The following is a 57,671-nucleotide window of genomic DNA, read 5'->3' as shown; positions in this document are numbered from 1 at the left end:
GATCTATTGGATGTGCCGGTGCTGCGTCCTAGGGACACAGAAATCACCGCAAAAGGTGCAGCAATGCTCGCGGGTCTAAAAACAGGGCTGTATGATGACACCACGATGCAAGCGTCTTGGCAAGTAGAGCGTATATTTGAGCCGAGCATGTCGGCAGATATGCGTGAGCAGCATCTGAGTAAATGGCAGCAAGCCATCAAACGATCCTTAATACCGCTATAAAACAACGCGATAAATAATGATATAGAAAATTAAGGAGACGATAAAATCAATAAAGGAGTATTACTGAAAACCTGAAACGGCCGTACACGACCGTGAGAAAGATACAGGCTGTAACGTAAGGCAATCTGAAGTGGGACAGAGTTTACATAACGCGTCTATCGAAGCTTATTCATAAATTCCTATACTTTAATGGTATTCGCAAGTCCGCAAGCTTAGCGGTCTGAATAGTTAAAATATAACAAATAATTTAAGGATAATATTATGAGTAACCATGACGGTATCGATCGCAGTGAAGTAAAACACATGTCAAAAGAGTCTAAAAAAGACCTAAACGCAGACATCATTACCGGTGAGCCAGGCTCCCATCCTGTTGGCACAGGTGTTGGCGGTGTTGGCGGTGCAGCAGCGGGCGCGGCTATTGGTACAATGGCAGGGCCGCTAGGGACACTAATTGGCGGCGCGATTGGTGCAGTCGTCGGTGGCGGCGCCGGTCATGCAGCCGCAGAAGCGATCGATCCGACACGTGAAGAAGCATACTGGCGCGCTGAGTATGCCAATGCAGACTACTATCGCGATGGCCTAGATTTTGATCGTGATTTGCACCCAGCATATGCAGTAGGCTACGCCAATCGTGCGCGCTATCCAGCCGATGCGCGTTTTGAAGACCACGAAGCTGATTTAGAGCGCTCATGGCATGAAGTAAAAGGCGAGTCTCGCCTAGAGTGGAATGATGCTCGCCGAGCCTCACGCGATGCATGGAACCGTGTTTCTTAACTGGCTTCTTTATAAGACACTAAAAGTTTTATAAAAACTCATCAGAAAATATAAATAAAAAAGCGTAACTGTCTAAAAACTAAGCAGTATTATAAGAACTTACTATGACGTTACAGCAGAGAGTTTAATTGTACATTAGTTTCTTTCAATCGCTTTTATTTATATTATTTATGTTATTTTTAGGCTTCCGAAGGCATCTTTGGAAGCTTTTTTTATGAAAAAAGTTTATTATGTATGGATGTTAATGAATATATCAGACATTATAAAAATAATAGGGAATATATGAATAACAAGGCTGATAATCATCAATTTTATATCGCGACTGCTAACTTATTGAACTTTGCAAATCCCAATCGCATTTATTATGACAATGCCCCTGCTTATAATGATACTGAATACAATCATAAGCTACGCGGTATCAGTGAGCTACTGGCGAAGGCTCATGCCGATATCATCGCTGTACAAGAAGTTTGGGATAGTGCCGCTTTAGTAGCGCTGGCGGCGTCTTTGGGTTTTGAAGCAAAGCACGTCATCGCACCGCTGGCAAGCAATGATGCGGCCAGCCCTCATACCCAAGGGCAGGGTGCCCAAAAGACACCAGCGGTAGGCATGATCAGCCGTTTTGAGTCGTTAGAGGTCAGTTTGTTAGAAGAGGTGGCACCGAAGGCGGTGCTTGATGTCCCTGATGTGGGTCTCTACCAGCGCTTTAATCGACCACCGCTGATGGTGCGAGTTGATGCTTATGGTCAGCCAATCACCATCGTCACCGCGCATCTAAAAAGCAAACGTGCTTTTTTCCTGCGTGATGAGGCCGGTAACTTGCTAGAAGATATGGATGACCCTAATATCAGGGTCCGTGCCAAGCTACGAAGTCTTTGTATGCGTGCGGCCGAAGCGGCTTCGATTCGTATGTCTATCATCGAGCGTTTGCAGAATACCCGTGAGCCGCTGATTTTGTTGGGTGACATGAATGATGTGACGAATAGCGTCACCACGCAGCTGATGACGGAGACGGGCGAGGTCAATTATGATAAAAGCATGCGCGATGTCGCACTATTTGATGCTGCCCGTATTCAAGCGCGTTATGGCTGGATGAAAGATGTGGCTTATACTCATATTTACCAAGGTATGCCAGAGGTCATCGATCAATTATTTGTGTCAGAAGAGTTCTTACCTGATAGCAAGTTTTCGCTCGGTCAGGTAGAGCGGGTGGACTATTTTAATGATCATTTAAAATGGGATTATGCAGATAGGGTCATCGATCATGGTATTATAAGAGCGAAAATCAAACTAAATAATTAGCAGTATCATACAGTTATATCGACATTGTTATGTTGTTGACTCATATATTATTTTTAACCCACTAAACTGCCTTGCTTGATAGTATACAAGCGTTTATGATGCCTCCTTATTGAAAGGGGTGGCGATGATAGCAATGAATTATTGTTAGTCAATCATCGTTGTTTTTTATTTAAGACCAAACTTTCAATAAAGACCGTATTTATAAAATAGGGCGTAACATTAAGAGACTTACAATGAGCGAAAATAAAGACGAAAAGATTGAAGACGTATTGGTAGATTCGGAGCTGGCAAAAAAGCTGGTGCCAAATAAGTTTAAGTTTACCAGTCAGCAGGGTCGTGCACGCCGTCAAAAGCTATTGGCTGGTGCCAAAAAGCTAAGCGAAACCCATGCTATTAACGATATTACCCTTGCAGCGGTGTGCGAAGAGGCAGGTATTCCGCGCGCATCTGCTTATCATTTCTTCCCTAATATCGAAGCGATATTTTTAGCGTTGCGTTTTTTGAACGCCATCGAGATATTAGAGATGGTAGAGACGGTCGATATCGGCAATTACGACAGATGGCAGGGGTATTTGACCGCGTTGATCGATAAGTGTGTGACAATTTTTCATAATGATGAAACCAAAGCCAAGCTGATCTATGATACCAATACTCCAGACTTTGAAGGAGACAGTTTCGGTGAAGATATCGATCATCAAATCGTAGACTTGGTGTATAAGCGCTTATCAGAACGCTATGAGATGCCGAATTTTGATGATATTCAAGACACGTTATTGATTGCTTATAGCATCGTCAATGCGATCTTTACTTTGTCTTATCGTCGCCACCAGACCATTACGGATGACTATATTCAAGAAGCAAATACGGCATTTATCGCTTATTTGCGCTGTTATTTGCCAGAAAAGCTACCGCGTAAAAACCGTTAGTTGACAGTATGCTACTGGTTGAATAGCAACGAAAAAGCCGACATGCTCACTGCATAGTCGGCTTTTTTATGCCTGTACTTATGCTTAGTGTTTAGTGCTTAGTGTTTAGTGCTTAGTGTTTAGTGTTTAGTGTTTAGTGTTTAGTGTTTAGTGTTTAGTGCTTGGTGTTTAGTGCTTGGTGCTTGATGATTAGTTAGCAGGGTAGGTGGCTTAGATAGGAGAGAGCGCTTGCCCATGACATGTGTCTTCGCCTGAGTCAAGAGGGTTGCAAACAGTTAAATAAAACATATACAAACCTACCTATTTATTACTATAATAGATAGATTATATCTATAATATAAAGAGCAAGTTATGGGGAAACTGGTTAGTATTGGGGAGGCTGCCAAATATTTCGGGGTTGCTCAATCCACATTAAGACGTTGGGATGAGGATGGTACGTTAGTCGCCAAGCGAACCGAAAACGGGCATAGGCGATATGATTTAAGTGAAATCAGACCGCATTCCTTGAATACACCACCTAAATTAGACCGAAAAACCATTGCTTATGCTCGTGTGTCGAGTCGTGATCAAAAAGACGACTTACTTCGCCAGTCTCAAGTTTTGGAACTTTATTGTGCCAGGCAAGGCTGGACTTTTGAGACGATTACCGATCTTGGTAGTGGAATGAATTATAAAAAGAAAGGCTTAAAAAACCTGCTTGATGACATACTGAGCAATAAAGTTGAACGGCTGGTAATTACCCATCAAGACAGGCTTTTACAATTTGGTGCAGAACTGGTTTTCATGTTGTGTGAGGCTCGTGACGTTGAAGTGGTAATAATCAATCAAGGTGAAGAGTTGAGTTTTGAGCAAGAATTAGCCCAAGATGTATTGGAGATTATCACCGTATTTTCAGAGAGGCTATACGGCTCTTGCAGCAAGAAAAACCAACAATTAATAGAGGCGGTTAAAAAAGCATTATGATCCGTGGACACATTATCGAACTCAAGCCAAACAACGTACAGGCAAATCACCTTGCTCGTGCTTGTGGCGTGGCGAGAAAAGCCTACAACTGGGCTTTGCATGAGTGGCAGCGGCAGTATGCGCTTGACAAAGCGTACCGTGATGCGTGTTTGGCCGCAGGCGTTGAGGTTGATACTAAAAATCTAAACAAGCCCTCACAGGCGAAGCTCAGACGCGAATTGAACGCCATTAAGCGTGAATTATTCCCCTATATGCTGGAAGTGACCAAATGCGCTCCGCAGGCGGCAATCATGCAGTTGGGTGATGCTTATAACAACTTCTTTAAAGGCTTAGCGAAATACCCAACCGCTCGTAAAAAAGGCCGTGACGATAGATTCAGTTTATCCAACGACCAATTTGCCATTAAAGGTAAATCCATTCGTATCCCAAACTTGGGCTGGGTTCGCTTAAAAGAAGCTTTACGTTTTGACGGCAAGATCATGTCAGCTACCATCTCTAAACGTGGCGGTAAGTGGTTTGTTAGTGTGGCTGTTGAAATACAAAAAGCTGTAATTCCTACTAAAAAGACAGGTAAAAGCGTTGGTGTTGATCTTGGTATTACCGACTTACTGGTTTTATCAGACGGCACTAAAATTAAAGCGCCAAAACCACTTCAAGCAAACCTTAAAAAACTAAGAACGCTAAACAAAGCGCTCAGTCGCACTAAAAAAGGCAGTAAAAACAGAGAAAAAGCGAAAACCAAGCTCTCTCGTTTGCACTATAAGATCAGGTGTATTAGGCAAGATTCTCTCCATCAAATCACAACAAGTCTGGTTAATGAGTTCGATGTGATTGCGATTGAGGATTTGAATGTCAAAGGTATGGTTAAGAACAGGCGGCTATCAAGAGCTATCAGTGACTTGGGTTTCTTTGAGTTTAAGCGACAGCTTATCTACAAAGCCACTGAGCAAGGCAAGGTTGTGAAATCAGTCGGACCCTTCTACCCAAGCTCAAAAACCTGTTCAAACTGCAATCATATCCTTGGTAAAGATGAGCTAATATTGAAAATGCGTGAGTGGTTGTGCCCTAACTGTCAGGTTTCTCATGACCGTGACCTCAACGCCAGCATCAATATTTTAAATAACGCGACTGTTATTTTAACAGCTGCATAATCCTGTTTATTGGACGGTGAGTTCCATCGCCAATTAAAAAAGTCTGTGGAGTCGTGGTCAGTCTAAATCTCAAATGAGAAATAGCGCGTGACAATGAAGCAGAAAGAAAACGTCAAACCTATCTAATAGTCAATATTGGCTAGGTTTGAGTAAGATTTTTGGAACGGGCGTACGCCTCATAATAGCGAACGATACGTGCTTGCAGGGCAACATTGGTCTGTGAGTCGTGAGCATTGACGTAGGCTTGGCGTGCTTGCTCAAGCCAGCGATCGGCCATACGAAAATGAATCCCTGACTCTCGCCAGCCGCGCGCGCATTGATTGGTGGCCGCCCAAATCAGCGCTACTTCACTAAACGCCATCTCACGCGGGGCGACAGCGATGCCGTCACTGTCTTTGAGGGCGCTTATAGTTGCCCATAGGTCTGGCCGCATCAAGGCAGACATCGCAGGGATGTCCTGATACAGATCGATGCGCTGCTCTGTACCCTCTTGTAGGGCTTGTAAGATGGACTCTGTCGCTTGGGCAGCGTAGGCACCAGCGGTAGAGCGGCTATTGATACTGTTTTGATGAATGGCGTAATTCAGCCAGGCTTGCGCTTTATAGGCCCAGTAGCGCTGGCGTGCTGTCTTATCCGCTTGCTGATAGGGTTTTACCTGTGCGAGCATACAGCTCAATGCCTGCTGCTCGGCGCTTTGGTTTTGTATAAAGTCATCAAAGCTATTACCGCTACTATTTGCATAATCAATATCAAACGCACTTAACGCAACGTTGGTCAAGTAGATTGGTTGCATGGTAATGCTATTACGAAAATCTAGACGGATATCTGTAAAGGCCGTGGTGTTAGGGAACGTTCTTCTGACATTGATGGCTCTGACTCCTTGAGCCTCAATAACACCAAAGTTACCCAATATGGTGTTCGAGCTCGACTCTGTAGTATTCATCTTAATCTGTAAGGGAATACTGCCTGATGCGTTGCCTGCGATGTTGACATAATTATCAGTATTCACTGCTGAGACTAGGTTAGTGTAGTCTGCGTTTGTCAGGCTGCTTTGAGAAGCACCAGTCACACCTTGGCAGTTGGCTCCTGGGTTAGGCGCAATCGCATAGGACGAGTGATTGATAGAAAGTAAACCTATAGCTCCTACAAAAGCTAAGAATAATAGTTTGTATCTTTGGTATGAATCTACATGTTGAGATTCTGTATAGTGCTTAGCCATATACATAATAGTATCCCTATCTATTCATATCGACACCTAAACCACGGGCGAAATCTATACACTGCTGACTTAATAACCACATGTATAGGTTATGTAATTTGATACCTTACTATAAAGTATGAAAGTTTGTCGTAAGGAGTCGATAAGCGGCATATTTATTATGATAGGACGTAGTCAAAGTAACGCTTTAGATGGTTTTTACATGAATAACAGCTTCTCGCCTCATGGATTGTGCCTTAGATCTGTATGTATTTTTATTACAGTGTTTTTATTGCCTATCTAGCTTCAAATAATAAACAAACCATTCACCCAATCACTAATCATTATTTATTTAAAAAATACATCTCATATCGCCATTTTTTTATCGCTATAAACAACTTTCCCATAAGCGCCTATAATGGAGAGTTATTATCATTTGATGATCAAATATAGCAGTCGATAGATCCCTTAAAACACGCCAGAACCACTCCGATAAATTTAACAAGGAAGTCCTTGAGTAAACCATTTCCACACGCCAGTATGAAGTAATACTTTGATTTAATAATACCCTGCCACCGAGTAGGGGTGAACGATAGAAAAGGATTCATAACGATGAACTATTATAAGGATGCTGACAGCACCGAAACCCAAGAATGGCTTGAAGCCTTTGAGTCTGTGATCAAACATGCAGACAAAGATCGCGCGCAGTTTTTACTAAAAGCCTTATACAATATGGCGGTGCAAGAAGGCCTGCCATTCAACCGCCTTGATACTGCTTATATCAATACCATCGCAGTCGAGGACGAGCCGATGTATCCTGGCGACTTGACCATTGAGCGTAAGATCCGTGCGCTGATTCGCTACAACGCGCTGGCGATGGTGATGCGTGCCAACAAAAACGATGACGATCTAGGTGGCCATTTGGCGACATTTGCCTCTAGTGCCACGCTGTATGAGACAGGCTTTAACCATTTTTTTCGAGCCGCAAGTGATCATTTCGGTGGTGACATGGTTTATTATCAAGGTCACTCCGCGCCAGGTATCTATGCCCGTTCTTATTTAGAAGGCCGCTTGAGTGAAGACCAGTTGGATAATTTTCGCCGTGAGGTCGGTGGTAAAGGCCTATCAAGTTATCCGCATCCCTATCTGATGCCGGACTATTGGCAGTTCCCAACGGTCTCTATGGGACTTGGCCCGATCATGTCGATTTATCACGCGCACGTCCATCGCTATATGGAAAACCGTGGCTTGCTCGAAAAAGAAGGCCGTAAAATTTGGACTTTCTTAGGTGATGGCGAGACAGATGAGCCGGAGAGCTTGGGTGCCATCTCGCTTGCTGGCCGCGAAAAACTAGACAACCTAATTTGGGTCATCAACTGTAACTTGCAGCGCCTCGATGGCCCTGTGCGTGGTAATGGCAAGATTATTCAAGAGCTAGAGTCGGTATTTCGCGGTGCAGGCTGGCGCGTGATTAAAGTCATCTGGGGTGGTAACTGGGATACACTGCTTGATAAAGACGTGACAGGTGTGCTCAAGCACCGTATGGAAGAAGTGGTCGATGGTGAGTACCAGCTATATGAGGCACGTACTCCTGAATTTACCCGTAAAGAGTTTTTTGGTAAATACCCAGAGCTTGAAGAGATGGCCAATGAGCTGTCTGACCATGACATCTCGCGTCTAAACCGTGGTGGTCATGACCCAATGAAGGTCTATGCTGCCTTTAGTGAAGCCATGAAGACCAAAGGTCAACCAACAGTTGTCTTGGTCAAAACAGTCAAAGGTTATGGGCTATCGACGCAAGCGCAAGCGGTGAATAAATCGCACCAAATCAAAAAGCTAGATCATGAGTCATTGAAGTATTTCCGCGACCGTTTTGATTTGCCATTCAATGATGAAGAGCTTGAGACGCTGCCGTTCTATCGTCCAAAAGAAGACTCGCTTGAGATGAAATATCTAAAAGGTCGCCGTGAAGCGTTGGGCGGTCATTTACCAAACCGTCGTAGTGGTCATATTCCTCTAAATATCCCTGATTTATCGATTTTTGATCGTATCTTGAAGGGCAGTAATGGCAAAGAGCAGTCGACGACCATGGTGTTTGTCCGTCTGTTATCAGCGATGCTAAAAAACAAAGACATTCAAGATCGCGTCGTGCCGATCGTTCCTGATGAGGCGCGTACCTTTGGCCTGGAAGGCATGTTCCGTCAGTTAGGTATTTACTCGGCGTCAGGACAAAAATACACGCCTGAAGATAGTGAAGCGCTGATGGGCTATAAAGAAGCCATCGACGGTCACATGTTGGAAGAAGGCATCAACGAAGCAGGAGCGATGAGTACCTGGATTGCGCTGGCGACCAGTTATTCGGTCAACGCTTTGCCAATGATACCGCTGTATATTTACTATTCTATGTTTGGCTTTCAGCGTGTGGGCGACTTGGCATGGGCGGCAGGCGACTGTCAGGCACAAGGTTTCTTACTTGGTGCGACAGCAGGCCGTACGACGCTCAATGGCGAGGGCTTGCAGCATCAAGATGGCCATTCGCAGATTTTGTTTAACACCGTGCCGAACTGCGTGAGCTATGACCCTTGCTATGGTTATGAGCTGGCGGTCATCATGCATGATGGCCTACGCCGGATGTATGGTGAGGGTGAGCGCGTGTATTATTACTTGACCCTCATGAACGAAAACTACGAGCAGCCAGCCATGCCAGAGGGTGCGGAAGAAGGCATCAAGCGCGGGATGTATTTGCTAGAAGACAATGGCTCAAGCCAAGTACAGCTGCTTGGTTCTGGGGTTATCTTACGCGAAGTACAAAAAGCGGCGAAGATTTTAAAAGAAGAGTTTAATATCACTGCCAACGTTTGGAGCGTCACCAGCTTTAATGAGCTAACGCGTGACGGTATGGCATGTGATGACTACAATCGCTTGCACCCAATGGATGAAGAAAAAGTGCCATGGGTCACAGAGCAATTGGCACCGCATAAAGGGGTGGTGGTCGCGGCAACAGACTATATGCGTAACTACTCAGAGCAGATACGTGGCTGGTTACCTGATAGCCGTCCTTATACTACATTGGGTACTGATGGTTATGGTCGCTCAGATACCCGCGAAAAACTACGCAGCTTCTTCCATGTAGATGCCGCTCATATCGTGGTGGCGACGCTCAAGCGCTTGGCAGATGAAGGCGAAGTAGAAATGCGCTTGGTCAAAGATGCCATCTCAAGCTTTGAGATTGAGGCCGATCAGCCGCCAGCATGGCAGCAGCAGCCTTATTACGATCATTTCCCAGATGCACCAGCTCCTGACAACATCAACCCAAGCCCTGTGCCTGAGTTTGTCAGTGAAGAGGATGATGAAATCAGTAATGAAGGCCGCGCCGAAGATCAAGCTGACGCGACGCTGCTCAATGACGATGATGTCAAAGAATAATAACGATAAGACGAGGAGATAAACCATGGACATTAAAGCCCCCGATTTGGGTGTCGATAGTGCCGAAGTCAGCGAAATTATGGTCGAAGTTGGCGATGTCATCGAAAAAGACGACAATATCATTTTATTAGAGTCTGACAAGGCATCAGTGGAAGTACCAAGCTCTGCTGCTGGTAAAGTCACCAAAATCAGCGTTGCTGTTGGTGACCAAGTCAGTGAAGGCATGGTGCTCATTGAGCTTGAGAGCGCTGCGGCCGATACACAAGCAAAAGCACCAGCCAGCGAAAAGAGCACTGATGACGCCCGCAATCAAGCGGATGAAAAGGATGCTGGCGCACAGTCTGAGACCACAACTGAGTCTCAAGCTGGCGATGCTAGCTCGTCAGAGTCCAAACAGCCTGCGACGAGCGCGGGTACAGCCAGTACACATGCATTGCCAGATTTAGGTGTTGAAGAAGCGCAAGTGGCCGAGATTATGGTCAGCGTCGGCGATACCGTCAGTGCTGAGCAATCGATTTTGTTGATTGAGTCGGACAAAGCCTCGGTGGAAGTACCAGCCCCCATCGCTGGTAAGGTCGAAAAAATACTGGTCGAAGCAGGCGACATGGTCGCCAACGGTCAAGATTTTATTGTCATTATTGGTGAGGATGAGACCAATAGCACATCTGAGACACAGGGGTCTGAAACAGAGTCATCTGCAACAGAAGCCGCGTCAGCCAAGGCAGATAGCGAGGCTGGCAGCAGTAAGCAGCAAGCCAGTGCTAAAACACAGTCGACCGCTAAGCCAAAACAAAGCGCTCAAGCGACAGGCGCTAGTGCTGCCAGCAAAAGCGGTGGCAAGCTGACAGAAAGTCAAGTGAATGAAAAGCTTGTCGATGTGTATGCAGGTCCTGCCGTACGTAAGCTGGCACGCCAAATGGGTGTGGATATTACTCAAGTGAGTGGCTCAGCACTCAATGATCGTATCTTAAAAGAAGATGTGTTTGCTCATGTCAAAGAAAGCTTAAGCAAACAAAAAGCGGCGCCGACAAACAGCGCTGGCGCTCAGGCAAGCCTGCCAAACTTACCCGATATGAGTAATACCGAGATTTGGGGAGAGACTGAGACTCAGGATCTAAGCCGCCTACAAAAGGTCTCTATACCGCAGCTTAACTACAGTACCTTGCTGCCACAAGTCACACAGTTTGATTTGTCCGATATCACCGAGACTGAAAAACTGCGTGGTGAGCTCAAAGGCGGTATGAAAGCTGAAGGTATTGGCTTTACTATCCTAGCCTTTGTGGTAAAAGCGACTGCTCATGCCTTGACGCAGCACCCACGCTTTAACAGTCATTTGAGCGATGACAATACTCAGATTATCGTACGCAAAAGCGTCAACATGGGTATCGCTGTGGCGACGGATGATGGGCTTATCGTACCCGTTATCAAAAACGTTCAAGACAAAGGTCTTAAGCAGATCGCCATCGAAATAGGTGAGCTGGCAGCAAAGGCTCGCGATAAAAAGCTCGGTACCAAAGACTTACAAGGTGCAAGCTTTACCATATCGAGCCAAGGCAACCTAGGGGGCACCGCCTTTACGCCGTTGGTCAATTGGCCACAAGTGGGTATCTTAGGGGTCTCTGAGGCCAGTATGCAGCCGCGCTGGAACGAAACCAAGCAGACGTTTGAGCCGCGTTTGATGCTGCCGCTGTCGTTGTCTTATGATCACCGAGTGATTAATGGTGCTGATGCAGCAGTGTTTACCCGTTATATTGCTACCTTATTAGCCGATCCGCGCCGTATTTTGCTGTAGTTCTGATCGACAGCGCTTTTGAGTGCTGTTTGGCTGATAGATTGCATCAATGGTTATGTATTATAAAAAGACTGTCCGCATGGATGGTCTTTTTTTATAGGCTTATAAGATAAAGTGCGCCAACGTGATATTGGGTTGATTATAAAAAAATAACAATAAATAGATTGCAGCAAATCATACAGACAAAAAAGCCAGCACATCGGCTGGCTTCTTATCTAGTGTACTTTATTTGCTATGATAGATTTCTTAGAACTGTTTTACAAACGCAACGCCATATACCCATGGGCTGATATCGACTTCACCAATTTTATCACCGTTTAGGCTAGCGTCAGTTTTGATGTCCATGTAGCGCGCGTCAATACGGAAAGACTCAGTAGGCGCATATGGGATGTCAAGACCGATATGGCCAGCAACGCCAACGCTATCATCAAGATCTAGGTCATAATCGCCAGCTAATGGAATATAAACTTTTTCTTTAAAGAAAGTTGTATAGTTCACACCAACACCAACGAAAGGCTTCACATTCATAGGCAGGTTATAGCCGTCGAAGTGATACTGTACAGATAGAGTAGGGGGTAGATGCTGAGTTTTGGCATCAACTTCGTTACCATTTGCATCAGTTAGCGTAATGTCATGATGGAATGGGATGGCTGCTAGTAGCTCAACACCAACGTTATCAGCGATGAAGTATTCGCCACTGATGGTTGGGCGCACATCGCCATCAACGTCAACTGCAAAATCGCCTAAAGCAGTAGATACAGTACCGTTGTCACTTTTAGGGTCAACATAGTGTGCACCAGCGGCCACTGTCCACGTACCAGCAGGAACGGCAAAAGCAGAAGTCATAGTAAGTGCAGTAGCAGCGGCTAAAACTAGGGATTGTAGTTTCATCGTTTGATTCCTTAACGTAATAGAGGATTATCAGCCAACTAATGAGGGATGACAGTAGTGACCAATACATAATATTATGATTATTGATTAATCTGTAACATTATAACGCCATTATAATACAAAACCACTATTTCTGTAAGGTAATAAATGGTTATTCTCAGTATTAAACCAAGACTTTTGCGTAAAGTTATCGATATCGAGGTATTGTGAACTTTTAGAAGTAGATCATAGGTAAAGGATAAAGGTTTTATTTTATCATCCAGCGCCGTAAAACCACATCCTTCTAGGGCGTGGATATCAGGCGTCAGCCATTGTCGTACAATATTGTGAATACCTTGATAACCAAACGCATTGAGATCATAATTAATCCATGAAAACGCTCAAACTACGCATCAAAGACAAACATGCCACTCAGCTCAATATCTTGGCTGGGTCGGTTAACTTTGTCTGGAATTACGTCAATGAGCTTAGTTTTAAACATCTTAAGCGTACAGGTCAATTCTTTTCAGCCTATGATTTGGCCGCTTATACCAAAGGCAGTGGCGAGTATTTAAACTTGCACAGCCAAACCCTGCAAGCGATTAGTGAGGTTCACGCTAAATCCCGTAAACAGTTTAAAAAAGCCAAACTCAACTGGCGCACCAACAACCCAAAGGCCAAGAGAAGAAGCTTGGGCTGGATTCCTTTTAAAAAGACAGCCGTAAAACACCTATCAACTCGTCAATCAGGCAAGACAAGCCTTAAATCTACCATTCAGCTAAGCCTTGCTAAGGGTAAAAAGCTGACCATTGATGTGTGGGATAGCTATAATCTCTCCCTCTACCGTATCAATACGTGCGAATTGGTACAAGACAGTCGTGGTCACTGGTACGCCTGTATCACCGTCAAAGATTTTCCAAAGATTAAGTGTGGTACTGGCCAAGTCGGTATTGACCTAGGCTGTAAGGATTCAGCGGTCAGTAGTAATGGCGATGTTCTAACCACTAAGCTAACCCATCAATATGCTGAAAAACTGGCCATTGCTCAACGTGCCAAAAACAAAAAACGGGTTAAGGCGATTCACGCCAAGATTAAAAACACCCGTCAAGATCTGATCCATAAATTCACATCAAAGCTTGTTAAGGCCAACAGCCTAATCGTTGTTGGTAAAATCAAATCAACATCATTCACTTCATCCAAACTGGCCAAATCCGTCTATGACGCAGGTTGGTTTGAGATTAAGCGGCAACTGGATTACAAATGCGCGAACGCAGGTTGCCACTATATCGAAGTCAATGAAGCGTACAGCACCCAAACCTGCTCGTGTTGCGGCTCCCGCCAAGACAGTCCGAAAGGTAGAGAAGGTCTTGGTATAAGAGAGTGGTTTTGTCGTTCTTGTAAAACGACCCATAACAGAGATGTTAATGGAGCAAAAAACATTCTCGCGGTCGGGCTTGGCCGTCTTTAGTAGGTATCCCCTCCGTTTAGGGAGGGGAGGAAGTCAACTTATTTCACTTGCAACACATCTTATTTGATTAATCAAATTTATATATGTACTAAGAAGTTCTAGTAGAATAATATCGATTTACGTTGTAGTTATGTTAATGTATTGCCGAAATATGTCACGTATTATTCTGTTGCTTTAATTAGAGAAAACATTCCTTAAAACAACAGAATATCGTCGTTTTACCATATATATGTTTTATTTGACCTCGCATGACGGCGAGGTACACAATCAATCGTTTAACCCATTCAAACCAGCATTTTTGATCGTTAAACACCATTGTACAAAGGCCACCATATGTTAGCAGTCAGTAATAGATAGGATAGCACTCGGCCATATCGCACTCAGTGATTGAGCGCATATCGTTGACAAGGATGTGACTACTTTCTTATAGAACCTTAACTTATATCAAAATTAAGGACGCTAAATATGACTACAGATAAGCCTTGGCTTGCTCATTATCCAGCAAACGTACCAAAGAGCATCGACCCTAATCAATACGACAGCCTCATCGAGCTATACGAGGAGTGTTTTAACCGCTTTCGTATGCACCCTATGAGTGTCTGTATGGGCGTGACACACACGTATGATGACGTCGACAAAGCCTCATTGGCCGTCGCCGCATGGCTACAGTCGCAGGGAATCCCCAAAGGTAGCGTGGTGGCATTGATGATGCCAAACGTGCCGCAGTATTTGCCCACGATGATCGGTATCTTGCGGGCAGGCTACGTATGTACGCCTATCAACCCATTATACACTGGCCGCGAGCTGCGCCATCAGCTCAACGATTCAGGTGCGCAAGTTATCTTTGTGGTAGACAACTTTGCCCAAGCGCTCGAGCAGGTCATCGAAGAGACGGCCATTAGACGTATTGTTTTATCCAAAATGGGCGACATGATGGGGCTTAAGGGTATTTTGGTCAATACCGTTATCCGTCAAGTCAAACGCTTGGTACCTAAGTACAACCTCAATGATCCTAAATATAACGTCACCAAATTCCCTGATGTCCTAAAAAAAGGCAAGAGTCTACCGTTTCAGCCCTCAAAAACCAGCTTAAGCCAAACGGCTATCTTGCAATATACTGGTGGTACCACAGGACTATCAAAAGGTGCCGTGCTCACACAGCGCAATGTGGTGGCAGCCGCCCTACAGTCAGAAGCATGGTATCGTCCGGTCACGTCTGAGATCAATGAAGTGTATATCAATATGGTCATGGCGCTACCGCTGTATCATATCTTTGCCTTTATGCTCAGCTTGCTTGGCATGCGCTCAGGTTATACCTTTATCTTGGTTCCTAATCCGCGCGATATGCCAGGATTTGTCAAAACCTTATCAAAACAGCCTTTCCATATCTTGCCCGCGGTCAATACGCTGTTTAAAGGCTTGCTGGATCAGCCAAACTTTAAAGACTTGGATTTTAGCTCACTACGTATCTCGCAGGCAGGTGGTATGGCGGCGACCGAACAAACCGCTGCACGCTGGCTGGATGTGACAGGATGCCCGATGATCGAGGGTTGGGGGATGACCGAAGGCGTGGCCGCTGGTACGGCCAATGTCATCACAGATCGTAAGTTCAATGGCTCTATTGGTATTCCTGTCCCGAGCGTCGATATTATCGTCGTTGGCGAAAACGGTGAGCGCCTAGGTCCCCATCAGGCCGGTGAGATGTGTATCAAAGGCCCAAATGTCACCTCAGGCTACTTTAATAAAGACAACAGTAAAGAGTTTACCAGCGATGGTTACTTCCGTACTGGTGATATCGTTAGTATGGATGAAAAAGGCTACTTTACCCTACTCGATCGCAAAAAAGACATGATCTTGGTCTCTGGTTTTAATGTTTTCCCTAATGAGATTGAGTCTGTCATGTTGGACAGCGACGACATTGTCGACTGTGCGGTGATAGGTATCCCTGATGAGCATCAAGGTGAAGCGGTCAAAATCTATATCGTGCCAGCGGACAACAATGTCACCAAAGAAGCGATTAAGGATTTTGCGCTAGACAACTTGACGGGTTATAAATGCCCGCGTCATATCGAGTTTGTCAGCGAGCTGCCAAAGAGTAACGTCGGTAAGGTACTGCGGCAAAAGCTGCGCGAACAGCATCAACTCGACAACCCGCAAACGCTTTAGTCAAAGCGTCTAACACTGCGGATACTGCAGCGTAAAAAAGCCCTCTATACAGATATAGAGGGCTTTTTTTCTATTTATATTTTCATTGTATTTGCGTTTTAAGTGAGATGCTAGCCAAACTTATTGACCACCTGTAATGGCAGATGCTTCATCGCCTTACCCACCACCGACCACGGCAAGCTTGGTACACAGGCTTCTTCTACCTCAGCCTCAATGGCGGCAACGATGGCTTTGGTGCCCGTCTCGGCATTGACCTCAAACGGCAGCGGTTTGGCGTTTTCATTGATCTCGGTACGTACATAGCCTGGATAAATCGTAGACACCTGAATTGGCAGATTGGTAAGTAGCATATCAGCACGAATACCCTCTGCAAGATGTGCCAGCCCCGCTTTGCTTGCACCATACGCCGTTAGGTGTTTGGGCAAACCGCGCATGGCCGACATACTAGAGATCACCACCAAGTGGCCGCTGTTTTGTGCGCGAAAGATATTCATCGCCGCTTCACACTGTGCCAGCGCGGATATAAAATTGATCTCGACTGTATGACGGTTGGTTTCAAAACGGCCTTTACCAATACGGCGGCTATCTCCCACACCTGCATTGACGACCACACGGTCGATACCATCGAAGTCCGCAGCAAAGGCATCAAACACTGAAAATATCTCGTCATAGTTGCTCACATCCAAAGCGCGATACTCGACCCGAATGTCCGGATACTCTGCCACTAGCTCTGAGGTTAAACGCTCTAGGCGATCGGTACGGCGCGCACAAATCGCCAGATTATAACCAAGCTTGGCAAAGAGTCTGGCCATCCCCTCACCCAAGCCTGAGCTGGCTCCTGTGATGAGTACGGTTTTGCCGCGCCCGACTTGTTGTTTGCTGCGTTTTTTTAGATACCGATCCGGGTATAGCGCGCTTAATATCTGCCGCTTGCGCTGCTGGGCGTTTTTCTTGACGACCTTTAAAATATGATTTTGCATAGACAGTCCTTGACATCTTATAATGAAATAGCGCTTATTTTATCATCAGACAAGATAAGCGGATGATACGCGGCGATCATAGAGAATGGCATTCGTCCTTAGCCGCAGCCGCGAGCGCTGTTGTCCTACTATAGCGTATCCATGCCGTCAGATACCAGCTTATCGCCACGTCACAAATCCTTTGCCTGCTGAAAACAGGTGGCTATACTCATTTAAAGACAGCAAACGCGTTCGCTCATTTTTAAAGGTAATCGCCGTCACCCCAGTATTGACCAGACTTTTATTAATCTGATAAGCCGTTGAACTACCCTGCTTTAATAGCTGAGCTGTGATGGCCGCGATCACGCCACCTGAGGTAAACACCAGCACCGTACTGTCACGATTTAGGCTCATATTCACCACTTTTTGTCGTACCTGCTCAAGCGCCAACTGGGCGCGGTCGTTGAACTGTGGCCAGCTCTCTAGATAGTCATCATCGCACTCGCCGCCATGCCAACGCTGCATCGCTTGATCAAACAGCTCGGCCAAACGCTTAGATGGGACCTCTGCTTGCGCAATCTCGGCCGCGATTGCCGCGCGATTGCCAAAAGCTGGATGAGACTTAATCAAGACGTCTTGATGATTAAACTCATCAAACTGCGGCAAGACATAGCGATCCGTGTTGTCTAAGTCAATGGCAGATACGAGCGGCGGCGTTTGGCTTTGATCCCTACTCGCAAAAGACTGGTAGCGCTGCCAAAAATGCCGCGCTGAGTCTTGCTGTCTGACCAAGCTGCCGGTAAAGATGGCATCGATACGGCGCTGGGTGTTTGCATAATGCTCACCTAACATCTGCGCCTGAATACCGCCCAGCTCTGAGAGCTGATCGTAGTTTGCTTGTCCAAAGGACGCCTGACCATGACGTGCCAGAAGTATGGTGGTCATAAAATGCTGCCTTTTGTTATTAATCCAACGGTATTTGTTAGTAGCCTTATGTGCCATGCGGCGTATCAGCGCGTTACTCGTCCGCCGATGACGACGTCTGGGTAAAGTAACTTTTTGGTAAGATACTTTTGACAATTTTTTGTACAGGACTGGGTAGCTGTGCGATGGTAGCAGCATCGACGCCCATGTCTGCTAAATGCGGCTGCACGTGACTGGTAAACAACGCCTCGCCCTCATACTGAGCGATCAGCTTTAAGCACTTGGCATGCAAGACATGGACGATGATCCAAAAGTTTTTAAAGGCAGGGTTGGTGGTTTGTTTATGATAATAGCGATAATAAATTTGCTGTACGATGCCCGCTAAGCGAAACAACCCAAACACCTCATAAAACGTCCAGTTGTCTATCTGTAAACCCGTACGCTCCAGATAATAATCCACCACTTCCTCACGGGTCATCATGCCCTTTAAATGCGTGGGCTGACGGCGGGATTGCTGCATGATCATGTTATCGTCGGCTTCGATCCAGTAAGCCAAAGCACTGCCCAAATCCATCAACGGATCGCCCAAAGTCGCCATCTCCCAATCGAGCACACCAATGACCTTGGTTGGGTCTTTGGCATCTAAGATCACATTATCAAAGCGCCAGTCGTTGTGAATCAAGCAAGTTTTACTATCAGCAGGTGTGTGCTTAGTCAGCCATTGACGCACCAAAGCAAAGCTTGGCACATTGGGTGTTTTGGCCTTGACATAGCGCTTGTCCCAGCCTGTCACTTGGCGCTCGCAGTAGCCCTCGCCGCGGCCAAGCTCGACCAAGTCAGGATGCGCGCTATAGTCTACTTGATGTAGATCAATCAAGGCGTCGATGACATTGGTGCATAATGCGCGTGTTTGCGCTTCATCTAACTCAATCCCTTTGGGCAGATTGGCACGCGGAATGATGCCTTCCATACGTTCCATGACATAAAAATCCGCTCCGATGACCGACTCATCGGTACATAGCGCCACCATATTTGGCACATAAGGGTAAGCGTCTTTTAAGGCTTTTTGTACCGTGTACTCACGCACCATGTCATGCGCTGACTTGGCTTTGGTGCCTTTTGGCGGACGGCGTAAAATGAGGTCTTGGCTCTTACCTTCGCCTTCATATTGTAGCCGGTACGTCCAGTTTGAAGCACCACCAGAAAATTGCGTCACCGTTGGCTCGCCTTTTATATCAACACCCTGCTCGCGTAGCCAATCGCTGACTGCTTTGATATCAAGCTCTTCGCCTTCGCGCACTGCGCCGCCTTTATCTAAGACGGTGCTCGGTGACTGGTCATCGTTGTCAGTAGAGTTGGCATGAGTATCAGTAGCCATAAGATGTTCCTTATCATGTGGTCAATTAAAGTAATCAATCATTACGGTAAGGCATCTGCATTATCGTCGCTTTGCGCCTTGTCTAGCGCCATTTTAGCGATCAGCAGTGCCTATTTGTGAATATTCAACACGTTTTGAATGTGCAACGCGCCCTACTCTTATATTAAGATTTAGCAGGTTTCGACGAGCGGCTAAAACCTTGACGCTTTAGCTCAAGTTTGGCAATCATGGTTTTATGCACTTCATCAGGGCCGTCAGCTAGCCGCAGAGCCCGAGCTTGTGCATAAAATGACGGCAACATCGTGTCTTGGCACACGCCCATACCGCCATGGATTTGAATCGCCATATCGACCACTTCTTGTAATACCGTGGGTGCGACGACCTTTATCGCAGAGATCTCTGTCAATGCCGCCTTGGTGCCTTGGGTATCCATTTTTTGCGCCGCGTATAGTGTCAATAAGCGTGCTTGGTCAATCTTAACCCGAGCATCACTGATACGCTCAAAGTTACCGCCCAGCTGGATAAGTGGCTTACCAAAAGCCGTCCGTGCCATGCCGCGTTTGACAGCCAGCTCCAACGACTTCTCAGCCGCACCGATACAGCGCATACAGTGATGAATGCGACCTGGTCCCAAGCGGCCTTGGGCTATCTCAAAGCCCATACCCGGCCCGCCGATAAAGTGACTGGCTGGCACACGCACATCATTAAAGCTGACCTCTCCATGACCATGCGGCGCATCATAATCACCAAATACTTTGAGCATACGCTCGATTTTGACGCCAGCAGTTTTTGCCGGCACTAGTACCATCGAGTGCTGATGGTGACGGTCTTTACTCTCATCAGGGGTATAGGCCATGACGATTAATACATCGACCGCAGGATCACCCAGACCTGACGACCACCACTTGCTGCCATTGATGACGATTTCGTCACCTTCGACCACTGCCGTCGCTTGCATATTGGTCGCGTCACTGGAGGCCACCTCAGGCTCGGTCATACAAAACACCGAACGCGTCTTACCTTCTAACAACGGCGTAAGCCACTGGTCTTGCTGCTCTTTTGAGCCATAGCGCCATAACAACTCCATATTGCCGCTATCAGGCGCATTGCAATTGAATACATAAGGCGCCAGCAAACTACGACCTGTCAGCTCAGCAATCGGCGCATAGTCGGTGACAGACAAACCAGCACCCAGCTCATCATCTGGCAAAAATAAGTTCCATAAGCCAGCGTCACGTGCCTGCTTACGCAAGCTCTCGTATTTTTCGGGCCACTGCCATGTGGTCCAGTCACCATCAGGGTTTTGTGCATGGCAGTCTGCCCAAAACTGCGCTTCGATTGGCTCGATATGGGTTTCGATAAAGGCCTTGACGTTGGCATACATGGCCTGACCATGCTCGGTCGCTGTAAACATCAGGGTTTGACTAGACATAGTGACTTCCTTTTCTCTACTTATGATTAATGACTCTTATAAAATTCACATCGAAATTTTAATAAAACGTTATAGTGTACGTACGTATACTCTCTTTTATCCGCTACATTTATAACACAGTGATTATCAATAAACAGCAAAAAAGGCGCGACCAGCTAGGCCACGCCTTTTACAAAATACAAACACTTCATCAGTCAATCATAAAGCCTGTAGAGCTAAACACTAAACAACCTTTTGATATTTCATGTTATTTTAGGATGTTTAAACGACTGTTTAACTCAAAGCGCGCCAAGGCATCTGGCAGCTTATCGAGCGCCACATGTAGAGTCGCCTCTGCTGCTTGCGCCAGTCCCAGCTTTTCTGCAAGCGTTGGTTTTTGTCTGGAATGCAGGGCATACACCTCACTGTCTTCCATACGTGCTAGGATATAGCTGTCGGAGGTTTTCAGCTCATCGACCAAGTTTAACGTCAAGGCATCTTCGCCATACCAGTGCTCGCCTGTCGCGACTTTTTCTAAGTCTAGAGCCGGGCGGTAGGTATTGACAAAATGCTTAAACAGCGCATGCGTCTGCTCAAGCTCTTCTTGGTACTTGGCGCGGTCTTCGGCGTCGTTTTCTCCAAATACCGTTACGGTACGTTTGTAGTCGCCAGCGGTAAACATCTCATAGTCGACATCATGGTTTTTGAGCCATTTATGAAAGTTTGGCAATTGAGAGACCACCCCGATCGAGCCGATCACAGCAAACGGAGCAGCCACCACTTTATCGGCGACACAAGCCATCATATAACCGCCACTTGCCGCGACTTTATCGACACAGACAGTCAAAGTTAAACCGGCGTCTTTTAGACGAACCAACTGTGCCGCGGCCAACCCATAACCATGCACCAAACCGCCGCCTGACTCTAGGCGCACCACTACTTCATCACCCTTGTTGGCGGTGCTAATCAGTGTGCTAATCTCTTCACGCAAATGCTTGACGGCTGTGGCCTTGATATCTCCATCAAAATCCAGCACAAATACCTGTGGTTTGCTGTCGTTGTTTTTTTTCTTATTTTTTGCCTTTAGCGCTTGTTTGGCTTTTTTTGCCATGGTCTTTTTGAACTGCTTGAGGGCGGCTTTGCCTTGCGTGGCTTCCATTAAATCCTCACGGCGCTGCTTTTGCGCTTCGTTTAGATGGCGTACTTTTAGCTCGATAGGATTTTTGGGTGGATGAAATAGCATGATGGTCATTTCCTCAAGTCGGTAGATATGTCGGTAGATATAATGATAACGTTGCTGTTATTAATGTGCAGCTGATATGTGCCCGATTGGCCGTATTTTCAAGCATGATGACATTATTTAACGTAGATACTCTGGCAACCGCTAGTTGTATAACAATGCCAGATTAGGCATAATATGCGTTTACACCAAATTACTGCAGCCTGCGCGATGACCATTTGTCTGAATCGCGTATTTGTGCTTTTTTGCACAGTGCCTATTCGCACAGTGCCTAACTGGCGCCATGCCAATGATGGCTGCATTATTATATTTCGAACTGGGCTGACAACTGGATAACTATATTATGACGCAAAGCACTATGACGCATAGCGAATACCGAGACGAATATTGCGGAGCCGTAACCGAAAGCTTACTTGAGCAAACCATCAGTGTCGTAGGCTGGGTACATCGTCGTCGCGATCACGGTGGCGTGATTTTTTTAGACATGCGTGACCGCGCCGGTATATTGCAGGTCGTCGTCGATCCTGATACGCCAGAGGCATTCGCGACGGCTGATGCAGTACGTCCTGAATATGTGCTAAAAATCACTGGCCGCGTACGCCGCCGTTATGAAGGCACCGAAAACAACAATATGACCAGTGGTCAAGTTGAGCTGTTGGGCAAAGAGATTGAAGTACTGGCCAAATCTGAGACCCCGCCGTTCCCATTGAATGACGAAAATACCACGGTATCAGAAGACTTGCGTCTTAAGTATCGCTATCTGGACATGCGCCGCCCGCACATGCAAGAGCGCATGGTGTTCCGTGCCAAGGCCACCTCAGCGATTCGTCGTTATCTCGACGATCACGGTTTCTTAGATGTTGAAACCCCTATCTTGACTCGTGCTACGCCAGAGGGTGCACGTGACTATCTGGTGCCTTCACGTACCCGCCCAGGTAACTTTTTTGCTTTGCCGCAGTCACCACAGCTATTTAAGCAGCTTCTTATGGTGTCAGGATTTGATCGTTATTATCAAATCGCAAAATGCTTCCGTGACGAAGACTTACGTGCCGATCGTCAGCCAGAGTTTACCCAAGTAGATATCGAGACTTCTTTCTTAAACGAAGAAGAAATCATGAATATCAATGAAGGCCTGATCAAGCACCTATTTAAAACCATGCTTGATGTCGATTTTGACACCTTCCCGCGCATGACTTATGCCGAGGCGATGCGTGACTACGCATCAGACAAGCCTGACCTGCGTATTCCATTAAAATTGGTCGATGTGGCTGATTTAATGAAAGATGTTGATTTTAAAGTCTTTGCTGGTCCTGCAAACGACCCTAAAGGCCGTGTGGCCGCGCTACGTATCCCAGGCGGTGCTTCACTCAGCCGTAAGCAAATCGATGCCTACACCAAGTTTGTCGGTATCTATGGCGCGCGCGGTTTGGCTTATATTAAAGTCAATGATGTAAGCTTGATCAACAACGGCGTCGACAAAGAGTCTGGCCTGCAGTCGCCTATCATCAAAAACATGACTGATGACGTCTTGGTTAGCCTTATCGAGCGTACTGGTGCAGAAGATGGCGACATTATTTTCTTTGGTGCGGACAAAGCCAGCGTGGTAAACGATGCCATAGGTGCCCTACGTCAAAAAATCGGTCTAGATTTAGACATCACCACATGTGAGTGGGCGCCGCTTTGGGTGACCGACTTCCCAATGTTTGAGCAAACTGACGATGGCCGCTGGACGTCTATGCACCATCCATTTACCAAGCCTAAAGGCTCGGTAGATGAGCTAAAAAACAGCCCAGAAACCGCGCTTTCTATCGCTTATGACATGGTATTAAACGGTACTGAAATCGGTGGTGGTAGCTTACGTATCAATACCCTCGAGATGCAGCAAGCTATATTTGAAGCGCTAGGTATCGATGAGCAAGAGGCCGAAGAGAAATTTAGCTTCTTACTCGACGCCTTAAAATTCGGTGCGCCGCCGCACGGTGGTCTTGCCTTTGGCTTGGATCGTTTGATCATGCTAATGGTAGGCGCAAGCTCTATTCGTGATGTAATTGCTTTCCCGAAAACCAAAACTGCTGACTGCCCATTGACCCAAGCCCCTGCTGAAGTCGATAGCAAGCAGCTACGTGAGCTTGGTATCCGTGTGCGCGAAAAAGCACAAGCCGACAGCAATAGACCTGCTCAGTAAGCCCTCAGATAATGTTTAACTATTCTTTATCTGACGGACTACAGGATTCATCACTGCGTGAGTGGTCATGAATCCGTACCATATCTTTAAATACGTGCCACTGTCCGTCCTGCAGATAGTGGCACGTTTTGTCGCTTGGGTTATCATAAAGATACCCAGCTTGAGCATCATGCGCACCGTCAGCATCAATATGTCGCTGATTGCTGATTCTTTATCAGAGCAGCAAAAACAAGCGCTGACCAAAGATATTATCTATCATCAGTGCTTGACCAGTATCGAGTCGGTCAAAAGCTGGGCGATGCCGCCTGAGTGGAGCATCAAGCAGATACGCGATGTCCACAATAAAGACATTTTGTTAGAAGGTCTTGCCAGTCCAAACGGTATGCTGGCCATCGTCCCGCATCTGGGTACATGGGAGATGATGAACGCGTGGCTCAATCAATTTGGTGCCCCGACTATCATGTATAAGCCAGTCAAAGGCGACATCACCAATGACTTTGTCTTGCAAGGCCGCTCGCGGTTAAATGCCACGCTGGTACCCACCGATGGTAGCGGGGTCAGAGCTATCTTTAAGACCCTAAAGCAAGGCGGCTTTAGTATTATATTGCCCGACCATGTCCCTGATCCGTCAGGCGGCGTGGTTGTGCCGTTTTTTGGGATTGAGACGTTGACCAGTACGCTGGCCTCCAAACTTGCCAGTAAAACCAAATGCGCACTGGTCGGCTTATCTTGTATTCGCCGTGATGATGGGCGCGGATTTGATATTTATTGCTATAAGCTTGATGACCCAGCGCTGTATGATCGCGATGCAAAAATAGCAGCGCATGCGCTCAATCTGGCTATGCAGCACATGATTGAGGATAAATGCAGTCATTATATGTGGGGCTATCGGCGCTTTAAGCATATCCCTGAGCTAGACAACCCTTATACGGCTGATAAAAATGCCTTGGCAGACTTTATTCGTAGCAACAATCAACATCGTAGGCGGCTTGATGATGACGAGCAAAACTCACATCGTATGCCATAATTTTTAACCCGCAACAACCGTATAAATCGATATAAACCCTTATAGACCTACCCTCTACTGACTTTAATATGAGTGCATTATGGCAACTGACATAACCCAGCCCTTATCAGACACCCTGACACAACCAGATCATACTGCCGAGCAGCGTTATGTCATCTGTATGAAATGGGGTGATAAGTATGGCCCAGAATACGTCAATCGCCTATACAATATGGTGAGCCGCCACCTGACATTGGACTTTCAGATGGTATGTCTGACCGATGACAGTACAGGTATTGACCCTGCCGTAAAATGCTACCCAATACCTGAGCTGGATCTACCTGCAGGCCCTGAGCGTGGTTGGAAAAAGCTTACCACCTTTAAGCCTGAGCTGTATGATCTCAAAGGTGTGGCGCTATTTTTAGACATCGATATCGTCATCGTTGATAATATCGACGGATTTTTTACCTATCAAGCAGCGCACCCAGACAGCGTCGTTATCATTCGCGACTGGAAAAAACCATGGCGCATGATTGGTAACAGCTCAGTCTATCGTTTCAAAGTTGGACAAAACACCTACCCTGAATTACTGGCAAACTTTGAGCGTAACTTTGAGACCATTCGCACGCAGGTGCGCCATGAGCAGGCTTATCTATCGAACTATCTGCGCGAGCATCATCATTTAGAGTATTGGGATAAAAGATGGTGCGTGAGCTTCAAATACCAATGTATTGCTCCTATTCCATTCAATCTAGTACGTGCCCCGACCCTACCTGAGGGCGCAAAAATCGTCATCTTCCACGGTGAAATTAATCCACCAGACGCCATCAAAGGCGGCGGCGGCAAGTGGTATCGTCATGTCAAGCCAAGCCCATGGCTTGAGGAGTATTGGCAATGAGTTTAAATAAGAAACTATGCCAATAGATGCTGCAGGTTAAGTCATAATTTCTTGAAAGCAATCAACCACCTATAAAATTGGACTCTTCATGAATATCACCGTAGTAGGTACAGGCTATGTCGGATTATCTAACGCTATGTTGCTTGCACAACATAACGAGGTCATAGCTGTTGATATTGTTCCTGAAAGAGCTGACCTGCTTAACCTCAAGCAATCACCTCTTGAAGATAAAGATATTGAAGACTTCTTAGCCAATAAAAGCATTAACTTTAATGCAACTTTAGAGGCAAAAGTAGCATATAAAAATGCTGATATCATAATTATTGCTACTCCAACCGATTATGACCCTGAGACAAATTTTTTTAACACCAAAAGTGTTGAATCAGTTATCGATGAGGTGCTCGCAGTCAATAAAAATGCATTAATCGTTATTAAATCTACGGTTCCTGTTGGATTCACCGAAAATCTAAAAGATCGTCTATCTACTAAAAACATTATATTTTCACCTGAGTTTTTAAGAGAGGGTCAAGCTCTACATGATAACCTCTACCCTTCTCGAATTATTATCGGTGGTCAACTAGAAAAAGCTAAGCAATTTGCTACGCTATTGCTTGAGGGTGCTATTAAAAAAGATGTTCCTATTCTTTATACTGAATCAACTGAGGCGGAAGCTATTAAGCTGTTTTCAAATACCTATCTCGCAATGCGTGTGGCTTACTTTAACGAACTCGATACTTATGCTCAAACTTACGGACTTGATACCAGACAAATTATTGAAGGTGTAGGGCTAGACCCACGTATTGGCAGTCATTACAACAATCCCTCATTTGGTTATGGTGGCTACTGCCTACCAAAAGATACCAAGCAGTTATTGGCCAATTACGATGAAGTTCCAAGCAATCTAATTAAAGCTATTGTTGACTCTAATAAGACTCGTAAAGACTTTATAGCCAATACTATAATCTCTAAAAACCCTAAGATCGTCGGTGTACATAGATTGACAATGAAAAGTGGCTCAGATAATTTTAGAGCTTCGTCTATTCAAGGTGTGATGAAGCGAATCAAGGCCAAGGGAATTGAGGTAGTTGTATATGAGCCCGCTTTACAAGAAGGTCTATTTTACAACTCAAGAGTCATTCGGGATCTAGAAGAATTCAAGTCTATCAGTGATATCATTGTCGCTAACCGTAGGGCAGATGAGCTGAATGACGTGGCTGATAAAGTATTTACCAGAGATTTATTTGGTAACGATCAATAGTTTTATTAAAAAGTAGACTGGAACTATAGTTAAATCTTTATAAAATCGATACAGCCCATATCATGAAACAGTTTAGGTAGATTATTCTCCATCCACCCTTGACGCAGAAACTTAGCCTGTACCCACTTCTTCTCGATAGGGTTTAGATCAGGGCTGTACGGCGGTAGCCAAAGAATACGATGGCCATGTCTAGTCTATTAAGTAGTTTTTGGATACGTCTGCTTTTATGAAATCGAGCGTTATCCATAACGATCACGCATTGAGACTTGAAATAAGTGTGAACTTACACCAGTCATAAAATATATTGCTATTGATGTTCTGCTCAAAGTAATCAAGCGCAAACAGCATTTTTTCATAGAAAGCTCCGATGACATTCGTTCGTCTCGGAGCCTGCCAGCTGTAGCTATCGATACAGGGTGTACCTATCGGCGCATAGCCATGAGAACGAATGATCTCGTGCCGCGCGCGTATATATAGACAATGGGATAGCCTTGTTGAGTTAAGTGATCAAGCTTACTCTGGTAAGCCGTTCTTTTTATCAGACACGCTTTTGGATGTTTTAAGGTCTTTTTTTTGACTGATACCAAGACTCTTGAGAGCATTAAAGATGCCCGTTTGACTACAGTTCAAGCGGCGAGCTCTTTCATAGTTATAATCATCTGGGTATCTTTTTACGTCTTCAATCAAGGCGTCATCAGGTATTTTAGTCGATGCTTTATTTCTGGTCGTTTTAGGAGCTAGGTTCTGCTGCCAGCTATGAATGGTGCTGGTGCTAAGTCCATAAAATAGCGCAGCTTCTCGTATGGTCATACCATCAGCGATGCTAAAAAGTACCTGTTTGCGATAGTCGATTGAATAAGTCATCGTTTATTTCATTAAATGCAATTGTTAATAAGAGCGTATCGATTTTATTTGGATTAGACTATATACTAAACAATATATTTGATTGCCAAACTGTGAATAAAAGTCTATCTTATGAAACCTCCAAAGTGTATTGAAATTAAAGCCTTTAATAATTCATATTCTATTGTCAGATTTACACAGAAAAACGATTTAGTTAGCTATAAGGATTTGTCTGTCAATATAATAGCCTCTGGTCCTTCAATAAGTAATATTAATTATGACAAGGATTTTCTGGATAGCCCTACTATTTTTGTTAATGGCAGTATTACTCTACTCGAAAAGTTTAACTTTGCTAAAATAACTGGCTATGTGATTAGTGATGATAGATTTATTAGACATAATCCCAAAATCATAGAGAATATATATTCTGGTCAACCCTTGTTCATTACTAAGCCAGTTCTACACTCGCTTGCAGAGAACTTACCTAAACTCATAGAAAAATATCACGACTTTATTAATATCATCTACCCTGTAGATAGACCGTTACTTGTTAATAATAAATCTAGCCTTTTAAAGTCTCTTCCTATGCTTAATAAAGTAGCTAAGAAAAAACTTTCTTTGGATAAGTTTAAAGACCATCAAGACTTTGTAATCGATTCTACAAGCTACCCTAAACCTATTGGCGTTTCTTTAAATATAGAAAATGGCTTTGTTGAAGCTGGCACGGTAGCTTTTGTCGCCGCCCAATTGGCTTATACTTTGGGAGCCAAACACATTAACTTATACGGCATCGACTTAATTAATAGCAACCAACCTAGATTTTATGAAAGTAAAGATGAGATTGCCCCTTGTAAACTTGATAAGGCCATCACCGATCGTATCGTACCCTCATTTGACTTGATGGGTAAAGTGTATAATCAGCATGGGGTTAAAGTTACTAATAAGTCTCCTGTATCTAAGGGTTTATTTAGAAACATATAGAACTTTCAAATAAACAAGAGGAGTGATGGCTCAATGAAAGAGTTATCTGGATGGAAAAGAAAAGCAGTTCTACTATTTGCTAGTGAAAAAAAGTTGGGTGCCAGCGAAGCTCTATTGAGTTACTCTAATAAATCCTATGCAGATATGAAAACCAAAATCCTAACAGAAAACGAAGTTGAATTGGTAGAAGATGCTCACAAACCGCGTATAAAAAATCTATCTGATCATCTTAATAAGGTCAAGGCAGAGTTTATTAATCAGCCAGAAATCTGTTTTTATCATGCCACATTAATTATTCTTTTACGCCGTGGATACAAACTGCAAGAAACTTTTAAAGAGTTTGAAAGGTTATGGGAGGCGGAGTCTGATTTTTTATTGAACAGTCTATCTTTACGCTGGATAGTATCTGCATGCGATACTTTTGTCGACCATTTAACGGATCCTCTACGCTCTGCGATTTTACTCAATGTGGCTACACTAGTAAATACACTTAAAGTATATGAAACGCAAACATACTTGTGTGGATTGAAAGACATAAAGACCACCCTTGAGGAAAATATAAATTCTCTATATGCCGAGCATTTGACCTTATATAATGGATTAACCTACTTCCGTATAGGTACAGACGATACGCTTAGAAATATGCGAGAACGTTATGAGGGTTTTAAAAAGTTAGACCCGTTAGCAGCAAAAATTTTATTATTTGTATTTGATAAAGTTCAGGCCTTAGACACCGCCTTTTCTTTAGTAAAAAGCTTACATAAAGATGAAAAATCACAATGGTGGGTATAAAAAACCAAGTAGAGAAACTCTGCCACCTTATTCATCTAATAGTTTATCAAATAACCATTCAATTTATTTTTAACTTATTGAGAATTTTATGAGCAAATTAGTTCAAACCGACTCTATTACTAATGGTAACGATAATCAAAGCTTCATTGTCTGCTGCTTTTATACTGCAAACTATCAAGAACATGCTATGCGTTTAAAGTCCTCTCTAGATGAGTTTAATATTAGCTACTACTTTAGTGAAGTTGAAGATGCGGGCTATTGGGAAGCCAACACACGCCTTAAACCACATTTTGTACTAGAGTGTTTAGACAAGTTCCCTCACAAGGATATTTTGTATTTAGATGCAGACGCTATTGTTAAAAAACCAATTCATTACTTTAATAATATTACTGCAGATGTTGCGTTTTATAAAACCAAAGGTATGCCAGGTATGTCGCACGACTACCTTGCCAGTACTATGTTCTTTAGAAACACTGAGCTAACCAAAGCGTTAGTAAAGCAATGGATCTCTGAGCAAGTAGATGGCAAAGAAACTCAGGTTGATCAAGACAGCCTTGATGAAGCAATGATTAAATTTGAAAATAAAATTTCAGTTGAGCCTTTGCCTGCAGGCTACATCAAAATCTTTGATAAAGACTATGAGGGTGAAATATATATCGAGCAGTATCAAGCCAGCCGCGGGCAAACTAAATTAAGACGTCAGAAAATTCGTCGTCGTAATAGAATAGCGGGTGTCGTTCTTATCGCTGCAACTGGTATTGCTCTATATTCTATTATTAATTAGATTCTTGATAAGAAGATTCTTTGCTTATTTTTGCGAATTCTTGCACAGCAACTGATTACGTAATTTCATATCAACTAAATTTTAGAAGATATTATATGCAAATTCTCATTACAGGCGGAGCAGGCTTTATCGGGTCCGCTCTTATACGCTACTTAATCAAGAATACTGACCATCAGATTTTAAATATTGATAAATTAACCTATGCAGGAAACTTAGAATCACTGGTCGAAGTTGAAAGCAGCCCCAACTATGCTTTCAAGCAAATAGATATATGTGATGCAGTCGCTATCGAGCAAACATTTTCCAACTTCCAACCTGACCTAATCATGCACCTTGCTGCTGAGTCACATGTTGATCGCTCAATTGATGGCCCTGCTGAATTTATAAACACCAATATTGTTGGTACATATACGCTCCTAGAGGCCAGTCGAAAATACTGGCAAAGCTTAGATGTGTGCAGAAAGTCCCGATTTAGATTTCATCATATTTCCACTGATGAGGTTTATGGAGATTTGGAGGGGACTCATGACTTGTTTACTGAATCAACCCCTTATGCTCCAAGTTCTCCCTACTCTGCATCAAAAGCCAGTTCAGATCATTTGGTACGTGCTTGGTATCGCACTTATGGGCTACCTATCGTTACTACTAACTGCTCTAACAACTACGGCCCTTATCATTTCCCAGAGAAACTTATACCCTTAGTCATATTAAACGCATTAGATGGAAAAGCACTGCCTATTTATGGCAAGGGCGATCAAATACGTGACTGGCTTTATGTAGAAGACCATGCGAAAGCACTTTATAAGGTTTTGACAGAGGGAACAACTGGGGAAACTTATAATATCGGTGGTCATAACGAAAAACAGAATATTGACGTCGTTAAAACTATTTGCCAGATTTTAGATGAACTAAAACCACAATCAAACAATCAACCCTACGAAGAACTCATTACTTTTGTTAAAGACCGTCCTGGACATGACTTACGCTATGCGATTGATGCCTCCAAGATTAAAAACGACTTGGGATGGATTCCAGTAGAAAGCTTTGAAAGCGGTATTCGTAAGACAGTTGAGTGGTATTTAAACAATTTAGATTGGTGTCGCCGTGTCCAAGATGGCAGCTATAAACGTGAAAGGCTAGGAGTACAAGTATCATGACGACCAAAGGAATTATCTTAGCAGGTGGTTCAGGCACTCGACTTTATCCAATCACTAAGGGTGTTTCCAAACAGCTTTTGCCAATCTATGATAAACCGATGATCTACTATCCACTATCTGTCTTAATGCTAGCAGGTATTCGAGAGATACTGGTTATCAGTACACCCGAAGATATCGATGGGTTTAAGCGCTTGTTAGGAGACGGTAGCCAGCTAGGCATTGAAATTACATACAAAGTGCAGCCGAGCCCAGATGGGTTAGCACAAGCATTTATTATTGGTGAAGATTTTATCGGCGACAGTAACGTGTGTTTAGTACTGGGAGATAATATTTTTTATGGACCCGGTCTAACTCCCTTATTACGAAATGCGGTGAATCAGAAGTCTGGAGCTACTGTATTTGGCTATCAGGTAAAAGATCCTGAACGTTTTGGAGTGGTCGAGTTTGATGAAGACAAAAGAGCAATTTCAATAGAAGAAAAACCTACCAACCCTAAGTCGAACTTCGCAGTGACTGGCCTATACTTTTATGACAATGATGTTGTAGAGTTTGCTAAACAGGTAAAACCCTCAGATAGAGGCGAGCTTGAAATCACCACTATTAACCAAATGTATATGCAGCGTGGAGATCTAAAGGTTGAATTGCTAAGACGGGGCTTTGCTTGGTTAGACACAGGCACTCATGAAAGTTTAATTGAGGCTGGAATGTTCGTGCAAACGATTGAAAAACGTCAAGGATTTAAGATTGCTTGCTTAGAAGAGATTTCTTATCACAATGGTTGGTTAACAAAAGAGGATTTGAAAAAAATCGGCAATGCACTTAGTAAAAATAGTTATGGTCAATATTTATTAGATTTGGTATTACAATAATGAGTCGTAAAATATTACACATAGGCTCTGCTGAAAAGTTCATGCCTAGTTTTATAGAGCTTGTAAAAGAAAATTTCGACTTTAATGGTCATGAGTTTTATCTATCTAAAGGTATGGCTGAAAAAGACATACCTCAGTCTGATAATATTTACTTACTTCCCAATAAAAAGAGACTATCTAAGCTAAAGCATTATTCGCAAATTTTCATCAAGATGCACCAAGCTGATAAAGTAATATTACATAGTCTGGCTAATATAAGCATCGTAAAGCTACTGTTTTTATCTCCTTGGCTATTAAAGAAATGTTATTGGGTAATATGGGGAAACGACTTATACACTTATAAATTTGACAAGCGCAATCGCAGATGGCGTGTCAGAGAAGTATATAGACGACCTGTCATTAAGAAAATGGGCTATCTAGTTACCTATATGCAAGGTGATATCAATTTAGCTAGGGAGTGGTATGGCGCTAAGGGTGAGTATAAAGAATGCCTAATGTACACCAGTAATATATATAAATCAGTTAATGTTGAAGAATCGGCCAAGAGCCAGGTTAGCATCCAACTGGGAAACTCTGCTAATAGTACAAACAATCATATAGAGATAATTGAAAAATTAGCCCGATTTGAAGACAATAATTTTCGAGTATACACACCACTCTCCTATAGCGGCCAAAATCATGCCAAAAAAGTTATTAAAATAGGAAATGAATTGCTCGGGGATAAGTTTTATCCAATGACAGACTTCATGCCATTTGATGACTACCTAAAGTTTCAAGGTTCTGTCGATATTGGGATTTTTAATAACAGTAGACAGCAGGCATTAGGTAATATCATTACTTTACTAGGCTTGGGAAAAACAGTATATATGCGTGATGATACCAGCCAATGGCAGTTGTTTTTAGATAAAGGTTTAAAAGTCTACAATGTAAAAAACTTTAATAATCTAGATTATCATCACCACGAAAATAATGTTTTATTAATTAAACAGTATTTTTCCAAAGAGACTTTAATTCAACAACTTACGGAACTTTTCTAAGATGGCTTATTTAAACTCTGAGCAATTAAGAGAGATGGGATTTAAGTCTCTTGGTGAAAATGTAAAAATTAGCGATAAAGCTAGTATTTATAATGCCGATCAAATTGAAATCGGTGATAACTCAAGAATTGATGACTTTTGTGTTATCTCAGGAAAAGTAAGCATAGGAAGAAATGTTCATTTTGCCCCTATGTGTTTAGTAGCTGGAGGTGAGAAAGGCATTGTCTTTAGTGATTTCTCGGGCATAGCCTATCAGGTCCAAATTTTTACTCAATCAGATGACTATAGCGGATCCACACTTACGAACCCAACCATACCTAGTAAATATAAAAAAGAGTCTAAGAAGCCAGTATTTATTGGTAGACATGTAATAGTTGGTGCAGGCTCCATTATTTTTCCTGGAGTAAATTTAGCTGAAGGCTGCTCAATTGGTGCTATGACACTAGTTAATAAAAGCACAGAAGCATGGGGTATATACGTAGGAAACCCTGCTAGAAGAGTTAAAGATAGAAAGCAGGACTTACTATTATTAGAAAAGACATTTTTAGAAGAAGAAAGTAATAATGATTCCATTTAATAAGCCCCCATATACTGGTAATGAAGACCAGTACGTTTTACAAGTCATGCGCAGTGAGAAAATGTCTGGTGATGGAGACTTTACTAAGCGCTGTCACTCTTGGTTTGAAAAAAAGCTTTCTTGTAAAAAAGCGCTACTTACTCCTTCTTGCACAGCTGCATTAGAAATGGCTGCGCTCTTGATAGACATCCAGCCAGGTGATGAAGTGATTATGCCTAGCTATACCTTTGTTAGCACGGCAAATGCTTTTGTCTTACGTGGAGCGAAAGTGGTTTTTATTGATGTCCGTCCTGATACGATGAATATCGATGAGTCTAAAATAGAATCAGCTATCACTTCTAGAACCAAGGCTATTGTTCCAGTTCACTATGCAGGTGTTGCCTGTGAGATGGACACTATTATGGATATAGCAAACCGCCATAATATCTATGTTATAGAAGATGCTGCTCAAGGCATGATGAGTACTTATAAAGGTCAGGCTTTAGGAACTATTGGACATATAGGCACTTATAGTTTTCATGAGACTAAGAACTATACAAGCGGTGGCGAAGGTGGCTTATTAATTATTAATGATGATCGGTTTAAAGAAAGAGCCGAGATAATTAGAGAAAAAGGCACCAACCGAAGTCAGTTTTTTAGAGGTATGGTAGATAAGTACTCGTGGGTTGATATTGGCAGTAGTTATCTGCCCAGTGATATTCAAGCCGCCTATCTTTGGGGACAGCTTGAAAAAGCTGATGAGATAAACAGTGCGCGTCTAGACTCTTGGTCGTATTACTACGATAACCTTAAAACCCTGCAGTCCAACGGTAAAATTGAACTAGCTACTGTACCAAGCGACTGTAAACATAATGCTCATATGTTTTATATTAAAGTATCTGACATACATACCCGCTCTAACTTGATAAATCATTTAAAGAACTGCGGGATACTTGCTGTCTTTCACTACGTACCTTTGCATACATCCGTAGCTGGAGAAAAAAGTGGCAGACTGCATGGAGAAGATACTTATACAACCAGTCACAGTGAAAGACTACTTAGATTACCAATTTATTATGGTATGACTCGTAATGAGCAGAAAAACGTTATACAAGCGATTCTTGATTTCTACTCTTAAATAACTATCTTTTTTTGCACTAATCTGAAATTAAAAACCCGCTCTATTTATTAAAAAAGCGGGTTTTTATATAGAATTATTTATATTCTATCTCTTAAAAATCTTTGATAACAACCCACTCTTCAATGGACGCGTTATCTTATTACCCTTATAACGCTTATGTGACTTCTTAGGTATTACACCAAACGGCTCTACACGATAGTTTTCTAAACTATAACCTGCGTCTATAGCTTCTTGATAATAGGCATCAAATAAATCGCTAAGTTCTTGTCTTGTATGAGGCATGATTTTTCCATCAAACCAATGCTTCGCTCCCTCTTTTTCTAACCGTGGTATCGAATACTTGTGACTGAACTGCGTACCCATATCAGAATAATGAAGGATTTTTATATCTTTAATCTCTAAATCCTCACCATCAATACAATTGTAGCTATCAATATAAGGGGTGATTAACTCAGGACGCTCTTTAAACTGCTTCATCAGCTTATCATGCCCTTCTGGATCAGCTTTCAACTGACTTACAGGCATTAGTACATTTTGCGCTTTCTGGCAATCCCAGACGCAAGTACAAAGGCGCGTAATAGCATCCTTTGTTTTAGCAGCAACAACACATTGGCCCTCAATAGGATGACTCCACAGATCGTTTAAGTCGCTAAGCACAACCATATCGGCATCCATATAGATTGCACGGCCTTTAAAATCACAATACTCAGGGATTGCCCAGCGGAACCCCGAAAAAGGCGTTGCCCATTTTTGAGTATCCCATCCTTCGCCCTTTTCTGGGTTTGAATACCAAAAGCTATCAGGATCACTAGAAAGCTGCATCCATACGATTTCAACCGCCATACTCGTGTGCTTTTTTATACTGTAATCTAGTACCATCATCTGCTCTAGATCACTATTATTAGGATCGCAGCCAACAAACACTTTTACAATTTCATTACTCATAGGTTCTCCTGCCATATGTTGATGTTGTACAGTTTATCAATACCAATAGTTTTTTATTCTTTCCAGTTCTCTTTAACCCAACCTACTGGCAATATAAAGTGACGTAAATGACGTATTGGATGCTTAAGGTTTTTAGAGTCTTTTAGCTGTCTTAAATGGTCAGCAGCATTATCAGCAGATTTAGAGGTATATTGTCCATTGATAGCATTTGTCGGATACAAACCACCTGGGAAAATAACTATTCTGGCACCTTTAGGGATTTTAGGTGGGATAAAATAGTTTAGAGGGAAAGGTTGGCGACATTTACGTCTAAAATGAGCGACCCACTTTTTTGGAAATATCTTTATACCCCCCGGCACATTACGAGTCACAAAGCGTTGTTCAAAACGATATTTATCAGCAATACCTTGCGGATCTGCCTTAAATTTCTCTTGTAAAGAAACCATTGAACCCACTTGAAATCTAAAGCATGAGGTCTGTCCAAGTTTCTCTAAAGGATTACTTGGATTGTATGACAAGATAACGTCATCTGGCTCACCATACTCAAAGAATGGATCAAGACTATCGACTATCACCACATCCAAATCTAAGAACAAAACAACACCTGTGACATCACCCAGCTTCTCACCCCACAAACGAGACTTGGGCCACTTGCCTAACGTATTAATGGGCATAGTCACATCTAATAGCGGTAATTCCTGACATTCAATTTCAGGTCTGACATCGGTAGGGTCATCTGTAAAACAGATAAAACGAAACGGTGGCGTAATATTTCGAGAAACCATGCCGTATAGCTTATTGGCATAATGAGCACCGTATTTTGCACCCCATTTAATACAAATAATTTGTTTGATATTTTTATTATCGGCTGTACTAGAATCTATTAGCATTGACTGCTCACTTTGATCGTATGAATAAATATGATGGCTATATTAGCACAAAAAAAAGACTGAACAATTATGTTCAGCCTCTTGGTCTTTAAAGTAACTTTATTATCAATCAATAAAGCTGAGCCAATCCATATACTGCTCATTACGGCCATGTACTACATCGAAGTACAAGCTTTGTAGCTTCTCAGTCAGCGGACCACGGCCACCATTGCCGATGGTGCGATCATCATATTCACGAATCGGAGTCACTTCGGCAGCCGTGCCAGTCATAAAGATCTCATCTGCTAAGTAAAACTCGTCACGCGTGATGCGGCGCTCAACGACTTTAATACCCAAATCTTCAGCAAACTGAATGATAGTGCGGCGAGTGATACCGTCAAGCGCACCGCCGCCCAGATCTGGCGTATGTAGCACACCGTCTTTGACCAAAAACAAGTTTTCGCCTGCGCCTTGGCAGACATAACCTTGTGGATCCATTAGGATAGCTTCGTCATAACCATTGCGAGTGACTTCTTGGTTGGCCATGATAGAGACAGGATAGTTGCTCGAGGCTTTGGCTTTACACATGGTCACATTGGTCATGTGGTGGGTAAAGGATGAGGTTTTGACACGGATACCGTTTTTGATACCGTCTTCACCAAGATAGGCACCCCAGTGCCAGGCTGCGACCATGGCATTGATACTATTATCACGTGATGATAGGCCAAGTTTTTCTGCCCCAACCCAAATCAGCGGACGGATATACGCCTCTGCCAAGTTGTTTTGTTTGACCACGTCTTTTTGGGCTTGCTCAAGCGCCGCTGCATCAAAAGGCACATCCATCTGAAAAATCTTCGCTGAGCCCATCAAGCGCTCAGTGTGCTCTTTTAGGCGAAAAATCGCTGTACGGTTGTCAGCAGTTTGGTAAGCGCGAACCCCTTCAAATACTGCCATGCCATAATGTAGGCTATGGGTCAGTACGTGGACGCTGGCATCGGGCTGCTCGATCATCGTCCCATTCATCCAAAGCTTACCTTCTTGTGTTGCCATATTCATTTTATAGTCCTTATGCTAGCGCTGACGTCTAACTTTTTTAAGTAGGTTTTGTTTAACAGTGATTATCAACCGTATATGATACCACCACCGCATCTATTTTTATGGTAAAAAATGCATCTTGGTTGTGAAAATCGGTTTAAGAAAACCAATTGTCAATTTTTTATAAGTAGTTTGTACATTGTCTCAATGCTCAAGGCGTATCCTCGGCATCATCCACCCCCATCAAGTGCTGCCACTGATCTTGCACCAGTGCGCGCGTCTCCTTCCATAGCGATTCATCGACCAATAGCGACTGCTCGGATAGTGCCAACTGATGGGTGGCCGCGCGTATTCTGAGATAAGCATCGGTCAGGTCTTGGCAAACTTGCTGATCCCAGATACCAAGCAAGGCCATTTCTTCAAATATACGGACATTGTCGCTCCATTTAGTCAGGCTTGGATGATCATGCGAATAGGCCAGTACCGCAAATTGTGCCAAAAACTCAATATCGATGATCCCGCCGGCGTCTTGTTTCAGATGAAACTTGCCCGCTTGCTGCTGCCACTGACTGGTGCCCAGATGTTTTTGCATTTTGATACGCATACTGGTGACCTCCGTGCGCACCTGTTCTATCGTGCGCGGTAGTGATAGCACCTCTCGGCGAATATCACAAAAGCGCGCCGTCACTCGCTTATCACCGCATATCGCTCGCGCTCGCACCAGCGCTTGGTGCTCCCACGACCATGCTTTGTCCATCTGATAAGTCTCGAACGCATGGCAGGAGACCACCATCATGCCAGCATTACCTGACGGGCGCAGGCGCATGTCAATCTCATAAGCGCGGCCATCTCGGGTTTGGGTATTTAAGTAGTTCATTAGCTTTTGTACCAAGCGCGCCGCAAACTTCATACCGCTCACGGATTTTTCGCCCGTGGTCATGCCCTGCTCTTTTATCTTGTGCAAAAACACCAAATCCAAATCTGACGAATAGGACAGCTCTAGCCCGCCAAGTTTGCCATAACCGATAATGGCAAAGCCGCAGTCCGCCTCGGTCACAGGATCACCATCTTGGCCGATGGGATAACCATAACGCTTGACAATCTCGGCAAAAGCGCGCTCCAGCGCCGCCTCTAGCACCACAGCGGCGATATAGGTCAACGAGTCTGACACCTTCATAATCGGGCGCTCAGCCAATACATCACTGGCAGCGACTGCCAACACTTGGTTTTTTTTAAACAGTCGCAATACGCTCAGTAGCTTTTCTTCGTCATTGGGCTCGACACGCAATAACTGTTGCCGCAAAATATCACGTAGCTCAAGCTTGTCTGGCAGGTGACGATAGCGCTGCTGCAAAAAAGTATCTAGTAGCACCGGATACTGCGCCAGCTCTTTGGCAATCCAAGGGCTGGCTGAGAGCATCGGAATCAGCTCAATGGTGGCGTTGGGGTTTTCGGCGATCATCACCAAATAGATAGAGCGGCGGCAAATCGCCTCGAGTAAGGAGATGAGCCGCGGCAGTGCGGTGTTTGCCAGTTGCTGCTGCTCTTGATGAGCAAGCAAAGCATGGACAATGACCGGATAAGCATCATCCAAACGCTCACGAGCTTCATCGCTCAGATTGGCGACCATTTTTGACTGCCAAAAGCCTTGTAGCAGCTCACGATTGTCTTTTGTCAACACCTCATTTAAGCGGGCGATTTGCTCATCTAGCTGCTCCGGCTCAAGGTCGGTATCTTCGTGGTCGGGTATCTGCCGCTCGGTGACCATACGCTCAAAGGGCACATTGACATTGTGCCGGTGATGGTTGAGCGTACTTAGTAACCCTTCCCAATTAGCAAAACCAAGGGTAATCGCCAAATTGTGCTGCCACTGCCGATCATGAGGCAGACGCTGGGTCTGCTGGTCATTGATTGCCTGAATACCATGCTCGAGTCGGCGCAAAAACCGATAGGCTGCTTGTAGCTGCTCGTAGGTACTACGCTCTAAATACTCAAGCATGTACAATGCCTGCATCGCTTGCAGGCAGGATTTGATCTGTAGCTGTGGGTGCCTGCCACCATAGATAAGCTGAAACGCCTGAACGATAAACTCGATATCTCTGATACCGCCTGCGCCAAGCTTGATATTGTCCAAATCCTCGCGCTGAACCACTTGGTTTTGAATCAAAGACTTCATCTCTCTGAGCGCCGAAAACGCACTATAATCTACATAATAGCGAAAGACAAAGGGTTTGATGAGCGCTTGTATCTGCTCATAAAATGGCGGCTCTATATGACCGACCACACGAGCCTTGAGCCAAGCAAACCGCTCCCACGCGCGCCCGTGTAATGAAAAGTATTTTTGTAACGCAGACAAATGAATGGCCAAGTCGCTGCCATCACCCCATGGACGCAGGCGCATATCGACACGAAACACAAAGCCATCTGCGGTATTATTATCAAGCAATTTAATGATGCCTTGACCAAGCCTTGTCATAAAGCGCTTATTGTCTATGCTACGTGTGCCCTTAGCTTTGTCACCATTGGTCTCACCGCGCGCTTGATGGACAAAGATAAGGTCGATATCGCTGGATAAATTCAGCTCATGCGCGCCAAGTTTCCCCATGGCCATAATCGCCATGTCGTCTGTTTGTACTTGACCTTGCGCGTTGATAAAAGTCGGCTCGCCGTACTTTTTGATCAGATGCTGATAGGTATAATCCTTGGCAAAAGAGATACAACCGTCTGCAAACTCCGACAGCTCATCGGTCAATTGCTCAAGCGCTATCATGTGCAGCGCGTCTTGCCAAATCCAGCGCATCATCAGCAAAGTGCGCAGATGGCGAAGACCACTCATCACTTTGGCCTCATCAGCGAGTTGGTAGTTTTCATCCAACGTATAGTCTTGGATCAAGTCATCGATTTGCTGGCGTGTGAGGGTTTGATCCAGCGGATAGCTACGCAAAAACGTCTGACAAGAGACTGTCCGACTCTCCCAAATCTGATAAGCAAACTCACTGGCAGTGCGTAATATCTGCAACTGCTCTGCGGTCGGCTGATAGTCTGTACCATGGGTCGAGCGTGAAGACATAGCAGGTAACATAGAAAAAGAAACTCCTTACATAGAGTGATAAGACTACGTGAACCTAGCCCATAAGTTTATTATTTTTTATTACGAAGCAGTCACCAGCACCCATCACGACATCTAATATGTCTATATCTGGTAGATTTGGTAAAAAACCCCATTCATTCACAGTGATCCTATCTGCTTTTGGCCGCTTTATGGTAGCATAAACCACTTTAGCACAAATGATAGATAAGACCTCCTATGACCACCACGACCCCTTTGCTGTTAGTGACGGCTGATCCCAGCCATCCTCTCGCCCATTTAGCCCTGCGTTATGCTCGTGCCTATCTCAGCGCGCGCCCAGCAGATGACAGCAGTCATACCTTAAACGTGTTTTTTTATGGCGACGGCGCACATACGGCCAATTGCTTGCGCTGGCAATCGGCAGATCAGCTTGATATGACCAAAGCATGGCAAAATCTGGCAGAGCAGTATCAGCTGTCGCTACCGGTCTGCGTCAGTACCGCACTCGGTCGCGGTATTAGCGATACCGATAACAGCGCCCGCCATCAGCTAAGCGGGGATAATCTGGCCGCAGGATTTACGTTGGTCGGTCTAAGTGAGCTGGCAATGATGATGCAGGCTGATGGCCGGTTGATACAGTTTTGATCACCTCAAGCGATATCAGCTCAGCCCAACTCATCAGCACATTTAAGTAGGAGTTTTCTATGAAATTATTGATTAAGCTGCATACGCCGACCGAAATGGCCAGCTATGAAGGCTGCGCGTTGGCACTGACGCTGGCGACCTTTGGTCATGATGTGCAGCTGTATCTAGATGCACCTGTCTTTGGCTTGCTGATGCAGCCAGAGTCACGTTTGCACGGGATGATACAATCGCTTGAGCTCTATGACATGCCAGCGGCGTGGCTGCCTGACGATGTCTTTAGCGGCTGGGTCACAGGTATGCTGCCTGCTGATCTGGCCTCACAGCTGATATTAGTTCCAGAAGTGATACCTGCAGCAGACTTCGAGCAAATCTTAACCTTTTGACGATTCAACTCTTTGTCAAAACCTGTACAAGCTCACACAACTACATCAAAACAACCATCCATTTGGCGTTTGTGCTTACCGATAGATATCGATAGACGCAAGCGGCTGAATATGATTTGGACATTACCATGGCAACTTTATACCAACTACATAGCAGCATGGATACGCTAAGACGCTGCACAGACGAGATGTCTCGCACTTGGCAGCGTGGTGATAGCATCTTGTTATTGGGAACGACGGCTGCATTTATCGACTGGCTCAATGCTTATTTGGCTGACAAAGATATAGACGGTATCGCGGCTATGTATGCGCTGAGCGATGATATCGCGCAGCTCACGACCAGCGCCGTCGAGCAATTACAGCTAGAGACCAAACTCAGTGCAATACTAAGCGATCAACAATGGGTTGCACTGACAGGGAGCATCGATAGCAATCATGCTAAATTTGATAAAGTGGTGACCATTGCCCTATGAACGATAACACAACCCATGCCGCACAGCCCGCTATTGAATTGGATCAAGACGGCCATCTATGTGACCACACCATCTGGACGCCTGCCATCGCCCAGCAGCTAGCCGATACCTTAGAGGTACAGTTAGCAGATGAGCACTTGCAGGTTTTACTACAGGTACGCGCGTTTTTTGCCAAGTTCAACCACCCACCAGCCACCCGTCCACTGATCAAATGGCTACAAAAAACCCTGCCCGAATACGACATCAGCAACCAAAAGCTACAGCAGCTGTTTAACACAGGACTGGTAGCGCGCCATGTCAATCGCTTGGCAGGCTTGCCCAAACCGCCAAACTGTTTATAGTTGGTAGTTGATAGCGGCCATGGCCAGTAGCACTATTTTGGGTCATACACCGTCAAGCTCTCATAGCCGATACTGCGCCCTTCGTCGCCTACAAACCCCTGCTGACGCCAAATCTCGTACAAGCATATCGCCACACTATTGGACAAATTAAGACTGCGCGAGTCCGCCAGCATCGGCAAGCGCAGCCAATGAGCCGCGCCGATGTCCTCTCGGATATCATCCGCCAGACCAGCCGTCTCTGAGCCAAAGACCAACGCGATATTTGGCATCTGGCCAGTCTCATTATCCTGTCGTCCGCCAAAATCATAGTCATAAAAAGGCTGGCTCAGCTTGGTAGTCAGAGCAGTAATGGTATGACAATCCGCCGCTTGTAGCGCACGTCTGGCAGCTGGCCAATCATCGTGAACCTGCATATGCGTGTACTCATGATAATCCAGTCCTGCACGGCGCAGTTTTTTATCATCAAGCTCAAACCCTAATGGCCTAACCAAATGCAGCTGAGCGCCTGTATTGGCACATAAACGAATGATATTGCCGGTATTGCTGGGCATTTTGGGGGCTACCAGCACAACATGAATGGTCATACAAACTCCGCGAGTGGTCTAAATTTTATACAGTCAGTCTGATATAAAAACGATACAGTAAGATGAAAAGCTGTTTTTCTCAGACTTGAGCAGCGCAGGCACAGCACTCAAAAAAACCAACGTTTTATTGATCGTACTGAGCGGCTTGATCGCCATATATCCGATTTATTTGAATTCGGCTATAGATAACATCAGTAAGTAATCATAAGTTACAGTTTACTGCCAATAATTACATTTTGATACTGTGCATGGTTTTTAACTTTCACTATGATGTCTGTAACGGATAGCAAGACAGTGTCTACATTTCGCTCTGCTATCTAGCAGCCCTACAGTAAGCCTTGGTACCATACTAAGTGTTACTGTCATTACTTATAACAATCGATTTATCTTGAGGATATTATTATGAAAAAAGTAATCATCGCATCTTTGACTGCTATGTTTGTTTTAACTGGTTGCAACACCTTTAAAGGTCTTGGCCAAGACGTTGAAAGCGCAGGCAACGCGGTAACTGACGGTGCACAAGACGTTCAAAACAAAATCTAATAATTGGTTTTTAGATTTTCGAAGGGCTTATCATTGATTTGATAAGCCTTTTTTTGATCCTGTACTTTTCATGCGTTATATCTTGTTGATATCTCCCTATTTTTTAGTTCAATAGATTGCACAACCTGTCATTTTATAAATATCATTTTATAAAAACGCTCGCAATATCTGATTGAGATAACGCTGGCCTAAACGGGTTGGCTGTAGCCGCTCTGTGCTATCTATCAGCAATCCTTGCGCCACCAAACCCTGAACCTGCGCGGCAATCTCAGCATAACCAAGCCCTGTCCGAGCGCTAAACAATGACCACGCCACCCCGCCGTGTAACCTTAAGGCATTGAGCATAAACTCACTGATCAGCTCATCAGGTGCAATGGCCTGCCAGCCGACCATCTTTGGGGCCTTCAAGATAGTATCATCTGTACTGACACGGTGATAATCCATATAGTCTTTTGGCAAACGTGATTTACTAAAACGATAAATACCAGACTGCGCACGTAACTCGTTGTTTGTGTCAAATGCTGCATGATCTAGGGCATCACTTGCAATAGTGACTTTGCCATGAGCACCCGCGCCAATCGCTAAGTAATCACCAAACTGCCAATAGTTCACATTGTGTCGGCATGACTTATCATACGAGCCTGCCCAAGCAGATACTTCATAATTGGTGTAGCCCAGCTGCTGCAATAGCGCCTGACCCGCCTCTTCAATATCGGCCAGATTGTCCTCGTTTGGCAATACAGGCTGGCTACGATAAAACACCGTATTTGGCTCAATCGTCAGCTGATACCAAGACAGATGTGTCGCCCCCGCCTCATGCGCCATCTGAATATCGGCCAATGCTTCTTGATAAGTCTGCTGCGGCAACCCATGCATCAAATCCACATTGACCCGCTCAAACCCAGCCAGCCTGGCTGCACGGATCGCAGACAGCGCCTGCGCAGGATCATGGATACGCCCAAGTGTTGTCAGCTTATCAGCGGCAAAGCTTTGCACACCGATAGACAAGCGATTGATACCCACGTCTAGATACTGAGCAAAGGGCGCATGCTCGAGCGTCCCTGGGTTGGCTTCCATTGTCACTTCGATATCATCAGCAAAACAAAAGATGTCTTTTAGCCCTGTAAACAGTCGCTGATAGTGAGCGATCGGTAATAGCGACGGTGTACCACCGCCGATAAAAATCGAACTGACCTCTCGCCCTTGGGACAGCGGCTGCTGCATCAGCGCATCGGCTAACAGCGCATCGACATACTCATCATACATAGACAGCTGCGTATCCACTGGCAGCTCGTGTGAATTAAAATCACAATAAGGGCATTTTTTTACGCACCACGGAATATGAATGTAGAGCGCCAATGGGATCTCGCCCACCTTCAGCCTACCTGCATTAGACATCGTCTTATGGTCGCGGCTATCATTAGATAAATTAACTGCTTGGGTGTTTGACATAACAAAGGTATCTATTAAAAAAAGCTATTCAAGAATAAATAACCAACAATGCGAAAAATAACGTGCGGCGATGATGAGCAAAAAGCAGCACTAGGATAACGATTAGACAGCATAAAGAAAAGCGCTGGATGATAAAATCATACTGACAGCCATTTACAGGAGCAGATATTGGCATAAATACTGTATAGCGACTATATATTGAGCGCGTAATGATCAAAAGCAACCACTCAATAATAACAAAAGGAGAATACGATGGCCTATTGGCTCATGAAATCCAACCCTACCTTTTTCGGCATCAATGATTTACAGCGCCTAGGTACGGAGCACTGGGATGGCGTACGCAATTACCGTGCACGAAACTTTATGCGCGATGATATGCAAGTCGGTGACAAGGTGTTTTTTTATCACTCCAGCGCCAAACCTTCTGGAGTTGCCGGTATCATGACCATCAGTAAGGCGGGCTACCCTGACCCCAGCCAATTCCATCCTGAGCATCGTCACTATGACCCCATTGCCACTGAAGATCAGCCGCGCTGGTATATGGTAGACGTCACTTTTGAGCAAGCCTTCACCGACGTTTTGCCTTTATCAGCGCTTAAATTCCTGCCTGCGCTAGAGGACTCATTATTACTCAAAAAAGGCTGTGAGCAGCTGACGGTGATTCCTTTGACGCCCAAACACTGGTACGCTATTTTAGACATGGCCGAAACATCAATGTTACTGTCCGATTGACCTCGGTTGACTGTGTAACGACTGGGTAAGAAACCTGCTAGCATCTATGCACATTTATCTGTGCGTTTGCTATTTAAATTCTGCTATATTACAAATGTCGCAATACCTTCTTTTTTTATGGCTAAGTCACTGCCAACTCATCATCAGGACGCATTTATGAGCGCACCCAAATTATTATTATCAGCATTAACGTTAAGCATGGCTAGTCTGACCCTCAGCGCCTGCGGCAGTGATGGTGACAAAGTCAAAGAGGAATATGATCGTATTGAGGATCAGGTAAAAGACGAATATGATCGCATAGAAGACAAAGTCAAAGAAGAGTATAAAGAGGTAGAAAACAAACTGAGCGATGACGAAAAAAGCATGGCTGAGATTTTGGAGTCCGTGTTTTTGCCAGAAGAGTCGCTAGACAACTTCTTAGACAAGCTCACCCCAGAGGGCGGCCTCGGTGGCTTGTATGTTGGACACTTCGTTGAAATTGAGGACGGCGATGATAGTGATATCGATATCGGCGCTGTCTATTTTGACATCAGCAAAGACGGTGTAGGCAGCGTCGATGGTAGTTTTAGCTACCAGCAACAAGCTTGTCAAGAAAACAACACACTGGGCATCAACTCTGCAATCAAAGTAGACAACTATATCGCAGGCAAAGTGACCGGCAGCCTCGATACGCTAGCGTTTTTGGATGTGAAGTATGTCAATGACCTGGGCATTGAGACACCGAACCTATTTACCACCTTTGCAGGTAGCTTTGAGAAAAAACAAACGGGTACCCCGTGGCAAGGCAGCTTTGAGTATCAGGACGGTCTGGGCGGACAAACCCTAACCAGTAGCGAAAAAAACTGCAATGTCACTTATACCATCAGCGACCGCTCTAACTTTAAGACCTACCCACTTGATTACCGCCTAGGTGAGCTGAAGGTAGATATCAGCGGCAATGGTAGTCAAAAAGTCGTGACATGGCAAAACCCGCGAAACACACGATATATACTGGTCAGCCAAATCGATATCAACAAAGCAGAGACTGGCGCGAACGGCTATGTACAAAATCTGGTATTGACCGCTGGTGAGACGGCATTTTCTCCACTTATACCAGCTAGCTCGACCAACTACGCTATCGTTGTACAAGCCTTTGACGCGGCAAACGATCTGATCGGCTATCAAGCGGTGGTGCAAGACTTGCCTGAATCATTATAGATAAGCGCAGCACAGCCTTTCTCTCTTGGCTCAAGCTTTGTGATCTATGTCTCGTAACCTATGATTTATAGTCTATAACTTTTGAATCATGGGCGACTACGCTCTGGTGGTGTTTTTACAGTCATATATGACGCGTTAAAACGTTGACATCGAGGGGCGGCTTCTTTACCATCTTATCTGATGATGACCTGTCAATTCCCCTAGTGAATTGACGGGTTATTTTTATTTTGGTGCCTAGACTTTTATTTTATCCTGAGGGCATGTCTTTATTTCAAAAATGGTGATAAAAATGAGATAAATTGCGGCCAAACAAGGAAAATAGCGCCGTTAATATTGAGATATAAACCCGCTATTTGACGATGTTTGGCAAAATTTGGCCATTTTTAGCCCATTTAGATAACTATCGAGTGAATTGAAGACACGCCCTAGTCTATATGCGCTTGTTCATATAAATTATCGGCATCATCATCTTATACCATTTTCAAAGAGTGCAACATATAGCTGATGGCAGTCTGCCAGTACGCTTCTTAGAGCAGCACGCCAATCGCCGTACGATACTTGCTGGCTTTAGTTTTTATGATTGAACGCTTTGAAAATGGTGTGGCTGTTTCCCTATTCATTTGTTGATGGCGCGTTTGACGCCTCAACGATCATTATCGTCAAGAATAAAAAGTTGCTCACTATGGTTTTCCCATTATCCTTTAGAGATTTTAGAAGCTACAGCTTACGCTTAGGCGTGCTGGCACTTCCTATTTTGATTACCCAGTTTTGTCAGGCGGCGCTGGGTGTGGTAGATGCCATCATGGCAGGTCAGGTCTCAGCGCTTGATTTGGCGGCCGTGGCTGTCGGCTCTGGTATCTGGCTGCCGCTGTTTTTATTGGCCACTGGCATCTTGATTGCCACCACGCCTCTGATCGGTGAGGCCATCGGACAAAACGAACACAGTAAAGTACCTCATATCACCCAGCAGTCTTTGTGGACTGCTGGGGTTATCGGTATTGTTGGCTTCATTATTGTGAATTTGGCACCCAATATCCTTGGTATCATGGGCGTACCAGCAAACATCCAACCGATAGCGACACAGTACCTACATGGTGTATCGTTTGGGTTTCCTGCGCTGGCCGTTTATGCTGTCCTTCGCAGCTACTGCGAAGCATTGGGTCGGCCTGAGCCGGTAACCATTATCAGCATCATTGGTCTGTTAGCGGACATCCCACTTAACTATATCTTCATTCATGGTTTGTTTGGGATGCCTGAGATGGGCGGTGCAGGCTGCGGTGTGGCTACAGCTTTGGTACTATGGATAAACGTGCTACTGCTTGCTACCTATACCAGCTTTACCAAACGGCAACAATTTGCCAGTACCCGCTTTTTTTATGGTTTCGCTAGTCCTAACCGTCAGCAAATCAAAAAACTGCTAAAACTGGGCATTCCCATTGGTGTTTCTATCTTTTTTGAGGCGAGCCTCTTTAGTTTGGGCGCGCTTGTCATCAGTCCGCTCGGCGAGCTGGCGACCGCATCGCATCAAGTCGCACTGGCGGTGACCTCTCAGCTGTTTATGATACCGATATCGGTCGCGATGGCACTGACCATCATGATATCCAATCGTTTTGGCGAAAAAAAACTGCTGGCACTGCGGCAAGTACAGGCAACGGGGCTGACCTGGACGATACTCATTGCCCTCACATGTATGCTAGGGATTTGGCTATTTCGACCACAGCTGGCAGCAGCCTTTACAGACAACCCTGCGGTCATCGCTCAGTCTATGCATTTGCTGGTATTTGCTCTTGGTTATCAGCTGTTTGACGGCTGGCAGGTCAATGTCGCGGGGATACTGCGCGGTATGCAGGACACCACTGTACCGATGTGGGTGACGTTATTTTGTTATTGGGTGGTGGCATTGCCGCTGGGGATTTATTTGGTACGTTTTACCGATGTCGGCGCTCAAGGGTTTTGGATGGCACTGATTACGGGGCTGTTTTTATCCTCTATCTTGTTGACGCTGCGCTTGCGTTATCAACAAAGACGTCTAACGGCGCTTTGGGGTTAGGGCTATCATACAAATGTACGACCGGACGCAGTACGATGTACAAGCAGCATGGCTCAAAAACCACATCGATAATGATAAATCGTAGTGGGTTTCTTACTAAAACAGCTAGATTACGTCAAAATATGTAAAAATTCTCAGTTAACAACTGTACATTGATTGCTCATTGGCCTGAATCTAGGTATCATTAGCAATCAAACAATATTTAGTTACACTATTTCTCGAATTTAGTACAAGGCAAGATAAAAACTATGGATATTGAAAAAATACGCACCCTCATCGCCCTCATGGAAGAAAGTGAACTGGTCAATCTAGAAATCAGCTCTGATGACGAACACATCAGTCTCACTCGTCACTATGATGCCCCTGTACCGACCATGATGGCCGCTCCTACTGCTGGCGCAGCACCAGTGGCTGCAGACACAAAACCAGCAGCAAAGGCAGGTAGCGTTGAGACATCGCCAATGGTTGGCGTTTTTTATTCTGCCCCAAGCCCCAATGATCCGCCGTTTGTTAAGGTCGGCCAAAAAGTACAAGCGGGCGACACGCTTGGTATTATCGAAGCGATGAAAATCATGAACCCTCTTGAGGCCACCCAAAGCGGTGTCATTGACGAGATTTTGGTAGATAACTCTGAAGTTGTGCAGTTTGGTCAACCTGTCATACGCTATAAAGCGTAACGATATTTGCCTCACTTTACTTCATACTGATTGAGTCTTTAGCACTTTATTTCGGCACCTCATTTTGGCACTTTATACCGTTTCACGTTGTTGTAAGCTGTCACTACCTACCGATGCCGAATACGGCTATCAAATGCCGAGGCTCCCCATCAAGGCTCAATCAATGTCTGCCGCGTCAAAAAGGATGACCCCATGATAAAAAAACTGCTCATTGCCAATAGAGGTGAAATCGCCCTACGTATCGTTCGAGCCTGTAAGGCGTTAGGTATCGAAACCGTCGGCGTCTACTCCACCGCAGATGCCAATCTTATGCATCTGCGCTTTGTTGACGAAGCTATCTGTATCGGCAAACCCAATGCCAACCAAAGCTACCTCGATATCAATACGATCTTGACGGCGGCAGAAATAACGGGGGCTGACGCCATCCATCCAGGCTACGGTTTTTTATCTGAAAATGCTGAATTTGCCGAACAAGTAGAAGAAGCAGGATTGACCTTCGTCGGTCCCAATGCCGATCATATCCGCTTAATGGGCAACAAAGTCTCGGCGATTAATGCCATGAAAAAAGCAGGCGTGCCAACCGTCCCAGGCTCTGTGGGCGCAGTCACCTTGCACAATGCCGAAGAGCAAGCCCGCAATATCGGCTTTCCGCTTTTGATCAAAGCTGCCTCTGGTGGTGGTGGTCGCGGCATGCGCGTGGTCGAGCGTTTTGATGAGCTGATTGGACAAGTACAAGCCGCCAAACAAGAAGCGGAACTGTGGTTCGGTGATGACACCGTCTATATGGAGCGCTATCTACAAAACCCGCGCCACGTTGAGATACAAGTGTTAGGAGATGGTAATGGTAACGCCATTCACCTCTATGACCGTGATTGCTCACTACAGCGCCGTCACCAAAAAGTACTAGAAGAAGCCCCTGCCCCTGATATCCCAGACGATGTGCGCGAGCCTATCTTAAAAGCCTGCGTAAAAGCCTGCGAGCTGGTCAAATATCGCGGCGCGGGCACCTTTGAGTTTTTGTTCGAAAACAACGAGTTTTTCTTTATCGAGATGAACACGCGCGTGCAAGTAGAGCACCCTGTGACTGAGATGATCACCGGTATCGATGTGGTCGTCGAACAGCTCAAAATCGCAGCCGGTTATGGCCTGTCTTATCGTCAAAGCGAGATCGAAGTACAAGGTCATGCGATTGAGTGCCGTATCAATGCCGAGGACGCTGCTACTTTTGTCCCCTGCCCAGGCACCATCTCTCAGCTGTTTACACCAAGCGGTGCAGGCGTGCGTTTTGATTCACACCTCTACCCTGGCTATGAAATACCGACCTATTATGACTCGCTCATTGGCAAGCTGATTTGCCATGGTCAAACGCGCCAACAAGCGGTGTCCAAGACCCTGCATGCGCTTGATGAGCTCGTCATTGAAGGCATCAAAACCAATATACCGCTGCATCGCGATGTGATTTTGGCGGATGACAATTTTGTCCATGAAGCCCAAAACATTCACTACCTAGAAAGAGAGCTTTTAACGCCCAACAATGCCAAAGCCGACTCATAATTTGGCTTGCTGTATGACTCAATAAAAAACCGCCAATCAACGATTGGCGGTTTTTTTGACCAAATAAGACATATACAGATAAAGGCAAGGCTACTGATATAAATTTTATTGGCTTGCTGTGTCTACGTCGCTCGATACTGCGCAAACCCCTTCTAGCAGCAACGGTATCAATTTTTAGGGATTTAACCATATCAGCCTTTATGAGAGCTTATGGCAGGATTCTATGAAAATTCATAAAGCATTCGTTACCCTCAGGATCTGCACACCACTGCATTTGGTTGCCATCATGGTACAAAAACGCTATGAGTGCCTCATCGGTCTGATCAATTTGATTGCCTGAGCAGTCTACTTCGTTATTGTCATAAACAGTCTTGAGGGCGATAATAGGCAGCCCTTCCTCGCGGTGTGTCACCAAGTAACGTCCGTACGTCCACTCCTTACCACTTACCGCCCACATCTCATTATCCGCACCAAAGTTATACAACTCACGGCATTGATTAGACTTCGCGGTTGAGGCGAGTAAGTTTTGATCGGTATTTGGCTCAGTCTGTAGGATGCGCTCCTCACTTTGTGTGAGTATCCCGCCTGCTGCGGCACCCTCCTTAATCTTCGGCTCGCTATTCGCTGACGCCAGTCTCTCTTTTCGGGCCGCTTGCCGCGCCTGCGCGTCTTTGGTCATCGTGATGCTACTGTCCAAATCTATCTCCCACTGCCCCGCGATAGCAGGACTGATATGGGTCGTGATGGTCGGTTTGGTCACGACTTCACCATTGGCAGGCAACGAGGCCAAAATAGAGGCCAAAGTAAATGAAGCAAATGATATAGGTTCCATAATTAACCTTTGATTTATTGTTTTATAGTAGGTGCTATATACATTAGCGTAAGTCTTAGACACCAAAAACACAAGTAACTTTATGCTATTAGTCGTAACGCTACCAGTGCTGTCTGTACCTCACACAAAACAACGCCATAGCGCCGCTTGCATGATGCAAAACGCTATGGCGTTATAATAACCAATAGTAGGGCTGTATCACCCACTGTCAGATTTAGGCGGCGACCGCACCGACTGCCTGAGCAAAGGCCGATAGCGCACCTTTTAGCATCGCCGATACCGTACTGCTGCACGTACCGATACCAGAGTACACCTCACCATCGACATTTAACTGAATGTAAGCGGCGGCTTTGGCGTTGGTTTTGTTGTCTCGATTGGTATCATCATCGATGCCGTGACCACTATTATGCTGCGGGTTGATTGCATGCTCAGCATAATTGATGATGTGCAATGACTTTCCTGTATGTTGGGCCAAACCATTGATAAAGGACGACAACGGCCCATTACCAGTACCATCGATGTCGATGATATCGCCATTCATCTGCACTTGACCATTAAAGTAGACCTCGCCGCCTTTATTATTGACACTATAGTCTAATAACTCAAAGCTGCCTTGCTGTAGATAGGTGTCTTCAAAGGTTTGCAAGATTTCGTCGTTTTGCAATTCGCGCGCCACGCGTTCGGCTTGTTTTTGTACCACACCGCTAAAGTCAATCTGCATCCAGCGCGGCAGATTAAAGCCGTAGTTACGCTGCAAGATATAAGCGACGCCGCCTTTGCCCGATTGGCTGTTGATACGGACGACATCTTGGTAGCTACGACCAATATGCGCAGGATCAATTGGCAGATAGGCCACATCCCAGATATCGTCCGTCTCGTCTTGATGTTTTTCATTATAATCGAGCGATTTTTTGATGGCGTCTTGGTGCGAGCCACTAAAGGCGGTAAACACCAGCTCACCGACATACGGATGACGCGGATGCAGTGGCAAGTTATTACACTCGCTCACCACCTGTACAATTTCGCTCATGTTGCTAAAATCAAGCTCAGGATCGACACCTTGGCTAAATAAGTTCATAGCCATGACCATGACATCCATGTTGCCTGTGCGCTCGCCATTTCCGAGCAACGTGCCCTCGATACGATCGGCACCCGCCAAGACGCCAAGCTCTGCGGCTGCCACCGCGCAGCCGCGATCATTGTGCGTATGCAAACTGACCGTCACATGCTCTCTGTGGGTGAGATGACGGCAAAAATACTCAACCTGATCGGCAAAGACATTGGGCATAGAGGCCTCAACCGTGGCGGGTAAGTTTAAAATCACTTCCTGCCCATTTTGGGGTTGCCATACCTCACAGACAGCATCGCAGACTTCCACCGCATATTCAGTCTCTGTCTGGCTAAAGCTCTCAGGAGAATACTGAAAGACCCATTCGGTTTCAGGATATTTGGCTGCATAATCTACCAATAGATTGGCCCCAGCGATTGCTATCTCTTTGATCTCGGCTTTGTCTTTACCATAGACTTTTTCGCGTTGGACACGGCTCGTTGAGTTATAAACGTGGACAATCGCCCGCTTAGCGCCCTTCAACGACTCAAAGGTACGAGCGATCAAATGCTCACGCGCCTGTACCAATACTTGTAAGGTGACATCATCAGGCACATGGTTTTCTTCGATAAGTTTGCGGGCAAAATCAAACTCAACCTGCGCGGCCGATGGAAAGCCGATTTCGATCTCTTTAAAACCGACGGCAACCAAAGTCTTAAAAAAGCGCATTTTTTGCTCGATGGTCATCGGATCAATCAGTGCTTGGTTACCATCACGCAGATCCACGCTTGCCCAGATTGGTGCTTTGTCGATTGTTTTGCTCGGCCATGTGCGATCTGGCAGCGCAGGAGCAAACGCAAATGGACGATACTTTTTATAATCAAAAGCAGTATTTTTTGGGGTGATTTTGGCAGCTGTACTTGTCGCCGTGCGTGTGGCTTGGTCAGACATAATCAATCCTTAGATGGTATCAAGGGTTACGGGTTTTACAGGATGGTTGATGATTGGATTTATGTTTATCATACGAGATAACCACTCTTTATGCCATCATAATATCAAAGTTTGTCAGCCGAAAATCAGCTTTCTTTTGTCTTATTTGGTGCTATTTTGGTGAAAAACTCCGCATTTATCACTATAATTAGTACATTTCACTAATAAGATGGATATTTATGTCAAACAGCTATATTGATAAAGGGTTTTCTGTAGAGATTGACGAGACCGACAGAGCACTATTACGCTTGCTGCAGACGCAAGCGCGCATGAGTATCACGGAGCTGGCAGAGCAGGTCAATCTCTCGGCGACGCCATGCGCGCGCCGCATCAAGCGCTTAGAAGACACTGGCATCATCACCGGCTACCACACACAAACAGACGCGCAAAAGCTCGGCTACCCGCTTGCCGTCTTTATCGCCATCAGCATGGATCGTCATACTGCCGAGCGTTTTGAGATATTTGAGTCAAAAATTCAAAGCTTTGATGAAGTGGTGAGCTGTAGTATCGTCACCGGTCGTACAGAGGACTATCTGATTAAGGTACGGGTACGCGATATGGCGCATTATGAGGAGTTTTTATTGCATCGCCTCAATCGTATCGAGGGCGTCGCCCAAGTACATACAAGTTTTGAGCTGCGAGAAGTGTTTAGCCGCAATGTGGTTTGACGGCTATATTAGGGCGTGCCGCGCTGGCGACTTGGCTCTAACCAAGGACACGCCCTAGGTATAATAGGTGCAATAGATACAACAGGTACAATCATTTGTGATTTTAGCTCACCGTCTGGCCCAGCATCTGTACCCGCTGATCGCTAAACATGTCCATATCGGGCGCAAGCGTACGCATAAAACGATCAAAATACAGCATCTGCTTGGTCAATAAGGCAAAGTCCCGCGGGAAGTGAATACCATGACGTTTGCCAACTTCCACGATCTCTAGCATCATCTGGTTGAGCTCGTCAGCTTGCTCTTTACTATTAAATGGCACACCGCTGGTAAAAGCTTTGTCCTCTGCCATGATGGTCTGCATCATGCGCTGCAAGTCATCGCCCAACGCGGCGACATCCACCTGATGGCTCTCGTGCGTCATTTCCATATCGACCATATGACGTGCCATCGCTTGATAGTCACTGTCTTGCATGGCCTGCATCATTCCCATACAAGCGCGCCAGCTCTCAGCTTTGAGCCTACCCACGATGCCAAAGTCTAAAAAGCCAATGCGTCCATCGGTCAGCAGCATCAAATTACCCGCATGCAAATCTGCATGGAAGCTATTGCACAGCATCAAACTGGCAAACCAAGTGTTTAAGGTATCCGCCATCACCTGTGCAGGATCAGCACAGTACTGACGCATCAGCGCTTCATCGACCATTGACACCCCATACAATCGGCTCATGGTCAACACGCGCTTGGTGGTCAGCGCCTCATATACTTTGGGCGCGACCACGCGAGTATTGCCAGATACCGCTAAAAACTGCTGAAAATCTCGAATGTTTTGCGCTTCAGCGATAAAATCCGTCTCGGCCAGCATACGCAACCGAATCTCATCGATGATCGGTGCAATACTGGCAAATTTCATCGATGGCATCAGCAGCTCAAGCAGCTTGGTAACCCCATACAATACGCCCAAATCCGTCTGCATGATGGTTTCGACACCAGGTTTTTGTACCTTGAGCACCACCTCATCACCATTATGTAGGCGCGCAGCATGCACTTGGGCGATAGACGCCGACGCCAGCGGTGTCGGGTCGATATGCGCAAACTTATCCTCAAGCGTCATGCCATCCGTTGCCAGCTCTTCATTTAATACCTGCTCGATATAGGTGTACGACAATGGCGTGGTTTGATCCAAGCAGCTCTGAAACGCTTTGACATACTCACGCGGAAACAACGACGGCGTGCTAGCAATAAACTGGCCTATCTTGATATAAGTGGTACCAAGCTGCTCAAAGGTTTCTTTTAATAGCCTCGCGTCTGGCTTTTCACCTTTGGCGACTCTGAGCGCCGAGAGACCTGCCACACTTGCAGTTTGACGAACCCGATTGACGACATTGAAGGTGTGTTTTAATAAATGCGGACGATGAATTTTCATAAAAAATAACTTATACCACGATCGATTGAGTTTAGGCATGGGCGCAGACAGGGCACGCTGGGTCTGGACGATAGCCCATCAGCCGTTGCTGCATCTGGCTACCATCCCATATCAGTAGCTTATTTGTCAGTGGATTTTTGGTTAATCCTAGATATTGCAGCGCCGCATTGGCTTGTAGGTTGCCCATAATCGCGGTCGTACTTGCCAGCACACCCGAGTTGGCACAGTTTCGCTCATCTGCCTCTGCATCGATGAGCACCGAGCCAAAGACACAATGATAGCAGCCCATCTGCCGATGCGGCTCATACAAGGCCAGCTGCCCTTGCATGGCGATCGCTGAGGCAGACAATAACGGAAGCTGATAGCGCACACTGATACGATTGATCATATCGCGGGTAGCAAAATTGTCCGTACAGTCCAATAATAAATCAGGCTTGCCAGATGCCATGCCCAGTAGCTCATAGGCATTGTCTTCGCTCAGCC

52 protein-coding genes (2 of these 52 running past the window's edge) are annotated in these 57,671 nt (G+C 45.1%); 33 read left to right on the top strand and 19 right to left on the bottom strand.

Annotated elements, in window-relative coordinates:
- The 6 genes from CAP50_RS07155 to CAP50_RS07130 all read left to right on the top strand — a co-directional run.
- Window positions 1-222 carry the final stretch of an FGGY family carbohydrate kinase gene (locus CAP50_RS07155; protein WP_100749532.1) on the top strand. It extends 1,437 nt beyond the left edge of the window, so 222 of the gene's 1,659 nt are visible here — the last part of the coding sequence; its start codon lies beyond the left edge, outside the window; the stop codon is at window positions 220-222.
- Between the two features lie 261 nt (window positions 223-483).
- Window positions 484-996 (top strand): hypothetical protein, encoded by a 513-nt coding sequence (locus CAP50_RS07150; RefSeq protein ID WP_075102142.1) that lies wholly within the window; start codon window positions 484-486, stop codon window positions 994-996.
- Between the two features lie 282 nt (window positions 997-1,278).
- On the top strand, window positions 1,279-2,298 hold the full coding sequence (locus CAP50_RS07145) for an endonuclease/exonuclease/phosphatase family protein (RefSeq protein WP_075102141.1): 1,020 nt from the start codon (window positions 1,279-1,281) through the stop codon (window positions 2,296-2,298).
- 233 nt (window positions 2,299-2,531) lie between these two features.
- Entirely contained in the window at window positions 2,532-3,224 is a 693-nt protein-coding gene (locus tag CAP50_RS07140) for a TetR/AcrR family transcriptional regulator (RefSeq protein ID WP_100749531.1), read from the top strand.
- Between the two features lie 351 nt (window positions 3,225-3,575).
- Complete coding sequence (locus CAP50_RS07135) at window positions 3,576-4,187, top strand: IS607 family transposase (protein WP_100749530.1); 612 nt, start codon at window positions 3,576-3,578, stop codon at window positions 4,185-4,187.
- On the top strand, window positions 4,184-5,338 hold the full coding sequence (locus tag CAP50_RS07130) for an RNA-guided endonuclease InsQ/TnpB family protein (RefSeq protein WP_100749529.1): 1,155 nt from the start codon (window positions 4,184-4,186) through the stop codon (window positions 5,336-5,338). The genes CAP50_RS07135 and CAP50_RS07130 overlap by 4 nt, the downstream gene beginning before the upstream one ends.
- A gap of 139 nt (window positions 5,339-5,477) precedes the next feature.
- Here CAP50_RS07130 and CAP50_RS12815 read toward each other — a convergent pair whose 3' ends face one another.
- Window positions 5,478-6,347 (bottom strand): hypothetical protein, encoded by an 870-nt coding sequence (locus CAP50_RS12815; RefSeq protein ID WP_241900685.1) that lies wholly within the window; start codon window positions 6,345-6,347, stop codon window positions 5,478-5,480.
- Between the two features lie 801 nt (window positions 6,348-7,148).
- Here CAP50_RS12815 and aceE point away from each other — a divergent pair.
- Window positions 7,149-9,962, top strand: coding sequence for a pyruvate dehydrogenase (acetyl-transferring), homodimeric type (gene aceE / locus CAP50_RS07115; protein WP_075102133.1), 2,814 nt, complete (start codon window positions 7,149-7,151; stop codon window positions 9,960-9,962).
- 25 nt (window positions 9,963-9,987) lie between these two features.
- Window positions 9,988-11,754: a 2-oxo acid dehydrogenase subunit E2 gene (locus CAP50_RS07110; protein WP_100749526.1), complete on the top strand. Its 1,767-nt coding sequence runs from the start codon at window positions 9,988-9,990 to the stop codon at window positions 11,752-11,754.
- 246 nt (window positions 11,755-12,000) lie between these two features.
- Here CAP50_RS07110 and CAP50_RS07105 read toward each other — a convergent pair whose 3' ends face one another.
- On the bottom strand, window positions 12,001-12,645 hold the full coding sequence (locus CAP50_RS07105; protein WP_100749525.1) for an OmpW/AlkL family protein: 645 nt from the start codon (window positions 12,643-12,645) through the stop codon (window positions 12,001-12,003).
- Between the two features lie 370 nt (window positions 12,646-13,015).
- On the opposite strand from CAP50_RS07105, the gene CAP50_RS07100 reads away from it, so the two are divergent.
- Both CAP50_RS07100 and CAP50_RS07095 read left to right on the top strand, forming a co-directional pair.
- Window positions 13,016-14,092 carry an RNA-guided endonuclease InsQ/TnpB family protein gene (locus tag CAP50_RS07100; RefSeq protein WP_100749524.1) on the top strand — a complete coding sequence of 359 codons (1,077 nt, stop codon included), beginning with the start codon at window positions 13,016-13,018 and terminating at the stop codon, window positions 14,090-14,092.
- A gap of 465 nt (window positions 14,093-14,557) precedes the next feature.
- Window positions 14,558-16,258 carry an AMP-binding protein gene (locus CAP50_RS07095; protein ID WP_100749523.1) on the top strand — a complete coding sequence of 567 codons (1,701 nt, stop codon included), beginning with the start codon at window positions 14,558-14,560 and terminating at the stop codon, window positions 16,256-16,258.
- A 110-nt stretch (window positions 16,259-16,368) separates the two neighbouring features.
- Here CAP50_RS07095 and CAP50_RS07090 read toward each other — a convergent pair whose 3' ends face one another.
- From CAP50_RS07090 to sohB, 5 genes are all read right to left on the bottom strand, one after another.
- The gene (locus CAP50_RS07090) at window positions 16,369-17,238 is read right to left on the bottom strand and encodes an SDR family oxidoreductase (RefSeq protein ID WP_100749522.1); all 870 of its coding nucleotides are present in this window, start codon (window positions 17,236-17,238) and stop codon (window positions 16,369-16,371) included.
- Between the two features lie 159 nt (window positions 17,239-17,397).
- Window positions 17,398-18,162, bottom strand: coding sequence for a histidine phosphatase family protein (locus tag CAP50_RS07085; protein WP_075102335.1), 765 nt, complete (start codon window positions 18,160-18,162; stop codon window positions 17,398-17,400).
- A 73-nt stretch (window positions 18,163-18,235) separates the two neighbouring features.
- Entirely contained in the window at window positions 18,236-19,519 is a 1,284-nt protein-coding gene (locus CAP50_RS07080) for a phosphotransferase family protein (RefSeq protein WP_100749521.1), read from the bottom strand.
- Window positions 19,520-19,682: 163 nt separating this feature from the next.
- Window positions 19,683-20,933, bottom strand: coding sequence for an acyl-CoA dehydrogenase family protein (locus CAP50_RS07075; RefSeq protein ID WP_172953087.1), 1,251 nt, complete (start codon window positions 20,931-20,933; stop codon window positions 19,683-19,685).
- A gap of 265 nt (window positions 20,934-21,198) precedes the next feature.
- Complete coding sequence (gene sohB / locus CAP50_RS07070) at window positions 21,199-22,173, bottom strand: protease SohB (RefSeq protein ID WP_100749572.1); 975 nt, start codon at window positions 22,171-22,173, stop codon at window positions 21,199-21,201.
- A 355-nt stretch (window positions 22,174-22,528) separates the two neighbouring features.
- Here sohB and aspS point away from each other — a divergent pair, with 355 nt between their 5' ends.
- From aspS to CAP50_RS07050, 4 genes are all read left to right on the top strand, one after another.
- A complete protein-coding gene (gene aspS, locus CAP50_RS07065) occupies window positions 22,529-24,355 on the top strand; it encodes an aspartate--tRNA ligase (protein ID WP_100749571.1) in 1,827 nt (608 codons plus the stop codon).
- 67 nt (window positions 24,356-24,422) lie between these two features.
- On the top strand, window positions 24,423-25,382 hold the full coding sequence (locus tag CAP50_RS07060) for a lysophospholipid acyltransferase family protein (RefSeq protein ID WP_100749519.1): 960 nt from the start codon (window positions 24,423-24,425) through the stop codon (window positions 25,380-25,382).
- A 79-nt stretch (window positions 25,383-25,461) separates the two neighbouring features.
- Complete coding sequence (locus CAP50_RS07055) at window positions 25,462-26,259, top strand: glycosyltransferase (protein ID WP_100749518.1); 798 nt, start codon at window positions 25,462-25,464, stop codon at window positions 26,257-26,259.
- Between the two features lie 88 nt (window positions 26,260-26,347).
- Window positions 26,348-27,517, top strand: a complete 1,170-nt coding sequence (locus CAP50_RS07050; protein WP_100749517.1) for a nucleotide sugar dehydrogenase — start codon at window positions 26,348-26,350, stop codon at window positions 27,515-27,517.
- 29 nt (window positions 27,518-27,546) lie between these two features.
- Here CAP50_RS07050 and CAP50_RS12930 read toward each other — a convergent pair whose 3' ends face one another.
- Together CAP50_RS12930 and CAP50_RS07040 are read right to left on the bottom strand one after the other, a co-directional pair.
- Window positions 27,547-27,693 (bottom strand): transposase, encoded by a 147-nt coding sequence (locus CAP50_RS12930; protein WP_100749570.1) that lies wholly within the window; start codon window positions 27,691-27,693, stop codon window positions 27,547-27,549.
- A gap of 337 nt (window positions 27,694-28,030) precedes the next feature.
- A complete protein-coding gene (locus CAP50_RS07040) occupies window positions 28,031-28,381 on the bottom strand; it encodes an IS630 transposase-related protein (RefSeq protein ID WP_100749516.1) in 351 nt (116 codons plus the stop codon).
- Between the two features lie 111 nt (window positions 28,382-28,492).
- Here CAP50_RS07040 and CAP50_RS07035 point away from each other — a divergent pair, with 111 nt between their 5' ends.
- From CAP50_RS07035 to rffA, 8 genes are all read left to right on the top strand, one after another.
- Window positions 28,493-29,341, top strand: a complete 849-nt coding sequence (locus CAP50_RS07035; RefSeq protein ID WP_100749515.1) for a hypothetical protein — start codon at window positions 28,493-28,495, stop codon at window positions 29,339-29,341.
- Between the two features lie 33 nt (window positions 29,342-29,374).
- Window positions 29,375-30,133 (top strand): hypothetical protein, encoded by a 759-nt coding sequence (locus CAP50_RS07030; RefSeq protein WP_100749514.1) that lies wholly within the window; start codon window positions 29,375-29,377, stop codon window positions 30,131-30,133.
- 88 nt (window positions 30,134-30,221) lie between these two features.
- On the top strand, window positions 30,222-30,917 hold the full coding sequence (locus tag CAP50_RS07025; RefSeq protein WP_100749513.1) for a putative nucleotide-diphospho-sugar transferase: 696 nt from the start codon (window positions 30,222-30,224) through the stop codon (window positions 30,915-30,917).
- Window positions 30,918-31,012: 95 nt separating this feature from the next.
- Window positions 31,013-32,074 carry a dTDP-glucose 4,6-dehydratase gene (rfbB, locus tag CAP50_RS07020; RefSeq protein WP_100749512.1) on the top strand — a complete coding sequence of 354 codons (1,062 nt, stop codon included), beginning with the start codon at window positions 31,013-31,015 and terminating at the stop codon, window positions 32,072-32,074.
- Window positions 32,071-32,943 (top strand): glucose-1-phosphate thymidylyltransferase RfbA, encoded by an 873-nt coding sequence (gene rfbA / locus CAP50_RS07015; RefSeq protein ID WP_100749511.1) that lies wholly within the window; start codon window positions 32,071-32,073, stop codon window positions 32,941-32,943. The genes rfbB and rfbA overlap by 4 nt, the downstream gene beginning before the upstream one ends.
- Window positions 32,943-33,980 (top strand): TDP-N-acetylfucosamine:lipid II N-acetylfucosaminyltransferase, encoded by a 1,038-nt coding sequence (locus tag CAP50_RS07010; protein WP_100749510.1) that lies wholly within the window; start codon window positions 32,943-32,945, stop codon window positions 33,978-33,980. The genes rfbA and CAP50_RS07010 overlap by 1 nt, the downstream gene beginning before the upstream one ends.
- A gap of 1 nt (window position 33,981) precedes the next feature.
- A complete protein-coding gene (locus CAP50_RS07005; protein WP_100749509.1) occupies window positions 33,982-34,557 on the top strand; it encodes an acyltransferase in 576 nt (191 codons plus the stop codon).
- Complete coding sequence (rffA, locus tag CAP50_RS07000; RefSeq protein WP_100749508.1) at window positions 34,544-35,674, top strand: dTDP-4-amino-4,6-dideoxygalactose transaminase; 1,131 nt, start codon at window positions 34,544-34,546, stop codon at window positions 35,672-35,674. The genes CAP50_RS07005 and rffA overlap by 14 nt, the downstream gene beginning before the upstream one ends.
- 87 nt (window positions 35,675-35,761) lie before the next feature.
- Here the strand turns inward: rffA and CAP50_RS06995 are convergent, their stop codons facing one another.
- The 4 genes from CAP50_RS06995 to glnE form a co-directional block, all read right to left on the bottom strand.
- Window positions 35,762-36,622, bottom strand: coding sequence for a glycosyltransferase (locus CAP50_RS06995; RefSeq protein WP_100749507.1), 861 nt, complete (start codon window positions 36,620-36,622; stop codon window positions 35,762-35,764).
- A gap of 53 nt (window positions 36,623-36,675) precedes the next feature.
- Window positions 36,676-37,512, bottom strand: coding sequence for a glycosyl transferase (locus CAP50_RS06990; protein WP_100749506.1), 837 nt, complete (start codon window positions 37,510-37,512; stop codon window positions 36,676-36,678).
- A 105-nt stretch (window positions 37,513-37,617) separates the two neighbouring features.
- Window positions 37,618-38,547, bottom strand: a complete 930-nt coding sequence (locus CAP50_RS06985; protein WP_100749505.1) for a branched-chain amino acid transaminase — start codon at window positions 38,545-38,547, stop codon at window positions 37,618-37,620.
- Between the two features lie 190 nt (window positions 38,548-38,737).
- On the bottom strand, window positions 38,738-41,608 hold the full coding sequence (glnE, locus tag CAP50_RS06980) for a bifunctional [glutamate--ammonia ligase]-adenylyl-L-tyrosine phosphorylase/[glutamate--ammonia-ligase] adenylyltransferase (protein ID WP_241900684.1): 2,871 nt from the start codon (window positions 41,606-41,608) through the stop codon (window positions 38,738-38,740).
- A 225-nt stretch (window positions 41,609-41,833) separates the two neighbouring features.
- On the opposite strand from glnE, the gene tusD reads away from it, so the two are divergent.
- The 4 genes from tusD (at window position 41,834) to CAP50_RS06960 (ending at window position 43,438) form a co-directional block, all read left to right on the top strand.
- Window positions 41,834-42,241, top strand: coding sequence for a sulfurtransferase complex subunit TusD (gene tusD / locus CAP50_RS06975; RefSeq protein ID WP_100749504.1), 408 nt, complete (start codon window positions 41,834-41,836; stop codon window positions 42,239-42,241).
- 59 nt (window positions 42,242-42,300) lie between these two features.
- Window positions 42,301-42,624, top strand: a complete 324-nt coding sequence (locus CAP50_RS06970) for a hypothetical protein (protein ID WP_075102433.1) — start codon at window positions 42,301-42,303, stop codon at window positions 42,622-42,624.
- Between the two features lie 128 nt (window positions 42,625-42,752).
- Window positions 42,753-43,097, top strand: coding sequence for a hypothetical protein (locus tag CAP50_RS06965; protein WP_100749503.1), 345 nt, complete (start codon window positions 42,753-42,755; stop codon window positions 43,095-43,097).
- Complete coding sequence (locus tag CAP50_RS06960; RefSeq protein ID WP_100749502.1) at window positions 43,094-43,438, top strand: TusE/DsrC/DsvC family sulfur relay protein; 345 nt, start codon at window positions 43,094-43,096, stop codon at window positions 43,436-43,438. Before CAP50_RS06965 ends, CAP50_RS06960 begins: the two co-directional genes overlap by 4 nt.
- Window positions 43,439-43,470: 32 nt before the next feature.
- Here CAP50_RS06960 and CAP50_RS06955 read toward each other — a convergent pair whose 3' ends face one another.
- Entirely contained in the window at window positions 43,471-44,022 is a 552-nt protein-coding gene (locus tag CAP50_RS06955) for a tRNA (cytidine(34)-2'-O)-methyltransferase (RefSeq protein ID WP_100749501.1), read from the bottom strand.
- Window positions 44,023-44,424: 402 nt separating this feature from the next.
- Between CAP50_RS06955 and CAP50_RS06950 the strand changes: the two genes are divergently transcribed.
- On the top strand, window positions 44,425-44,565 hold the full coding sequence (locus CAP50_RS06950) for an entericidin A/B family lipoprotein (protein ID WP_075102429.1): 141 nt from the start codon (window positions 44,425-44,427) through the stop codon (window positions 44,563-44,565).
- A gap of 147 nt (window positions 44,566-44,712) precedes the next feature.
- On the opposite strand, the gene hemW is transcribed toward CAP50_RS06950, so the two are convergent.
- Window positions 44,713-45,963, bottom strand: coding sequence for a radical SAM family heme chaperone HemW (gene hemW, locus CAP50_RS06945; protein ID WP_172953086.1), 1,251 nt, complete (start codon window positions 45,961-45,963; stop codon window positions 44,713-44,715).
- 306 nt (window positions 45,964-46,269) lie between these two features.
- On the opposite strand from hemW, the gene CAP50_RS06940 reads away from it, so the two are divergent.
- From CAP50_RS06940 to accC, 5 genes are all read left to right on the top strand, one after another.
- Complete coding sequence (locus tag CAP50_RS06940; protein WP_100749499.1) at window positions 46,270-46,749, top strand: EVE domain-containing protein; 480 nt, start codon at window positions 46,270-46,272, stop codon at window positions 46,747-46,749.
- Between the two features lie 156 nt (window positions 46,750-46,905).
- A complete protein-coding gene (locus CAP50_RS06935; protein ID WP_100749498.1) occupies window positions 46,906-47,946 on the top strand; it encodes a hypothetical protein in 1,041 nt (346 codons plus the stop codon).
- A 682-nt stretch (window positions 47,947-48,628) separates the two neighbouring features.
- Window positions 48,629-49,996, top strand: a complete 1,368-nt coding sequence (locus CAP50_RS06930; RefSeq protein ID WP_100749568.1) for an MATE family efflux transporter — start codon at window positions 48,629-48,631, stop codon at window positions 49,994-49,996.
- Between the two features lie 248 nt (window positions 49,997-50,244).
- Window positions 50,245-50,673, top strand: a complete 429-nt coding sequence (gene accB / locus CAP50_RS06925; protein ID WP_075102426.1) for an acetyl-CoA carboxylase biotin carboxyl carrier protein — start codon at window positions 50,245-50,247, stop codon at window positions 50,671-50,673.
- Between the two features lie 192 nt (window positions 50,674-50,865).
- Window positions 50,866-52,227: an acetyl-CoA carboxylase biotin carboxylase subunit gene (gene accC, locus CAP50_RS06920; protein ID WP_075102425.1), complete on the top strand. Its 1,362-nt coding sequence runs from the start codon at window positions 50,866-50,868 to the stop codon at window positions 52,225-52,227.
- A 208-nt stretch (window positions 52,228-52,435) separates the two neighbouring features.
- On the opposite strand, the gene CAP50_RS06915 is transcribed toward accC, so the two are convergent.
- Window positions 52,436-53,059, bottom strand: coding sequence for a hypothetical protein (locus CAP50_RS06915; RefSeq protein WP_075102424.1), 624 nt, complete (start codon window positions 53,057-53,059; stop codon window positions 52,436-52,438).
- Window positions 53,060-53,273: 214 nt separating this feature from the next.
- Window positions 53,274-55,058, bottom strand: coding sequence for a 2-isopropylmalate synthase (leuA, locus tag CAP50_RS06910; RefSeq protein WP_100749497.1), 1,785 nt, complete (start codon window positions 55,056-55,058; stop codon window positions 53,274-53,276).
- Between the two features lie 218 nt (window positions 55,059-55,276).
- On the opposite strand from leuA, the gene CAP50_RS06905 reads away from it, so the two are divergent.
- Window positions 55,277-55,765 carry an Lrp/AsnC family transcriptional regulator gene (locus CAP50_RS06905; protein ID WP_100749496.1) on the top strand — a complete coding sequence of 163 codons (489 nt, stop codon included), beginning with the start codon at window positions 55,277-55,279 and terminating at the stop codon, window positions 55,763-55,765.
- Window positions 55,766-55,868: 103 nt separating this feature from the next.
- Here the strand turns inward: CAP50_RS06905 and CAP50_RS06900 are convergent, their stop codons facing one another.
- Entirely contained in the window at window positions 55,869-57,188 is a 1,320-nt protein-coding gene (locus CAP50_RS06900; protein WP_100749495.1) for an ABC1 kinase family protein, read from the bottom strand.
- A gap of 31 nt (window positions 57,189-57,219) precedes the next feature.
- Window positions 57,220-57,671: the 3' portion of a HesA/MoeB/ThiF family protein gene (locus CAP50_RS06895; protein WP_241900683.1), read on the bottom strand. The gene runs 352 nt beyond the window's last position; 452 of the gene's 804 nt are visible here — the last part of the coding sequence; its start codon lies off the right edge, out of view; it ends in the stop codon at window positions 57,220-57,222.

Source organism: Psychrobacter sp. L7, assembly GCF_002810365.1.
Classification (GTDB): Bacteria; Pseudomonadota; Gammaproteobacteria; order Pseudomonadales; family Moraxellaceae; genus Psychrobacter; species Psychrobacter celer.
Note: the sequence above shows the minus strand (reverse complement) of the source record. Positions and strands in the feature narration are given on the sequence as shown.

What these genes read in the sequence shown, in the direction of transcription:
- CAP50_RS07150 (WP_075102142.1), top strand. Translation starts at nt 484, where the DNA reads ATGAGTAACCATGACGGTATCGATCGCAGTGAAGTAAAACACATGTCA.
- CAP50_RS07145 (WP_075102141.1), top strand. Translation starts at nt 1,279, where the DNA reads ATGAATAACAAGGCTGATAATCATCAATTTTATATCGCGACTGCTAAC.
- CAP50_RS07140 (WP_100749531.1), top strand. Translation starts at nt 2,532, where the DNA reads ATGAGCGAAAATAAAGACGAAAAGATTGAAGACGTATTGGTAGATTCG.
- CAP50_RS07135 (WP_100749530.1), top strand. Translation starts at nt 3,576, where the DNA reads ATGGGGAAACTGGTTAGTATTGGGGAGGCTGCCAAATATTTCGGGGTT.
- CAP50_RS07130 (WP_100749529.1), top strand. Translation starts at nt 4,184, where the DNA reads ATGATCCGTGGACACATTATCGAACTCAAGCCAAACAACGTACAGGCA.
- aceE (WP_075102133.1), top strand. Translation starts at nt 7,149, where the DNA reads ATGAACTATTATAAGGATGCTGACAGCACCGAAACCCAAGAATGGCTT.
- CAP50_RS07110 (WP_100749526.1), top strand. Translation starts at nt 9,988, where the DNA reads ATGGACATTAAAGCCCCCGATTTGGGTGTCGATAGTGCCGAAGTCAGC.
- CAP50_RS07105 (WP_100749525.1), bottom strand. Translation starts at nt 12,645, where the DNA reads ATGAAACTACAATCCCTAGTTTTAGCCGCTGCTACTGCACTTACTATG.
- CAP50_RS07100 (WP_100749524.1), top strand. Translation starts at nt 13,016, where the DNA reads ATGAAAACGCTCAAACTACGCATCAAAGACAAACATGCCACTCAGCTC.
- CAP50_RS07095 (WP_100749523.1), top strand. Translation starts at nt 14,558, where the DNA reads ATGACTACAGATAAGCCTTGGCTTGCTCATTATCCAGCAAACGTACCA.
- CAP50_RS07090 (WP_100749522.1), bottom strand. Translation starts at nt 17,238, where the DNA reads ATGCAAAATCATATTTTAAAGGTCGTCAAGAAAAACGCCCAGCAGCGC.
- CAP50_RS07085 (WP_075102335.1), bottom strand. Translation starts at nt 18,162, where the DNA reads ATGACCACCATACTTCTGGCACGTCATGGTCAGGCGTCCTTTGGACAA.
- CAP50_RS07080 (WP_100749521.1), bottom strand. Translation starts at nt 19,519, where the DNA reads ATGGCTACTGATACTCATGCCAACTCTACTGACAACGATGACCAGTCA.
- CAP50_RS07075 (WP_172953087.1), bottom strand. Translation starts at nt 20,933, where the DNA reads ATGTTTACAGCGACCGAGCATGGTCAGGCCATGTATGCCAACGTCAAG.
- sohB (WP_100749572.1), bottom strand. Translation starts at nt 22,173, where the DNA reads ATGCTATTTCATCCACCCAAAAATCCTATCGAGCTAAAAGTACGCCAT.
- aspS (WP_100749571.1), top strand. Translation starts at nt 22,529, where the DNA reads ATGACGCATAGCGAATACCGAGACGAATATTGCGGAGCCGTAACCGAA.
- CAP50_RS07060 (WP_100749519.1), top strand. Translation starts at nt 24,423, where the DNA reads ATGAATCCGTACCATATCTTTAAATACGTGCCACTGTCCGTCCTGCAG.
- CAP50_RS07055 (WP_100749518.1), top strand. Translation starts at nt 25,462, where the DNA reads ATGGCAACTGACATAACCCAGCCCTTATCAGACACCCTGACACAACCA.
- CAP50_RS07050 (WP_100749517.1), top strand. Translation starts at nt 26,348, where the DNA reads ATGAATATCACCGTAGTAGGTACAGGCTATGTCGGATTATCTAACGCT.
- CAP50_RS07040 (WP_100749516.1), bottom strand. Translation starts at nt 28,381, where the DNA reads ATGACTTATTCAATCGACTATCGCAAACAGGTACTTTTTAGCATCGCT.
- CAP50_RS07035 (WP_100749515.1), top strand. Translation starts at nt 28,493, where the DNA reads ATGAAACCTCCAAAGTGTATTGAAATTAAAGCCTTTAATAATTCATAT.
- CAP50_RS07030 (WP_100749514.1), top strand. Translation starts at nt 29,375, where the DNA reads ATGAAAGAGTTATCTGGATGGAAAAGAAAAGCAGTTCTACTATTTGCT.
- CAP50_RS07025 (WP_100749513.1), top strand. Translation starts at nt 30,222, where the DNA reads ATGAGCAAATTAGTTCAAACCGACTCTATTACTAATGGTAACGATAAT.
- rfbB (WP_100749512.1), top strand. Translation starts at nt 31,013, where the DNA reads ATGCAAATTCTCATTACAGGCGGAGCAGGCTTTATCGGGTCCGCTCTT.
- rfbA (WP_100749511.1), top strand. Translation starts at nt 32,071, where the DNA reads ATGACGACCAAAGGAATTATCTTAGCAGGTGGTTCAGGCACTCGACTT.
- CAP50_RS07010 (WP_100749510.1), top strand. Translation starts at nt 32,943, where the DNA reads ATGAGTCGTAAAATATTACACATAGGCTCTGCTGAAAAGTTCATGCCT.
- CAP50_RS07005 (WP_100749509.1), top strand. Translation starts at nt 33,982, where the DNA reads ATGGCTTATTTAAACTCTGAGCAATTAAGAGAGATGGGATTTAAGTCT.
- rffA (WP_100749508.1), top strand. Translation starts at nt 34,544, where the DNA reads ATGATTCCATTTAATAAGCCCCCATATACTGGTAATGAAGACCAGTAC.
- CAP50_RS06995 (WP_100749507.1), bottom strand. Translation starts at nt 36,622, where the DNA reads ATGAGTAATGAAATTGTAAAAGTGTTTGTTGGCTGCGATCCTAATAAT.
- CAP50_RS06990 (WP_100749506.1), bottom strand. Translation starts at nt 37,512, where the DNA reads ATGCTAATAGATTCTAGTACAGCCGATAATAAAAATATCAAACAAATT.
- CAP50_RS06985 (WP_100749505.1), bottom strand. Translation starts at nt 38,547, where the DNA reads ATGAATATGGCAACACAAGAAGGTAAGCTTTGGATGAATGGGACGATG.
- glnE (WP_241900684.1), bottom strand. Translation starts at nt 41,608, where the DNA reads ATGTTACCTGCTATGTCTTCACGCTCGACCCATGGTACAGACTATCAG.
- tusD (WP_100749504.1), top strand. Translation starts at nt 41,834, where the DNA reads ATGACCACCACGACCCCTTTGCTGTTAGTGACGGCTGATCCCAGCCAT.
- CAP50_RS06970 (WP_075102433.1), top strand. Translation starts at nt 42,301, where the DNA reads ATGAAATTATTGATTAAGCTGCATACGCCGACCGAAATGGCCAGCTAT.
- CAP50_RS06965 (WP_100749503.1), top strand. Translation starts at nt 42,753, where the DNA reads ATGGCAACTTTATACCAACTACATAGCAGCATGGATACGCTAAGACGC.
- CAP50_RS06960 (WP_100749502.1), top strand. Translation starts at nt 43,094, where the DNA reads ATGAACGATAACACAACCCATGCCGCACAGCCCGCTATTGAATTGGAT.
- CAP50_RS06955 (WP_100749501.1), bottom strand. Translation starts at nt 44,022, where the DNA reads ATGACCATTCATGTTGTGCTGGTAGCCCCCAAAATGCCCAGCAATACC.
- CAP50_RS06950 (WP_075102429.1), top strand. Translation starts at nt 44,425, where the DNA reads ATGAAAAAAGTAATCATCGCATCTTTGACTGCTATGTTTGTTTTAACT.
- hemW (WP_172953086.1), bottom strand. Translation starts at nt 45,963, where the DNA reads ATGTCTAATGCAGGTAGGCTGAAGGTGGGCGAGATCCCATTGGCGCTC.
- CAP50_RS06940 (WP_100749499.1), top strand. Translation starts at nt 46,270, where the DNA reads ATGGCCTATTGGCTCATGAAATCCAACCCTACCTTTTTCGGCATCAAT.
- CAP50_RS06935 (WP_100749498.1), top strand. Translation starts at nt 46,906, where the DNA reads ATGAGCGCACCCAAATTATTATTATCAGCATTAACGTTAAGCATGGCT.
- CAP50_RS06930 (WP_100749568.1), top strand. Translation starts at nt 48,629, where the DNA reads ATGGTTTTCCCATTATCCTTTAGAGATTTTAGAAGCTACAGCTTACGC.
- accB (WP_075102426.1), top strand. Translation starts at nt 50,245, where the DNA reads ATGGATATTGAAAAAATACGCACCCTCATCGCCCTCATGGAAGAAAGT.
- accC (WP_075102425.1), top strand. Translation starts at nt 50,866, where the DNA reads ATGATAAAAAAACTGCTCATTGCCAATAGAGGTGAAATCGCCCTACGT.
- CAP50_RS06915 (WP_075102424.1), bottom strand. Translation starts at nt 53,059, where the DNA reads ATGGAACCTATATCATTTGCTTCATTTACTTTGGCCTCTATTTTGGCC.
- leuA (WP_100749497.1), bottom strand. Translation starts at nt 55,058, where the DNA reads ATGTCTGACCAAGCCACACGCACGGCGACAAGTACAGCTGCCAAAATC.
- CAP50_RS06905 (WP_100749496.1), top strand. Translation starts at nt 55,277, where the DNA reads ATGTCAAACAGCTATATTGATAAAGGGTTTTCTGTAGAGATTGACGAG.
- CAP50_RS06900 (WP_100749495.1), bottom strand. Translation starts at nt 57,188, where the DNA reads ATGAAAATTCATCGTCCGCATTTATTAAAACACACCTTCAATGTCGTC.